At 46.8% G+C, this 50,017-nt stretch carries 45 protein-coding genes, 1 tRNA gene, 1 rRNA gene, 1 other RNA gene, 1 pseudogene and 1 riboswitch; of the genes and pseudogenes, 38 read left to right on the plus strand and 11 right to left on the minus strand.

Going from position 1 to position 50,017, the window contains the following annotated elements; all coding sequences use genetic code 11:
• From rrf to BMW94_RS28575, 11 genes and pseudogenes are all read left to right on the plus strand, one after another.
• Positions 1-93, plus strand: a 5S ribosomal RNA gene (gene rrf / locus BMW94_RS28530); the annotation flags it as partial.
• A gap of 356 nt (positions 94-449) precedes the next feature.
• Positions 450-1,907 (plus strand): IMP dehydrogenase, encoded by a 1,458-nt coding sequence (gene guaB / locus BMW94_RS28535; protein ID WP_024628817.1) that lies wholly within the window; start codon positions 450-452, stop codon positions 1,905-1,907.
• A 447-nt stretch (positions 1,908-2,354) separates the two neighbouring features.
• Entirely contained in the window at positions 2,355-3,728 is a 1,374-nt protein-coding gene (locus tag BMW94_RS28540) for a D-alanyl-D-alanine carboxypeptidase family protein (protein WP_175480880.1), read from the plus strand.
• Positions 3,729-4,023: 295 nt separating this feature from the next.
• A pseudogene (locus BMW94_RS30320) lies at positions 4,024-4,092 on the plus strand (hypothetical protein); the annotation flags it as partial.
• 66 nt (positions 4,093-4,158) lie between these two features.
• Positions 4,159-4,749 (plus strand): pyridoxal 5'-phosphate synthase glutaminase subunit PdxT, encoded by a 591-nt coding sequence (pdxT, locus tag BMW94_RS28550; protein WP_091002002.1) that lies wholly within the window; start codon positions 4,159-4,161, stop codon positions 4,747-4,749.
• 268 nt (positions 4,750-5,017) lie between these two features.
• Positions 5,018-6,301 carry a serine--tRNA ligase gene (gene serS / locus BMW94_RS28555; RefSeq protein WP_091002003.1) on the plus strand — a complete coding sequence of 428 codons (1,284 nt, stop codon included), beginning with the start codon at positions 5,018-5,020 and terminating at the stop codon, positions 6,299-6,301.
• 282 nt (positions 6,302-6,583) lie between these two features.
• A tRNA-Ser gene (locus BMW94_RS28560) sits at positions 6,584-6,672 on the plus strand.
• Between the two features lie 192 nt (positions 6,673-6,864).
• Entirely contained in the window at positions 6,865-7,206 is a 342-nt protein-coding gene (locus BMW94_RS28565; RefSeq protein ID WP_091002004.1) for a hypothetical protein, read from the plus strand.
• Between the two features lie 25 nt (positions 7,207-7,231).
• On the plus strand, positions 7,232-7,408 hold the full coding sequence (locus tag BMW94_RS30695) for a hypothetical protein (RefSeq protein ID WP_175480878.1): 177 nt from the start codon (positions 7,232-7,234) through the stop codon (positions 7,406-7,408).
• A 24-nt stretch (positions 7,409-7,432) separates the two neighbouring features.
• Positions 7,433-7,585 (plus strand): small acid-soluble spore protein P, encoded by a 153-nt coding sequence (locus tag BMW94_RS28570; protein ID WP_091002006.1) that lies wholly within the window; start codon positions 7,433-7,435, stop codon positions 7,583-7,585.
• A gap of 266 nt (positions 7,586-7,851) precedes the next feature.
• Positions 7,852-8,946 (plus strand): hypothetical protein, encoded by a 1,095-nt coding sequence (locus tag BMW94_RS28575; protein WP_091002007.1) that lies wholly within the window; start codon positions 7,852-7,854, stop codon positions 8,944-8,946.
• A 90-nt stretch (positions 8,947-9,036) separates the two neighbouring features.
• Here the strand turns inward: BMW94_RS28575 and BMW94_RS28580 are convergent, their stop codons facing one another.
• Positions 9,037-9,600 (minus strand): GNAT family N-acetyltransferase, encoded by a 564-nt coding sequence (locus BMW94_RS28580; protein ID WP_091002008.1) that lies wholly within the window; start codon positions 9,598-9,600, stop codon positions 9,037-9,039.
• Between the two features lie 34 nt (positions 9,601-9,634).
• A complete protein-coding gene (gene tadA, locus BMW94_RS28585; protein WP_175480879.1) occupies positions 9,635-10,135 on the minus strand; it encodes a tRNA adenosine(34) deaminase TadA in 501 nt (166 codons plus the stop codon).
• 335 nt (positions 10,136-10,470) lie between these two features.
• On the opposite strand from tadA, the gene BMW94_RS28590 reads away from it, so the two are divergent.
• Positions 10,471-12,810, plus strand: a complete 2,340-nt coding sequence (locus BMW94_RS28590; protein WP_091002010.1) for a PAS domain S-box protein — start codon at positions 10,471-10,473, stop codon at positions 12,808-12,810.
• 18 nt (positions 12,811-12,828) lie between these two features.
• A complete protein-coding gene (gene rluF, locus BMW94_RS28595) occupies positions 12,829-13,530 on the plus strand; it encodes a 23S rRNA pseudouridine(2604) synthase RluF (protein WP_079697727.1) in 702 nt (233 codons plus the stop codon).
• Positions 13,531-13,664: 134 nt separating this feature from the next.
• On the opposite strand, the gene motB is transcribed toward rluF, so the two are convergent.
• Both motB and motA read right to left on the minus strand, forming a co-directional pair.
• The gene (gene motB, locus BMW94_RS28600; RefSeq protein WP_091002012.1) at positions 13,665-14,483 is read right to left on the minus strand and encodes a flagellar motor protein MotB; all 819 of its coding nucleotides are present in this window, start codon (positions 14,481-14,483) and stop codon (positions 13,665-13,667) included.
• A complete protein-coding gene (motA, locus tag BMW94_RS28605) occupies positions 14,470-15,270 on the minus strand; it encodes a flagellar motor stator protein MotA (protein WP_024628803.1) in 801 nt (266 codons plus the stop codon). Before motA ends, motB begins: the two co-directional genes overlap by 14 nt.
• 233 nt (positions 15,271-15,503) lie before the next feature.
• Between motA and BMW94_RS28610 the strand changes: the two genes are divergently transcribed.
• From BMW94_RS28610 to rbsK, 3 genes are all read left to right on the plus strand, one after another.
• A complete protein-coding gene (locus BMW94_RS28610) occupies positions 15,504-15,797 on the plus strand; it encodes a hypothetical protein (RefSeq protein WP_091002013.1) in 294 nt (97 codons plus the stop codon).
• 253 nt (positions 15,798-16,050) lie between these two features.
• On the plus strand, positions 16,051-16,347 hold the full coding sequence (locus BMW94_RS28615; protein ID WP_091002015.1) for a 4a-hydroxytetrahydrobiopterin dehydratase: 297 nt from the start codon (positions 16,051-16,053) through the stop codon (positions 16,345-16,347).
• Positions 16,348-16,392: 45 nt separating this feature from the next.
• Entirely contained in the window at positions 16,393-17,379 is a 987-nt protein-coding gene (gene rbsK / locus BMW94_RS28620) for a ribokinase (RefSeq protein WP_091002016.1), read from the plus strand.
• A gap of 294 nt (positions 17,380-17,673) precedes the next feature.
• Here rbsK and BMW94_RS28625 read toward each other — a convergent pair whose 3' ends face one another.
• The 5 genes from BMW94_RS28625 to BMW94_RS28645 all read right to left on the minus strand — a co-directional run bounded on the left by BMW94_RS28625 (position 17,674) and on the right by BMW94_RS28645 (position 22,788).
• Positions 17,674-18,033: a c-type cytochrome gene (locus tag BMW94_RS28625; protein WP_063567633.1), complete on the minus strand. Its 360-nt coding sequence runs from the start codon at positions 18,031-18,033 to the stop codon at positions 17,674-17,676.
• Between the two features lie 150 nt (positions 18,034-18,183).
• Positions 18,184-18,678: a GNAT family N-acetyltransferase gene (locus BMW94_RS28630; protein ID WP_091002018.1), complete on the minus strand. Its 495-nt coding sequence runs from the start codon at positions 18,676-18,678 to the stop codon at positions 18,184-18,186.
• Positions 18,679-19,078: 400 nt separating this feature from the next.
• The gene (locus BMW94_RS28635) at positions 19,079-19,549 is read right to left on the minus strand and encodes a C40 family peptidase (RefSeq protein WP_091002020.1); all 471 of its coding nucleotides are present in this window, start codon (positions 19,547-19,549) and stop codon (positions 19,079-19,081) included.
• 3 nt (positions 19,550-19,552) lie between these two features.
• A riboswitch (cyclic di-AMP (ydaO/yuaA leader) is annotated at positions 19,553-19,690 on the minus strand.
• A 253-nt stretch (positions 19,691-19,943) separates the two neighbouring features.
• On the minus strand, positions 19,944-20,786 hold the full coding sequence (locus BMW94_RS28640; RefSeq protein WP_091002022.1) for a hypothetical protein: 843 nt from the start codon (positions 20,784-20,786) through the stop codon (positions 19,944-19,946).
• Between the two features lie 10 nt (positions 20,787-20,796).
• Positions 20,797-22,788 carry a M1 family metallopeptidase gene (locus BMW94_RS28645; RefSeq protein WP_091002024.1) on the minus strand — a complete coding sequence of 664 codons (1,992 nt, stop codon included), beginning with the start codon at positions 22,786-22,788 and terminating at the stop codon, positions 20,797-20,799.
• Between the two features lie 101 nt (positions 22,789-22,889).
• Between BMW94_RS28645 and BMW94_RS28650 the strand changes: the two genes are divergently transcribed.
• A complete protein-coding gene (locus tag BMW94_RS28650) occupies positions 22,890-23,393 on the plus strand; it encodes a YwhD family protein (protein WP_090905344.1) in 504 nt (167 codons plus the stop codon).
• Between the two features lie 145 nt (positions 23,394-23,538).
• Here the strand turns inward: BMW94_RS28650 and BMW94_RS28655 are convergent, their stop codons facing one another.
• Entirely contained in the window at positions 23,539-25,617 is a 2,079-nt protein-coding gene (locus BMW94_RS28655; protein WP_091002025.1) for a transglycosylase domain-containing protein, read from the minus strand.
• 296 nt (positions 25,618-25,913) lie between these two features.
• Between BMW94_RS28655 and speE the strand changes: the two genes are divergently transcribed.
• The 7 genes from speE (at position 25,914) to argS (ending at position 34,262) form a co-directional block, all read left to right on the plus strand.
• On the plus strand, positions 25,914-26,741 hold the full coding sequence (gene speE, locus BMW94_RS28660; RefSeq protein ID WP_091002026.1) for a polyamine aminopropyltransferase: 828 nt from the start codon (positions 25,914-25,916) through the stop codon (positions 26,739-26,741).
• 14 nt (positions 26,742-26,755) lie between these two features.
• On the plus strand, positions 26,756-27,625 hold the full coding sequence (gene speB / locus BMW94_RS28665) for an agmatinase (protein WP_091002027.1): 870 nt from the start codon (positions 26,756-26,758) through the stop codon (positions 27,623-27,625).
• A gap of 1,086 nt (positions 27,626-28,711) precedes the next feature.
• Entirely contained in the window at positions 28,712-29,899 is a 1,188-nt protein-coding gene (locus BMW94_RS28675; RefSeq protein ID WP_091002030.1) for a WD40/YVTN/BNR-like repeat-containing protein, read from the plus strand.
• A 216-nt stretch (positions 29,900-30,115) separates the two neighbouring features.
• Entirely contained in the window at positions 30,116-31,597 is a 1,482-nt protein-coding gene (locus BMW94_RS28680) for an alpha-N-arabinofuranosidase (protein ID WP_091002032.1), read from the plus strand.
• 4 nt (positions 31,598-31,601) lie between these two features.
• A complete protein-coding gene (locus BMW94_RS28685; RefSeq protein ID WP_091002034.1) occupies positions 31,602-31,895 on the plus strand; it encodes a DUF6171 family protein in 294 nt (97 codons plus the stop codon).
• 265 nt (positions 31,896-32,160) lie between these two features.
• Positions 32,161-32,586, plus strand: a complete 426-nt coding sequence (locus BMW94_RS28690) for a YwiB family protein (protein ID WP_091002035.1) — start codon at positions 32,161-32,163, stop codon at positions 32,584-32,586.
• A complete protein-coding gene (argS, locus tag BMW94_RS28695) occupies positions 32,583-34,262 on the plus strand; it encodes an arginine--tRNA ligase (RefSeq protein WP_091002036.1) in 1,680 nt (559 codons plus the stop codon). Before BMW94_RS28690 ends, argS begins: the two co-directional genes overlap by 4 nt.
• Positions 34,263-34,506: 244 nt before the next feature.
• On the opposite strand, the gene BMW94_RS28700 is transcribed toward argS, so the two are convergent.
• A complete protein-coding gene (locus tag BMW94_RS28700; protein WP_091002037.1) occupies positions 34,507-35,661 on the minus strand; it encodes a S8 family peptidase in 1,155 nt (384 codons plus the stop codon).
• 463 nt (positions 35,662-36,124) lie between these two features.
• On the opposite strand from BMW94_RS28700, the gene rpoE reads away from it, so the two are divergent.
• The 14 genes from rpoE (at position 36,125) to BMW94_RS28775 (ending at position 49,622) form a co-directional block, all read left to right on the plus strand.
• Positions 36,125-36,697, plus strand: coding sequence for a DNA-directed RNA polymerase subunit delta (rpoE, locus tag BMW94_RS28710; protein WP_091002038.1), 573 nt, complete (start codon positions 36,125-36,127; stop codon positions 36,695-36,697).
• 492 nt (positions 36,698-37,189) lie between these two features.
• A complete protein-coding gene (locus BMW94_RS28715; RefSeq protein WP_091002040.1) occupies positions 37,190-38,794 on the plus strand; it encodes a CTP synthase in 1,605 nt (534 codons plus the stop codon).
• A gap of 221 nt (positions 38,795-39,015) precedes the next feature.
• Entirely contained in the window at positions 39,016-39,402 is a 387-nt protein-coding gene (locus BMW94_RS28720; RefSeq protein ID WP_091002042.1) for a response regulator, read from the plus strand.
• Between the two features lie 259 nt (positions 39,403-39,661).
• Complete coding sequence (gene fba / locus BMW94_RS28725) at positions 39,662-40,516, plus strand: class II fructose-1,6-bisphosphate aldolase (RefSeq protein WP_024628780.1); 855 nt, start codon at positions 39,662-39,664, stop codon at positions 40,514-40,516.
• 149 nt (positions 40,517-40,665) lie between these two features.
• Positions 40,666-41,919 carry a UDP-N-acetylglucosamine 1-carboxyvinyltransferase gene (locus BMW94_RS28730; RefSeq protein ID WP_063567653.1) on the plus strand — a complete coding sequence of 418 codons (1,254 nt, stop codon included), beginning with the start codon at positions 40,666-40,668 and terminating at the stop codon, positions 41,917-41,919.
• A 469-nt stretch (positions 41,920-42,388) separates the two neighbouring features.
• Positions 42,389-43,714 (plus strand): transcription termination factor Rho, encoded by a 1,326-nt coding sequence (gene rho, locus BMW94_RS28735; RefSeq protein ID WP_063567654.1) that lies wholly within the window; start codon positions 42,389-42,391, stop codon positions 43,712-43,714.
• Positions 43,715-43,812: 98 nt separating this feature from the next.
• On the plus strand, positions 43,813-45,087 hold the full coding sequence (locus BMW94_RS28740) for a radical SAM family protein (protein WP_063567655.1): 1,275 nt from the start codon (positions 43,813-43,815) through the stop codon (positions 45,085-45,087).
• Positions 45,088-45,190: 103 nt separating this feature from the next.
• Complete coding sequence (gene rpmE, locus BMW94_RS28745; RefSeq protein WP_024628775.1) at positions 45,191-45,388, plus strand: 50S ribosomal protein L31; 198 nt, start codon at positions 45,191-45,193, stop codon at positions 45,386-45,388.
• A gap of 149 nt (positions 45,389-45,537) precedes the next feature.
• Positions 45,538-45,805, plus strand: an RNA gene (gene ffs / locus BMW94_RS28750) — signal recognition particle sRNA large type.
• A gap of 173 nt (positions 45,806-45,978) precedes the next feature.
• The gene (gene dnaX / locus BMW94_RS28755; protein ID WP_091002043.1) at positions 45,979-47,739 is read left to right on the plus strand and encodes a DNA polymerase III subunit gamma/tau; all 1,761 of its coding nucleotides are present in this window, start codon (positions 45,979-45,981) and stop codon (positions 47,737-47,739) included.
• Positions 47,740-47,787: 48 nt separating this feature from the next.
• Entirely contained in the window at positions 47,788-48,099 is a 312-nt protein-coding gene (locus tag BMW94_RS28760) for a YbaB/EbfC family nucleoid-associated protein (RefSeq protein ID WP_024628773.1), read from the plus strand.
• Positions 48,100-48,133: 34 nt separating this feature from the next.
• Positions 48,134-48,733, plus strand: a complete 600-nt coding sequence (gene recR / locus BMW94_RS28765) for a recombination mediator RecR (RefSeq protein WP_053779059.1) — start codon at positions 48,134-48,136, stop codon at positions 48,731-48,733.
• A gap of 307 nt (positions 48,734-49,040) precedes the next feature.
• Complete coding sequence (locus tag BMW94_RS28770) at positions 49,041-49,316, plus strand: DUF2508 family protein (protein ID WP_091002044.1); 276 nt, start codon at positions 49,041-49,043, stop codon at positions 49,314-49,316.
• Positions 49,317-49,352: 36 nt separating this feature from the next.
• Positions 49,353-49,622 carry a pro-sigmaK processing inhibitor BofA family protein gene (locus BMW94_RS28775; protein ID WP_063567659.1) on the plus strand — a complete coding sequence of 90 codons (270 nt, stop codon included), beginning with the start codon at positions 49,353-49,355 and terminating at the stop codon, positions 49,620-49,622.
• Positions 49,623-50,017: the final 395 nt, after the last annotated feature.

Consider the following 50,017-nt stretch of genomic DNA (forward strand, 5'->3'; position numbering starts at 1 on the left):
CCACACGTACCCATCCCGAACACGACCGTTAAGCCCTCTAGCGCCGATGGTACTTGGACCGCAGGGTCCTGGGAGAGTAGGACGCCGCCAAGCAAAGAACCACTGCCGATGTTATTCGGTGGTGGTTTTTATTTGTGTTTATAAGCAAAAATTAGCATTAACTATTAGTTTAAAGATAGTGCACTAAATGACTCTACATACATAAGCGCCACTCGTTATGAGTGGCGTTTCATATATATAAAATGAACCTGTCCGTATGACAAATACAGTTGTATGCATCAGGCAATACACCTAATATAACCAGGGAGTTTCCCTTGACAGTCTAAATAACGCTTTGCTAAGATGGCAATAATAAATTTTTCAGAAAACGTATTTTCGGCATAAAATACAGCCTGAGATCTTCGGGTTTTGGACCGTAAAGCTGAGCAAACATAAGGAGGAACGCCCGCGTGTGGGAAGATAAATTTGGTAAGGAAGGTTTCACCTTCGACGATGTACTGCTGGTGCCCCGGAAATCCGAGACACTGCCAAAAGAGGTGGACGTATCTGTTCGTTTGAGTGACAGCGTAAAACTGAATATTCCTTTGATTAGTGCTGGTATGGATACTGTTACTGAAGCGACATTGGCTATTGCCATTGCCCGTGAAGGCGGTATTGGTATCATCCATAAAAATATGTCTGTTGAGCAGCAAGCGGAGGAAGTGGATCGGGTTAAACGCTCGGAGAGTGGCGTTATTACCAACCCGTTCTCATTGACAGCGGAACATCTGGTTTCTGATGCAGAATCGGTTATGGCCAAATATCGCATTTCCGGTGTACCCATTGTTGAAGGAGATCAAAAGCTTGTTGGTATCCTGACAAATCGGGACTTGCGTTTCATCCACGATTTCTCCATTAAAATCAGCGAAGTCATGACTCGTGAGAATTTGGTTACTGCGCCTGTAGGTACTACACTGCAAGAAGCAGAAGGCATTCTCCAGAAGCATAAAATCGAGAAACTTCCATTAGTAGATGAGTCCAACACACTGAAAGGCCTCATTACGATTAAAGATATTGAAAAAGCAATTCAATTCCCTAACGCAGCTAAAGATGCACAAGGACGTTTGTTGGTTGGAGCAGCAATTGGGATTTCCAAAGACACCTTTGAACGTGCGGATGCACTGGTTCAAGCCGGTGTGGACCTGATTACGGTAGACTCGGCACACGGACATCACATTAACATCATTGATGCAGTTCGTCAGCTGCGTGAGCGTTTCCCGAACCTGACCATTGTTGCAGGTAACGTTGCTACAGGCGATGCAACTCGTGAGTTGATCGAAGCTGGGGCATCCGTTGTCAAAGTCGGAATTGGTCCAGGTTCCATCTGTACAACTCGTGTAATTGCTGGTATTGGTGTTCCTCAAGTTACAGCAGTTTACGATTGTGCCAATGTAGCACGTGAATATGGCGTACCAATCATTGCTGACGGTGGTATTAAGTACTCTGGTGAGATTACCAAGGCTCTTGCTGCAGGTGCCCATGCAGTTATGCTGGGAAGCTTGTTTGCAGGTACGGCAGAAAGCCCTGGAGAAACGGAAATCTTCCAAGGACGTAGCTACAAAGTATACCGCGGTATGGGTTCAATGGCTGCAATGAAACAAGGAAGTAAAGATCGTTACTTCCAGGATGATGACAAGAAACTGGTTCCTGAAGGAATTGAGGGACGTGTTGCTTACAAAGGTCCATTGTCTGATACGATTCATCAGTTGATTGGTGGTCTACGTTCAGGTATGGGATACTGTGGTACAAGCAGTTTGGAGCAGCTTCGTAACAACACTCAGTTTATTCGTATCACAGGTGCAGGACTTCGTGAAAGTCATCCGCATGATGTACAGATTACGAAAGAAGCACCTAACTACTCGTTGTAATCTGAACTGAGTTAATCATTTCCAAGACAGGCTTGGCGATTTTCGCCGAGCCTGTCTTTTTTTGCGGATACCCCTGTGATAGAATAGAACAAGCGGTGATGATCCTTTAATGGATTAGGGCGTTGCGGCGGTTTTTTGACGTGAGTCTATGAAACTGCTTCTGACAATGAATTTTGAGTGATAGACAAAGGTTGAAGGTTGCCCAGCGAAAAAAGAAGCGCGGACGTCCTTTTACATAAGCATTTCATTTAATGCTAACTAAGTGACAATCGATTCGAACTTTAGGAGCAATGACATCGCTCTTTCGATACAGCGCATATACGACACATCTCACACATCATCTCCACCTATTAGGGAACTAAGAAAATATTGCAGCTCAAGCTGCACTGAAGCACTCAATAGAAAGCTTCGGACCGAAGGGAGTATTCATCATTGAAAGCCAAACAAATGAATAAGAAAAAACGTCAAATGCTCAAAAAAAGCGTAGCCTCGGTTATGCTGATTAATATGCTCTGCATGTCTGCGGTAATGCCTGTTATGGCTGCTGCAAACGATTCGGGTCAGGTGTTGACCGCGGCAGCTACAACAACGAAGACTGAAAAAGCCGTGGACATTCCTTCGGCAGACTCACTGGGACTCGATGTTAAATCAGCCATACTGATGGAGGCTTCAACGGGCCAGATTCTGCTCAATGTGAATGCGGATAAAGCTATGCCGCCTGCCAGCATGACGAAAATGATGACCGAGTATATTGTGGCTGAGCAGGTCAAACAGGGGAAATTAAACTGGGATGATGTCGTTACAGTCAAAAAGAACGCAGCGGAAAGTACTGGATCACGGATTTTCCTCGCAGAAGGTGACCAACATACAGTCAAGGAGTTGTACATTGCTATGGCTGTTGGTTCTGCCAATGATGCAACGGTAGCTTTGGCTGAACATGTGGCAGGCTCCGAACAAGACTTTGTGAAAATGATGAATGATGAAGCGAAGCGTATGGGAATGAAAGATAGCTACTTCATCAACTCCACAGGACTGGATCGTGCAGATATGCCTGCGGACTTCCGCCCAACTGAGGATAAAGAAATCGTTATGTCGGCACGAGATGCAGCCATTTTGTGCAGATATATCATTATGGATCACCCGGACTACACAGATTTCACAACGATTCAATCCTACAAGTTTCGGCCGAATGATAAAGATCCAATCGTTAACTATAACTGGATGCTGGAAGCGAATAAAAATATAACCAACTTCAAAAGCTATGCCTATGAGGGTCTGGACGGGATGAAAACGGGACATACCACGAACGCAGGCAATAACTTCACAGGTACGGCTGAACGCAATGGCATGCGTCTGATCAGTGTTGTTATGGGGACCGATTCGGAGCCAGCGCGTTTCAGAGAAACAAAGAAAGTACTGGACTTCGGATTCAACAATTTTGAAGTGAAACAGGCGGTTGCTGCTAAAACTAAAGTCACAGGCTGGGAAGCTGTACCTTTGAAGAAAGGGAAGGAAACAACAGTACCTGTTGTAACGGATAATGCAGTAAGTTTCGTTGTACCTAAAGGTACTCAAAACCTGGACGTGACATTTAAAGCGAATGTAACTGAAGCTGATAAGTTGGTTGCTCCAATTAAGGCCGGAACCAAGGTTGGGACGGTTACTTATACGTACAAGGCTGAAGGAATTGAGCCACAAGAGAAGACAGTGAACCTCATCACCGCAGAAGAAGCCGAAAAAGGCGGTTGGTTCCGTCTCTTCTTCCGTGCAGTGAAAGATTTTTTCGTTGATCTGTTTGATGGCATCAAAAACCTGTTCTAATAGACATGGTGAAGGAAGACGGGTTAATATTACATTTTTAATATAGTGTCGTTAGACCATTGACAAAATACAAGTAATTCCGACCGGATGGATTGTATATTTACAATTTTTCCGGTAAAATATCAAGTTAGAATTCTACGTATAAATCAGTTAAAAAGTCTATTGTTCTTCTAACTGACACTGCATATTCCACATCCTGTTCATGGATAAGAACGATATATCCATTAAGGTAGGGTTAGGGTATGGAAATGGCAATAGCACGCGTTAAAAGAGGTGCCAAAGCGTGAATCGGACATTATGTGGCGCCAAGGACTTGGGTGAAGCGTTGCGCCAGATTGGCGAATGGGCTTCCATGATTCGTACCCATTCCAAACTTGCACCTTCCGAGCGCATGAAGGATCGCGGCTGGTAAGAGAAAGGTGGACTTTAAATGAAGATCGGCGTTTTAGCACTTCAGGGAGCTGTCACCGAGCATATTCGTAGTATTGAACGGGCCGGAGCAGAGGGAATAGCGATCAAACAGGTTCAGCAACTCAAGGAGCTGGATGGGTTGATTCTTCCTGGTGGTGAAAGTACCACAATTGGCAAACTGATGCGCAAATATGGTTTTATGGAGGCCATTCGGGCATTCGCTGCTGAGGGTAAACCGGTATTCGGCACCTGTGCTGGTTTGATTGTTATGGCCAAACATATTGAAGGACAAGAGGAAGCTCATCTGGAGCTAATGGATATGACCGTATCCAGAAATGCATTTGGACGGCAGAGGGAAAGCTTTGAAACGGATCTTCCGGTAAAAGGCATTGAGGAGACGGTAAGGGCTGTGTTCATCCGGGCACCCCTGATTGAGAGTGTAGGAGAAGAGGTAGAAGTTCTCTCCACTTACAAGGATGAGATTGTTACTGCTCGCCAGGGGCATCTGCTGGCTTGCTCCTATCACCCTGAACTGACAGATGATTATCGACTGCATGCTTACTTTGTGGACATGGCTAGGTCGTATAAACAGCCTGTACAGAACCAATAGTGATTGATATACAACCTATGATCTGCCGGTGAACCGGATCAGTCCTCCAGAGGCTCATAAGGCTTGCTGGCTTGGTGCTGTCTGGTCAGATACCTGATGTTGCCCGTATCTGCTTCCAAAGCGGGAATCGCAGCGTAGGGTAGCACAGAAGGCCATAGGTTGTTTTTTTACCATTGAGGAATGATGAAGTTATACGGAGCTGCAAAGTTCTGGTATGAGTTAATAAGGAAGGTTTCTACTTTGTGGTGTTATTTAGGAGGGGTATCTAGTGCTTGATGTGAAAATATTGCGGAATGAGTACGCACGTGTTGAAGAAGCGTTGACGAAACGTGGCAAATCGCTGGATCTAATCGCCGGGTTCACGGACATGGATGCCAAGCGTCGTGAGTTGCTGCAAGAGAGTGAAACCCTGAAAAGTCGCCGGAATACGGTATCCGGAGAAGTTGCCAAGCTCAAAAAGAGTGGTGAAAATGCGGATGAGTTGATCCTTGAGATGCGTGAGGTCTCTGATCGAATCAAAGCAATGGATGAAGAAGTACGTGAGTTGGAAGTGAAGATCAACGATCTGACTATGGCGATCCCGAACATCCCTAACGAGAGTGTACCTGTCGGTGCGTCCGAAGATGATAATGTGGAGATTCGTCGTTGGGAAGAGCCGAAGTCGTTTTCATTTACACCAAAAGCACACTGGGAAATCGCACAGGACCTCGACATTCTTGATTTTGAAGCGGCTGCCAAAGTAACAGGCTCCCGTTTTACCTTTTATAAAGGGCTGGGTGCACGTTTGGAACGCGCTTTGATCAACTTTATGATGGATCTGCACAGCGATCAGCATGGGTATGAAGAGATTCTGCCTCCATACATCGTTAACCGTGACAGCTTGTTTGGGACAGGTCAACTGCCAAAATTCGAGGAAGATTTGTTCAAGCTGAAAGATACCGAGTATTATTTGATCCCTACCGCTGAAGTTCCGGTAACGAACTATCATCGCGAAGAGATTTTGAATGCAGACCAACTGCCTAAACACTTTGTGGCATACAGCTCATGTTTCCGATCCGAAGCAGGTTCTGCTGGACGGGATACACGCGGCTTGATTCGTCAGCATCAGTTCAATAAAGTTGAGTTGTTGAAACTGTCTTCTCCTGAGACCTCTTATGAGGAATTGGAGAACATGACCCAAAATGCGGAACGTGTGCTTCAATTATTGGGGCTGCCTTACCGCGTACTGACGTTGTGTACAGCAGATATGGGCTTCACTTCTGCCAAAACGTATGACATTGAGGTCTGGTTGCCAGAAAGCAATACGTATCGCGAAATCTCGTCTTGCTCCAACTGTGAAGACTTCCAAGCACGTCGGGCTAATATCCGTTTCCGTAGAGAGCCAAAAGCAAAGCCTGAATTCGTCCATACGTTAAATGGTTCAGGACTGGCAGTGGGGCGTACAGTAGCTGCTATTCTGGAGAACTACCAACAAGAAGATGGAACAGTGGTTATACCTGAGGCACTGCGTCCTTACATGGGCGGAGTTAGCGTGATTGCCCGTCGTTCCTAGGATGTTCAACTAAATGAATGAAATAAAAAACCGTCCCCTGACAAATGGAAGTGTTTAGAACGTTCCATTTTCACAAGGAGACGGTTTCTTGTAGTATACAGAAAAGGCTAAAAAGATTCTGAACAACCTTTTCAATCATCAGGAGCGCTGGTTACCGTTACTTAGCAGGTGTAAATTCCCTTTTTGATGTATTGAATATAAAAACAATATAAAAGGGTTGCTTTCTGCCATAAAATTATGGTATGATCTATTTCGTGGCAAGTTTATAAAAATTAATTCCCTGGAGAGGTACCGAAGCGGTCATAACGGGGCGGTCTTGAAAACCGTTAGGGGGCAACTCCACGTGGGTTCGAATCCCACCCTCTCCGCCATACTACAATTATGATAAGGATTCGAGCGATAAGCTCGGGTCCTTTTTTGCATATATTTATACATATAGCACAGCGGCTAAACGCTGTATCTTCAGAGCATCTTTACGACGGAGGATCAGTTTGTTTCATTATCTGTGTGATGCATAAAAACATTCGAATCGCCGCACTTTATATAAGAGTGGAGGTGGTAAGATGAACCGCGAATTAAACATAGATCAGACAGAGCTTGTAGGTGCTTGGCAGGAAAGGTTGCCTAAAGTTCTAAATGTCGGAGATCGTGCTCAGGTTATGGCTGACGAGGCTGATCAACAGGCTATTCGAATTCACATCGCAACAGCGGGACACCAGATGTACTCTTTTGACTTCAAGTGTGCCTATGTGGATTCTCGTGAAGTCAGTGTGCAGCTGATTGATGTGGAGCGTGATGGAAGGACGACGGATGAGCGTACAGAGCCCATTCAGGAATTGGCTCAGGATTACACGCGTCATATTCATGAATGTGCCCAGTCGTTGCAAACCAAAACCAGACATTAGGCAGACGTCAAAGGAGTGGTAATACGTGAGCAAAGCCAAAGCTGGAACAGATAAAAACCTGCAAAATGTAGTCGCAGATCTGGATCAAACCCCTGTGAATAGCCACCATGCCCAGCAAATTCAACAGGACTCGAATGACCGCCGGCATCAGGATTCCTTGAATCATGACAAAACGGAAGATATAGACCCATCCCATTCCTAATCCAAATGAAGAGGAGGGAACTACATGAGTAAACCCAAAACAACACCTGTGCCTGAAGCTCAGGCTGCTGTGCAGCACCGAAAACCGGAAAAGCATTCCTCCATGCAGGAACCGTTATCCGGCTCCAAAAAAGTGAAAAACCAGAACCATGTGGATCATCACAATCCTCAAGGCTAAGTTAAAGGAACAATCATTCCTCTCTTTAGCACATATTAAATGCATAACCATAACCTATAACTCCGGTTAACAAACCGGGGTTTTTGCGTGTTCATACATGAATTAGAGATGCATGCCATGGATATCTAAAGCTTACATAGGTCTTTGTAGCCAATTTAGAGAGTAAAGATCACAAATTTCCCAAATCGTGTTTCCGTTTCAGAATAAATGGTATATCATTGATATTGAATTATTTTTTTGGGGCTATCACGAGAGGAGAGAAACAAATGACTAAACGTATGGGGGCGCTTCTTCTTACGTTGCTGTTAACCGTATCCATGGCACTGACAGCATGTAGCAGCAAGCAAGAGCCAAAAGAGGCATTGAAGACGGCGGCAGCCAATGCTTCCAAACTGACTTCGTATGAGATGAGTTCTAACTTCACTATTAATGAATTGAGCTATAAAGCTGCAGACGAGTCACAACAGGATCCAACGATGTCTCAGTTTATGAGTATGCTGAAGGATGCTCAGTTGAATGTAACTGGCGTATACCAAAGCGAGCCAATGCAGACCGAAATGACGGTAGGTATTGAGCTTAAAGGCGATATGGGTATGACATTTACCATTCCAATGGTTATGACCGCTGAGAAGTTATATGTGAAGGTACCAAGTATTCCGTTCTTCCCGATTCCGGAAACGGTTGTTGGTAAATTCCTGGAGCTGGATCTGAAAGAACTGGCTGAGCAAGAAGGAACGGAATGGAATCCGGATGCTATGGATGCAGCGAAAACACAAAAGCTGAGCAATGAAGTTATGGATGCGGTCCTGAGCGAGTACGATCAGGATAAATTCTTTAAAAACCTGGACGTGAAGGATGCGCAGCTTCCTGAAGGTTTGGATGCCAAGCAAGTTGTTCAATTTTCGGTCAACAATGACAATGTAAAAGAAGCCGTTACGGTCCTGGTAACCAAAGCATTGCCAAAAGTGCTTGATATCATCTCTAAAGAAGAGTACCGTGACATGTTGCAAATGAGTCAGGAAGATATCGACAAAGCCAAAGAGGATCTGAAAATTACTGAAGCCAATCAAGCTGAAATGGCTAAAGATCTGGATCAATTAAAAGATATACTGACCATTAACCAGTTCCACATTGATTTTGCTTTGGACAAAAAAGATTTCCCGGTGTATCAAAAATTGGTTGCTGATCTGTTGATTAAGCAACCTGATACCAAGGATGAAGTTAAACTTGCATTCACTGGTTCGAACACTTACACCAAAATTAACGAGAAACCAGCATTCAAAATCAATATTCCTACTGGCGAAGACGTGATTACAATGGATGAGTTAGAAAAACTAATGAACGCGTCTAACGGATATTAAGTCTCTGAATTATTAGTTAAAGCAAAGAGCCACTCGACGTTAGGGTCGAGTGGCTCTTTGCATGTTGTTCCATGATTTGTTCAATTACTGTTAAGATTCACTCAAGTCCTCGGCCAGCACAGCGTAGATCTGATGATCCTGATACTCTCCGTTAATCTTGAGATATTTACGAGCAATGCCTTCGGCCTGAAAGCCGTTCTTCTCCAGAACACGTTTGGAACCGGTATTGGATAACAAAATAGCCGCCTGAACACGATTCAACTTCAGGGCACGGAAAGCGTAGGACACAGCAAGCTTCACGGCTGCGGTCATTCGTCCGCCGCCTTGGTAGTCTGGATGGATAAAGTACCCCATGTCTGCATAATTGGCAACGCCCTGAACGACATTGTTCAAGCTAACCTGACCGATCAGAATACCATCGTCGATTGTAAAAATTCCGAATTGATAACCTGTTCCTTCTTCAGCCGCATGAATTCTATCCTGAATGCGTCTGGTTTGCGCATGCAGCGTATAGAATTCATCATCCCGGATAGGCTCTACAGCTTGGTAGGGAAGACGTGTGATTTGAATAAGAGCAAGGTACGCCTCCGTATCTTGTAGAGTAAGTAAACGGAGACTTATTCCTTTTGGTGTGTCGTATAATGTAAGCGGCATGGAATGCACTTCCTTTCCAGATGGATGTAAGATTCTATTTTTTGCGTAAACGTCGGAAAAATTGAGTCAGCATGGTGGAGCACTCTGGTTTCAGAATGTCAGCAACCACTTCGGTTCGATGATTAAAACGAGGTTCCTGCAGCAGATTCATCAGCGTTCCTGCACATCCGGCCTTGGGATCAGCGGTACCATATATGACTCGAGGCACTCTGGATTGCACAATGGCACCTGCACACATAGGGCAGGGCTCCAGTGTGACGTACAGACTGCAATCCAGCAGTCGCCATGCACCTATGGCTTCACTGGCCTGCCGGATGGCTACCATCTCCGCATGTGCTGTGGAGTCAAGTGTCGTCTCACGCAGGTTATATCCACGACCAATAATGCGGTTATGTTGAACAATTACAGCCCCGATGGGGACTTCCCCGAGTGCTTCTGCTTTGTATGCTTCAGCAATGGCTTCACGCATCCAGTGCTCGTGCTGAGCCTCCTCGGAGAGATGCATAAGATCAGGTTGGAGAACGTCATCCTTCATTAAAATGTAAAACTCCTTCCAAAGAGCATTTTGTGCGGCGAACAAACATTCGTTTGTTAACATGTTGTGTATAAGTCTGTGGATAACCAACGAGTTGCTCACATAGTTATGAACATATTATCCACATACCTGTGGATTTGTGTATAAGTTTTAGTGATTATTCCCATTGTAGGCATGGAAAAGACAAAATACAATTGATTTCGCGCTTTTCAGCCAAGCGGTAACTTTTGGACAAGCGTCAATTATCCTTTTCAAATAGACATACAACAGTTATGATGGATATAGGTTTTGCCATATATCGCCAGAGGGTACAAGCCGAGAGGTGAACGAAAAAGTTGTCTATTAAAACGAAATTATCCATGATTATGTCGTGCTCAGTGCTCGTCATTTTGGTTTTGAATATAGCACTGAGTTATTATACTACAGAAGAGAATTTAAGGCAGGACAGCGAAACCAAGATGGTGCTTACGGCCAAACAGATTGCAATTGCTGTCGAACAGAGTCAGTCCAGTTCAGAATATGTAAAACGACAAATTGGAAACAATCTATGGCTGGCCTCTGTTATGGCAGCGGAAGAACTGGACCCGAATATCAATAATATCACAAATGAAGATCTGGTACGCATGAGCGAAAAAGTCGGTGTCTCCCACATTTCGTTGATGGAGCAAACGGCTGATGATATTGTGGTTACCCGGTCTTCTGATCCAAAGGAGATTGGATTGTCTACCAAATCCATGACGTACTGGTATCAGGCATTTAAACAGCTGTTCGAAAAACATCAGGTTACGATTTCACAGGGACAGAAATTGGACCATTTTTGGTCGGATGGATTCGAATACTCAACATCTAATCCGTCAGATGTTGATATCTGGGGTTACTATCATGATGGGAAGAGGAATTACATAATCAATCCCTTCTATAATAATGAAGCTGTTGACGACTATGTGAAGATCTCTGGTCCAGACGAAATTTTGAATAAGATTCGTGAAGTGAATTCATCGATTCTGGAGATTACAGGTATCAATCCATTAACCTTCGGTAGCTCGAGCATGAGCAATGACGGAAGGGATACGAACCACAACAAGTTGAATAACAGGCCTATTCGTTTCGGTACATATCAATATGGTGCCGCAGAAGAGGATCACAAGGCGGTTGTACGGGCAATTCGTACTGGGCAGAATGTATCCTTTGTCAGTGAAACTCATGAACAGAAGGTGCTCAAAAGTTTCATTCCGATATTCACCCCCAATGAATCATCTTATGTGATTAGTATTGTCATGGACTATAAGCAAATATCCTCCATGGTATCGGAGCAACTGGTTAGCCATGCCTCGATTTCGCTTGTGTTGCTGGAGATTGTGATCTTTGGCAGCTATTTGCTTGCGGGATATATTACGCGTCCAATTCAATCTATTCTGGGCAAAGTGAATGATGTGGCTGATGGCCATTTTGATTTCCGTCTAAAAGTAAGAAGGAAAGACGAACTGGGCCAATTAGCGAATCGCATTAATGCCATGATCCGTAATTTGGGCCATTATACGAATCGCTTGAAACAGATGTATGAAGAAAATCGTGCGGTAAAAGAGCATTTGGAATCGATCATTAACCAAACGGCAGACGCGATTCATATTACGGATCTGGATGGAAATGTACTGCGGGTTAACCGTGCCTTTGAGCAGTTGTACGGCTGGCGCAGTCGTGAAGTTGAAGGCCGTAAATTGAAGATCATACCTCCTGGTACTGAAGAGGAGATGCAAGAGCAGCATGCCCAGTTGATTGAGGGCATGTCTATTACGTCCAATGAAACAACGTGGTTGAAGAAGGACGGTAGCCGTGTTGAAGTCAGCGTGAGTACAGCGCCAGTCCGGGATGAAGCAGGCGAGATTACAGCACTGATCAGCGTATCAAGGGATATTACCAGCCGTAATCGTATGGAGGAACTGCTCAGACGTTCCGAGAAACTGACGACGGTTGGTCAGCTGGCAGCCGGGGTTGCGCATGAGATTCGTAATCCGCTTACGACCTTGCGTGGGTTTCTTCAGCTCCAACAAGAGACGAACAAGCTCAATCATCGTCACCTGGATTTGATGCTGTCAGAGTTGGATCGAATTAATCTCATTGTGGGTGAGTTTCTGATACTAGCCAAACCACAAGCGGTTCATTTTCAAGAACGGGATATTCGCTTCATTCTGGGAGATGTTATATCATTGCTGGATAGTCAGGCGCATCTGCATGGTGTGGAATTTGTATTGAATGCTTCATCGGATTCAGCTATGGTACACTGTGAAGAGAACCAGTTGAAGCAGGTCTTCATTAACTTGCTGAAGAACGGCATGGAGGCCATGCCAGACGGAGGTAATATTCGAATTAAACTCAATCATGACGAAGAGAATAGTCGGGTTCGGATTGAAATTAAGGATGAAGGCACTGGGATTCCAGAAGAACTGATGCCTAAGCTGGGGGAACCCTTCTTCACAAGCAAGGAATCGGGAACAGGGCTTGGCCTGATGGTCAGCCAGCGCATTATTCAATCACATAAGGGCATGATGGATATCAAAAGCGTCATGAACAAGGGAACGACCGTCATTATCGATCTGCCTGCCTCCCAACAGCAAACGGAGCGTATAGAGGAAGAGCATAAGACGGACAATGAACCTACAGACGAAGAGAACTAGATGAGGTGAGATTACCTTTTGCGAATTAATAAATTTATCAGTGAAACAGGTTTTTGTTCCCGTCGGGAAGCCGACAGATTGGTGGAAAGCGGGAAAGTAACAATTAATGGAGTGACGGCAGAGCTGGGCAGTCAAGCAGAAGATGGCGATGATGTACGAATTAATGGTCAACCTATTAAGGAAAAACGGAAACACGTATATATTGCGCTCAATAAACCTATTGGAATAACGAGTACAACCGAACAGCACATCCAAGGGAATATCGTTGATTTTGTAGGACACAAAGAGCGCATCTTCCCCATTGGTCGCCTGGACAAGGATTCGGAAGGTTTGATTCTGATGACCAATGACGGTGATATCGTCAATCGAATTCTAAGGGCAGAAGGACGCCATGAGAAAGAATATATTGTCACCGTCGATCGTGCGGTAACGCCGAGTTTCTTGAGAGGCATGAGCACAGGAGTCAAGATCCTTGGCGAAATGACGCTGCCTTGTACGGTAACTCGTATATCAGAGCGGGTGTTCCGCATTATTCTGACAGAGGGAAAAAACCGTCAAATTCGCCGGATGTGCAGTGCATTTGGCTATGAGGTTCGGAAGTTGAAGCGGATTCGTATTATGAATATTCATCTCGGGGAACAGGCCACAGGAACCTGGAGAGAACTGACAGCCGCAGAAAAATCAGAATTAAGCACTCTGCTAGATTATAATATGGAATAAATGATGATAACTAGGGCGCTGCTTTCCTCAGGGGAAGCAGCGCTTTTTATATTAGTGGATAGAAAAAAAGTCACTCTCCTGGTATAAAGGAGAGTGACTTAAACAATTAGTTTGCTTCTACAACGAACGATTCTTTAGTTACCTTGTCCGACTGCCTTCACGGCCGTGTTGTTACTCTGATATTTCCGGATAATCGAAACTTCTACCCGACGGTTCTGAGCTCGTCCAGCATCCGTTTGGTTGCTAGCGACTGGGTGATACTCTCCATAACCGCTAGGTGTGAACTTCGAAGGGTCCAGCGCCTGATTCAATAACAGAATTTTGAGGAAATTCAGTGCTCGATCGGCACTCAAATCCCAGTTATCCTTATATTGGCTGTTCGAAATGGGAACATTATCAGTATGGCCAGACACAACGACCTCATATTCCGGGAACTCCTGCAGCATGCTCGAGATGGCTTTGGCCAGCGAGCGTGACTCGGGTTTAACGTCAGCGCGGCCTGAGGAGAACAGGGCGTTATCACTGATCGTGATTTTGAGCTCAGACTGATTCAGCTTCGTATTCAGCTGATCGGAAAGCCCATTTTTCTGAATATATTGATCAAGCTTTTTCTTGAGTTTCTCCAGATCTTCCTGTTCTTTCTGGGCCATCTGCGCATCCGTAATCTGAGCCGCTGTCTTCTTGGTGATTTCTTCAGGCTGCTGTTTGTTCTTGCCCAAATCTGTAGTAGATTCTGTAGGGTTCATGGAGGTATGATCCAGTACACCCGAACCACCATTCAATGCGCTGCTCAGTGCGGAAGCCATCTGTTCAAACTTCGTTGCATCTATAGAGCTCATAGAGAATAATGTGATAAACAGAGCGAGCAGCAACGTCATCAAGTCGGAGTAGGGAAGCAACCAACTCTCGTCTATATGTTCTTCATGCGGTTCGTGTTTTTTAGCCTTTTTCACCTGATGAGCCCTCCTTCTCTTCCAACTGTCTACGTTCGGAAGGTGTCAGGAATACAGATAATTTTTGATTAATGGCAATGGTGGATACACCAGATTGTATGGATAACAAGCCTTCAACCATCATCAGCTTGATTTCCATCTCTTTTTTGGACATCCGCTTCAGTTTATTGGACATCGGATGCCACAACACGTAACCACTAAAGATACCGAGAAGTGTCGCGATAAACGCCGCTGCAATCGCATGCGAGAGCTTTTCCATATCACTGAGATCGGCAAGCGCTGCGATGAGACCTACAACGGCCCCGAGTACCCCGAGCGTTGGTGCATACATCCCCGCTTGGGCGAAGATCAAGGCACCGCCACGATGGCGCTCTTCTGTAGCATGAATATCTTCCATGAGTACATCACTTACAAATTCCTGATCATTGCCGTCAATAATCATACGCATACCGCCGCGCAGGAACTGATCATCAATATCTTCGACTTTCGATTCAAGTGCAAGCAAACCTTCACGACGGGTGGTGGAAGCCCAGTCCATAAATGTGCCGATTAGAGAAACACGGTCAATCAGTTGTTGCTTTTTGAACAGTACCCCGAAAAGCTTGGGGATTTTTTTAACTTCAGACATGGGAAATGCCATGAAAATAGTTGCTGCCGTACCAACAAAAATAATAACGTAGGCTGCCGGGTTGTTAACCAGGTTGATCAGGGGCGCACCCTTCAGGAACATACCCACTACAAGTGAAACCAGCCCTAAAACTAGTCCGATAATCGTTGAAATTTCCATCATACACCTCATCCATGAGATAAAATTGAATCCTTTCAAGCGGCTTTATTCGGGCTTCCGGACGAACGTTACACCGCAATCCGTTTAATGTTAGGCATCCTTTAGGGTTGCAGAAACAGTAAAACGGTCATGTATAGTATTTATCGACCAGATGGCCTTTTTTTTTAAGGGTTATTTTCAGGTATAATAAGATCAAATCTGCTCCTTAGGGGCTAAATAGGAGTGAAAAGCCAATGGGCGTAAAGCATGGACGGGATTATGAAGGAATATTGACAGATTTGACAGGGGCTATAGGCCGAATACCGGACCGCTATGTTTTCTTTGAGATGGATGAGGAAGAATGGTCACGCCTTGGTTTAACAGAGCAGCTCGAAGTGGATGAGGCGCTCGCGGAAGATCTGTTCTATGCGCTCGGTGAGGAATCGGTCATTCCGGTAGGAAGTGGAGTGGTCATTCATGACAAGGATCAGCACCGAATTCATATCCTAATAGGGGAAGAAGAGCTGACTTTTGTACCACTCATTTAGTATGCACACATAAGATATTTGGCATGGAAAACCGAGTTGGAGAATCTCCCTAAAGCCTTATGGTTAGTGGATCTAGCGCCATTTGTACTATTGGAATTTGAGGCTTGTCCGTGGTAAGATGATAGTCATGAAACGGGCGAACCGCAGGGCGGTGGACCTATGCGTTTGGGTTGCTAGGGGTAGCACCAAAGGTTTCGGTGGCAGCATGGACAGGTGTCTGTGATGAGCCATCCTATGGGGAGGAAGATAACGTATGGTTTTTTCGCAAGAGGAAGTCGAAGCTCATCTGGGAAGGCTGGAAGGCTGGGAACTGGAAGAGGGACGATGGATTGTCCGCAAGTTTTTATTTTCCAACTACATGAAAGGGATTGCATTTGTGGACGAGGTCGCAGCGATTTCGGAAGCGTTCAATCATCATCCTTTTATTACGATTGACTATACAACGGTCACACTGCGTCTCACATCATGGGATGAAGGTGGCATCACATCTGTAGATATTAAAGAAGCAGAGCAATATAATGAGGCTTTTGAGAAAATGAGGTCGGAATAACCTGGATTGGTTATTATCGCACTACCGGAAATGAGTGAAGCATACATGTCAGACGATAATCAGAACAAACCTCTTATTGCTGTCGTTGGCAGCCTTAATATGGATTTGGTGGTGAAGACGGACATTATTCCTGAGGAAGGCGAGACGGTGAGCGGGGAGGAACTGCATTATCTGGCCGGGGGCAAAGGCGCCAATCAGGCGGTTGCTGCTGCAAGACTGGGTGGACAGACAACGATGGTTGGTGCGGTAGGCTCCGATGGTTTTGGTGAACGCCTGCTGCACAGTCTAACGGAAAGCGGGGCGGATGCCTCACAGGTTCGCATTCTGGATGATACCGTTACAGGTACGGCCTCCATCTGGCTCTCCAAAGGAGATAACCGGATTATTGTCATTCCCGGAGCGAATGGGCGGGTTGTGCCTGCGATGCTGGAAGAGGCGGATACGGTAAAAAGCCTGACTGCAGCCGCAGCGGTGCTGCTGCAGCTGGAGATCCCGCTGCCTGCGGTCACCCGCGCCGCCCAACTGGCGGCTGAAGGCAGCGCATTGGTGGTGCTCAACCCGGCGCCTGCCGTGCCGGGTCTGCCCCAGGAGCTGCTGCGGTGCGTCGACGTCGTCACGCCGAACCGCAGCGAGCTCGCCGTGCTCACCGGCCGGGATGATCTCCGGCCGGAAGACGTGGATGCGGCGGTGGCAGAGCTCGCCGCATCCCTCGGGGCCGCTGTCGTCACGACCCTCGGCCCCGAGGGGGCTGTGTACGCGGCAGCGCCTGGCGGCCGCGTAAAGGCAGGGCGTGCCGGCGCGTGCCGTGCGCCCGGCTACGCCGTAAGCGCCGTCGACACGACCGGCGCTGGCGATTGCTTCAACGGCGCGCTGGCGGTAGCCCTCGCGCGCGGAGAGACGCTGGACGCGGCGGTAAGCTTCGCCATGGGCGCAGCCGCGTTGTCCGTGACGAAGCTCGGCGCCCAGTCCGGGATGCCGACAGCACGTGAAGTGCAGGCTTTCCTTGCCGATCAGAAGGCAAAGACCCAATAATCTATGCATGCTTTAGGTGAATCAGAGGAGCCATAGCGTGGTGTATGTTTTCATCGAAGCATCCCTGAAATGATCAAGAGGCTCTTACTTCCCAGCACGGGAAAGTAAGAGCCTCTTCTCTGTATGACCATTATTAAACTCAGCAACCCTGTATACGAATATGGGGTGACTACATTGTGCGTCTAGCTCCAGCAAGGGTTAGAGCATGCGTAAAGAGCAGGGGGTGATAGAAGCCACCCACCACGCTATACATGCATGCAACCTATCCTAACTGATCGCCTTGGACGTCTTCGATTACTTCTTCTCCGCCAGCCACATCGCAATATTCGCGATTTCTTCATCCTTCAGCTTGTCTTTGAACGAAGGCATACCGCCGCTTTTACCTTTGACAATGGTGGTATAAATCTTCTCCACATCGTCCTGGCTACCAATCTTCTGCAGACTAGGGCCCATGCCCCCTTGAAGCTGATCGCCGTGGCAGGTAATACAGTTTGCTTTGACCAGTGCCTCAGCCTGTCCTGCATCCATCGTAACTTGTGGCATCGTCGGTTTCGCTTCTTCTGCAACTTCCTCTTTCCCTGGAAGCGTAAACATTAGTACAATAGCTAAAGCGCACGCTGCAAAAAATACCCCGCTCATGATCCATTTGTGCATCCCTTATGTCCCCTCCAGAATGAAAGATCATCTAACTTGAAACTATCCATATCATTATAACGGAACCTGTAGTGACATCATAGCATTTTGTGGTAATTTTTTGAACTAATCACATAACCGGGGACTTTTTAGGGTCATTTCAAGCCCTATTTATTCGCGTGGACCTTCATAGACCATACAGTAAAAAGGTTTTAAACCGCTCGGTGTTTGTCGTTCGTATGTATCCTGCGTAACAAATCCGGCTTTGAGATAGACGCGAATGGCCCGGTCATTCCAGGTCAGAACTTCCAGATCAATTTCGTTTGCGGGGTTCCGGCGAATGGCTTCCCGTACAATGGCCGAGACAAAAGCCGTCCCTTGACCGTGACCGCATCGATCGGGGTGCATGCCAAGGCCAATGCGGGTGACACCTTCGAGCGGGAAGTATTGAGCGAAACCGAAAATTTGCTGATCCTCTCCCAGTACCACCGCATATTGTTCTTTCCGTAGCTGGGGATCGCCGAATTCTACTTCAAGGGCTTTCATCTGCTCCCAGGGCAGCCAGCTATAAATATTATAAGGCGGGTCATACTGCCAATCGCAGATGAGCTCCGCATGTTCTTCTTGCATGGGCACAACGTGAAACGTCACAGGGGCTTCATCCATGCAACTGCACGCTCCTCTCATTGTGAACAAGTTATAATGATTTTGATTTGTTCATATCCATATACATATGTCATTCCATATCTAAGCTTGTTTTCACTCTACAAAAGAGGCGTTCATTTGGCAAGCCCTCGTTTTTAGAAAAAAAGTGAAACAAAAGTTCCGGTAATTTCGTTTATATTATAGTGGGCTGGGTAAAAACATGATAAGAGCACGGACAAAGCAACGAAAAATAGCTTTAAAAGAAGTTAAAGTTAGGTTTGATCGCTATCCCGAATGCGTTATAAGGAAACGAAGCACAAAAAACCGCCGGATCCATTCCTGCGAAGAATGTACCAGACGGTTCTATTATACTTCGTTACAGTAGTTTTATTGTTCCAGCATGACGTTGCTCAGCTTGTCCCTATTCAATGGCCAATGTCTCATATGCGTCCGTGCTCATAATGCGTTTAGCGCCAACATAGCGGTTAGCCCAGTAGCTTTCACTTAATGCGCTGATTGTAACTCCTTTAGAAGAAGAGGAGTGTGCAAACTTTCCATCCCCTACAAAGATCCCTACGTGCGAGACCCCTTTGCCCGTTGTATTGAAGAATACCAGATCACCTGGTCTCATTTCCATCCGGGATACCGAATCACCCATGTCGAATTGTGAACTCGATTGGCGAGCCAGATCAATGCCCAGCTTGTCGAATACATAACTTGTGAACCCAGAACAGTCAAAGCCGTTAAGCGTTGTTCCTCCACTTTTGTATGTAGTTCCCATTGCTGAATCAATGACTTGGTCCATTTTCGAATCTGCGAATGCGCTGCCTGCTCCAAGCGATAATGCGAATGTGAGGCTGAGTACAGCTGCGGTTAATTTCTTCTTAAACAAGAGATATACCCCTTCCAATGCCTGCGAGGTTAGCTTAAGGATTCGGTTGAAGGTCCCCTATGATCCCTCTGTTGCAAGATCAATTCACCCATAACTGGTTCCCCCGCTTCCCAGGTGCTAGGAATTTGGCTATGCTAGTTATGCACCTGCGAAATCAAGAAATGATGATTAAATTTTAAGTAGTTACAAATATGAAGGTAAAGATTACAAAGTTGTTACTAAAAACTCACTGCGATTATTGTAACAGAGGTATATCACTTTGGCAACGTTTAGCAACAAAATTAGCAAAAAAAACCTCGACCTTTGACGGGGAAAGGTCGAGGTTTGCTTATTTAACGGGAGTTTATGAATACAAATTTACATAAGAGATGGTAACTTTTTTTAACCGTTTAATTTAATCCTTGACCAAGTTGGACTGCCATAAACGGAAATGGGCGCATATTTTCCACAGGCTCAGCAAGCACCGGGCAAGTGGATACGTTTGTTGTAGTATAAGACCAGTTATACCCGTTAGTAACCATGAAGCTGAAGTAAAGGCACCAAAGACCAGCAGATGAAGGCCGCCCAGCAGGACAGCAATGCCGATTAGAGTGATGACCTGACGTAGTGCGATCCATAGAGCATGAAACGTACCACGCGCTCCGCCTTCCCCTTCAGGAGCTGATATACCAAACTGCATGTAGAGCAGGACATGATGGATAACCCACCCATATACAATCCAACCCACAACATAGGGAATACCAGGCAAGAGCAGATGGAGAGAATGAAAACCTTCCATAAAGATGGAATAGAGCTTTGGTGCGAGCCAATAAGCCGGCAGCAGCAGCAAAAGGGTACGAATGGTGTGGAGCAACAGCATCGGTTTCCACAAATTTTTGATGCCGCGAATGAATGGAATGCGCTCTTCCGAATGATTATAATGCTGGAGCGAGTAGAGCAGCCCTGCCTGAATGAGAGGGCTAATCAGCATCCGTAGGAGCAGCATAGCCCCTAGAATCCATAAATAACGATGGACCTCCGGGTTCGTTGTCAGGCTGAGTTGGCTCTCCATTTTGAATAAAATCGTACTGAGTTCCCCTGCATCAGGATCGGGATAACGCAGGAGCAGCGGAACCACAGCTGACTGTACCATTCGATAAAGAAAGTATCCCCATACTAATTGATAGAGAAATAAAAGTGCTGCAATGAACATATGCTGACGGACGAGAAACCAGCCTTCACGTATTTTCGCTTTCACTGTATCCACCTCACCATGACAGACTTCCGAATATGGCTTCTATAAGTTTGGTTGCGCTCATGCTCCAGCGGGATTTAGTTGGCTCATCCAGTCCGGCTTTCAGAAAATTATTCATATGATGGTTCTCCAGCACAATCGTGTATAGCGGATCAGTCATAGCCCAGGAAACAGGGGAAGTATAGGTCAGTTTGTAGGTCATGCGCTCCTCGCTACCATCCCATTCTTTCGTCAAAACTTTTCCATCTTGGAACATAATTCGAACAGGCACCTTCTTATATTCACTGCCTTTTTTCTGTAATGTAACCGACGACTCGTACAACGTTTGACCGTCTTTCAGGATAGGTTTGATTGCGATCTTCTCCACTGCAAAGTCAGCCATGCCGTCTCCGTACACATACTGATTAAAATAATCGGTCCAGGATGTACGCGTCACTTGCTCCACAACCTTTTGAAAATCAGACGAAGTAGGGTGTTTGAAGCGGTATTTATTCACATAAGTCGAGAGGATGCGTTCCATCGTTTTTGCACCAACCTGTTGTTCTATTCCGAGTAATACAAGCTTGCCTCGTGTGTATACGTTTGCTGCATATTGATTCTGGGAATCAAACTTCCAGGAGTCCTGTGTCAGTGAAGCTGGAGAAGTAATGAGACCAGCTTGTACGGGCAGATTCGGGATAAGTCCGTATTCCTGTTCCATTACTTTGTCTTCTGCATAGGAGGTGAATCCTTCGTCCAGCCAAGCCTCTTCAAATTCATTACTCGCGACCATGCCGTAAAAATACTGATGCCCAATCTCGTGCACAACCGTGCGTTCCAGATCGTAACCAGGAGCAGAATCATCTGCACCGAAGGCGGTGACCAAGGTAGGGTATTCCATTCCCCCTGCGCCATTCCCTGATTTGGGCGGGACAACGATGGACAGTGTGGAGTACGGATAAGGGCCAAACCACTTGCTATAATTGGATAGCGCTGCTTTGGCGGCGTAGAAATAACGTTCCTTCAGATCCTCATGAGCAGGGTCGAGATACAGCTTGATTCGAACGCCTGGCACATTGGGAGCAGAGAAGGGTTCTTCTGCATAAACAAAATCAGGAGAGGCTGACCAGGCAAAATCATGCACATCATCGGCATAGAACTGATATACTTTTTCGCCGTTCTTCACAACCGCTTGCTGGGTTGGGAATCCAGTAGCAGCTACTTTGTATGTTTCCGGTACCCGAATACGCACACTATAGATACCAAAATCGGCGTAAAACTCTGAATTACCGTGATACTGATGCAGATTCCAGCCTTCGGTCGTTCGACCTCGTGTGCCTACTGGCTCATATACGCTAAGTTTAGGGAACCATTGACCTGCCATAACGAAATGATCTGCTGTTCCCATGCGGGCAAAAATTTTCGGTAGCTTGACCTCAAATTGAGTGTGAAGCGTGATGCTCTCGCCGCCTTTAACGGGTTTGGGCAGCCTTACCTTAATGAGGGTAGTATCTTTCATGTTTCCATCATCCGGTTGCACATACTGCATCCGATGCAAGAGAGAAAGCCCGTCCTCTGTTTTCATTTCTGTAATATGCATGGAACCATAACCGTTCGTGGGCATGACATCACCGCGAAGCTTTCCCCCGGATTCTTTCATAAAAGTAGTGTCAGCAGAAGAGAAGGCATTGGGATACATGTGAAAATAAAGCTCGCTGACGGTTTTCTTACCTGGATGTTTCCAGGTGATCGTCTGTGTCCCTTGCAGTACATTCCCGTCTACCAGCTTCACATCCATGTGATATTCCACTACGCGGTTGCTGAACACTTCAGCGGTAGGTGTCTGTATACTTTCCGGAGATGTTTGGGTTTTGACGGGTGCCGTAGGCTTGCCCGATTCCGGGGCGAGCGCAGGCAAGTCAGAATGAATGGAGCGTGTGGAACCCAGACCAAGCCATATCCCCCCGGCAACTACACACAGGGCTATAATTGCGGTGAGCCAGCTCTTGGCGCGTCGTGGAATCATCGTTAAATACCTCCCGTTGACAAGCATCTACAGCATGTATATGTTTGCATTGGGGCGATTATTAGTTAAAATATTTGTATCAACCCTTGGAGGCTATAAACATGGACCAAAACGAGCAAAACGGCAAAAAACAGATTGCCTTGAATATCGTTAGTGCAAAGAGCAAACACAAAGGCTTTGGTGCAGGTTCCATTGATCTGAACAACCTGTCTCCAGTTATTATTGATAACGGAGAAGCCAAGATCGATATTGGCGCGATGCATGCGAAGAGCAAGGTAGAGCGTAACATCAAGTTCTCGACCAACCGTGAGGACGTACCCAATGGGCGCCAGGTATGGCTGGTATGGGTAGCTGTGGACCGTAACGAACAGGGACAGTTCTATGGCGGAGCAACGGCGTGTGAGATGTGGATTGACACAGAAGCGCGTCGGGGGTGGAAACTGCTGGCCGATCATGTGAATCGCATGGATTATGCCATGAAGCGCCGGTTCATGCTGGATGATCTTGGACCTGAGGATCGCGCGGCACTCAAGACGTTGCTGACTACGCATAACGAAGAATGGTGGAACGCTTCTCCAGATGAATTGAAAGAAGCACTCGCCTAATTAATGAATGTTCAAAGTTATTCAAAAAAGAAGAAGCAAAAGCCCCGTGACCGAGATGATCGGTTCGGGGCTTTTGCTTCTATGCTGAAATTAAATTTCACGGGAGATGACGTAATTACGTCATTGCGCATTTACGTCACTTGGGTCATTCCACCCACCAGCGTTTGAAATCCTTCCACCATGAATGCTTCTCTTCCTGTATTCCCTGCTGGTTTTGTACTTCGCGACTGTCTTTATCTTTCTCTGAACCCGAATCGTCTGAAGCGCTGCGGCAGACCTCGGTCGGTTCCGTGCCATCAATAAAAACCTCCAGCCGTTTCTCGGCGCAGCCATTGCCAGCCAGTTTGCCGGATTCGGGATCGATATATACACTGACGACGTTATCCGGTACAGTAAAAATCTTCGGTGGAACACTGGCGAGGGCCTGTTCCGTAAACTGGGCGAACATGGGTGCCGCACGACGCCCGTCGGATGTGGAAATGGCTTTGCCTTGATCGTAACCGACCCAGACAGCCGTTGAGAGCTCTGGGGTGAAGCCGACGAGCCAAGCATCCGTATTGGTCGTCCCGGTTTTGCCGGCGACAGGCCGTTTAATCGTTGCAGATACCCGATTACCCGTACCTCCATTTTCGAACACACTTTCCATCAAGCGTGTTAATACATAAGCGGCAGCGGGTTCAACGACCTTCTCGGCCTTGGTCTGAGGTGCTTCATAGATGACTCGTCCTGCGGCATCTGTCACTTGCAGAATGGCTACAGGAGGTGTTCGCTGCCCACCTGCGGCGATAGCGGAGAATGCCGAAGCCATCTCCAGTGGACTAACAGGTGAGGTGCCGAGTGCAAGGGAGGGTACCGGGCTCATATTGCTCGTAATTCCTAGGTTTTTAGCCATTTTCACCACTTGTTCAGGTCCAATCTGCATAATCGTATTTACCGCGTAGATGTTGTCTGAAGCGGCGATCGCCTGTCTCAGATCAATCTCACCTAAATACTTATCTCCGAAGTTGCCGGGTTTATAGGTCTTGCGATCATTGTCATAATGAAACAAGGTCGGCTCGCTTTTAAACATGGACGCACTGGTGAGCTGTTTCGATTCCAGGGCAGCCAGATACATAATCGGTTTAAAAGCAGATCCCGGCTGGCGTGTAGTCGCAAGTACATGGTTAATCTGATTGGTGCGGTAATTTTTTCCGCCTACCATCGCTTTGATGTATCCGGTACGCGGATCGATCGATACCAGAGCCGTTTCGAGCTCGCTTTTGGCGTCCATGCCCTTGGCTACGGCATCTTCTGCCGCTTTTTGCACACGCAGATCCAGCGTGGTGTATATATTCAATCCTCCATGATCCAGCATCGCTTCGCTGATTCCCAGCTCCTTGATCGCCAGATTCCGGATATAGTCGCGGAAATAGGGTGCGCTTTCTACGGTTTTGCGTTCACTTTCCGGCTTGAACGAAAGCATTTCCTCATAGGCCTTGTCTGCTTCCGCTTGCGTAATTTTGCCGATGTCAGCCATGGCATTCAATACAACCTTCTGCCGGTCCTTGGCGTTCTTCATATGATTATATGGAGAATAGTAGGTCGGACCCTTTGGAATCCCTGCAAGCATGGCACTTTCAGCGAGCGTCAACTGTTTGGCGGATTTGCCAAAATACATTCGTGAGGCTGCTTCGATCCCGTAGGCGCCATGACCATAATAGATTTCATTGAGGTACATCTGCAGAATTTCATCCTTGCTGTATTTCATCTCCAGTTGTGCCGTGTACATCGCTTCCTTGGCTTTGCGGGTCCATGTCTTTTCATGAGACAAATACAAGTTGCGAGCGAGCTGTTGCGTCAGTGTACTTGCGCCCTGAGACATCTGCATATGTTCCAGGTTGACGAGTACAGCCCGCCCCATTCCTCGGATGTCGAAGCCAACGTGATCATAGAACTTGCGGTCCTCTACGGCAAGTGTAGCGTTGACCAAATCAGGTGAGATATCTCCCAACTGCACGGGTACCGAGTCTTTGCCGCCTGCCGAGAAAGTAGCAATGACTTCGCCCTGGCTGTCCAGCAGCCTGGAATTACGATCGGAGTCGGCCAGCGGCAGGCTGGTGGCGTATAGATAGACCAATGCTGCCGCCATGGCGATTAGGCCGAGAATAGCGAGCAGAGTCAGGCTTTTGATGACTTTCCATATACGGAACCCGCGTTTGCGGGTCTTTTGGCTGGATTGGGTCATGGAACGGGCTCCTTTCTTTTCTTTCCAGTATGGGAATTCAGTGACACGGATATTCAATAAGCCCGTTTAACGTTTAAAATATAGCTTTTTTGCAGAAAAAAACCGTTTTGCAGTATAAACGTCAATCGCGTATAATGCAAAAGGGTAATGAAAAGGTACAGTTCGGCACAACATACAATAGGCAAGGAAGGTCGAATAGTTCCATTGTCAGTGATTTGATTCTTTGATTAGTCAGACGCTATGTACGCTCTGGTCAATTTAATCTATATAAACTTTACGGAAAGAAGGTAGAGATTATGGACTTGTGGTTTACGGAGAAACAGACCCCCGCATTCGGAATCACCGCGAAGATTAAACAGACCTATGTAAGCGAAAAGACGGATTTTCAAGATCTTGCCATGGTAGAGACCGAAGAATTCGGCAATATGTTGCTGCTTGACGGCATGGTGATGACGACGGTGAAAGACGAGTTCGTTTATCACGAAATGGCGGCTCACCCTGCGCTGAACACACACCCGAACCCGAAAAAGGTGCTGGTTGTCGGTGGCGGTGACGGCGGAGTTATCCGTGAAGTCATCAAGCACGCTGCTGTAGAAAAAGCAGTTCTCGTCGAAATCGACGGGAAAGTGATTGAATATTCCAAAGAGTATCTGCCTGAAATCGCCGGTAAATTGGACGAGCCTAACGTTGAAGTGCTGGTGAACGATGGCTACATGCATATTATAGAACATAAAAATGAATACGATGTAATCATCGTTGACTCCACAGAGCCTGTAGGTCCGGCTGCTCCGCTATTTGAGCGCGGTTTCTACCAGGGCATTTATGAAGCGTTGAAAGAAGACGGGATCTTCGTTGCTCAAACGGACAACCCGTGGTTCAAAGCGGATCTGATCCAAAAGGTAAACAAAGACGTTAAAGAAATCTTCCCGATCGTACATGTGTACGGCTGTAATATCCCTACGTACCCAAGTGGTCTGTGGACTTTTACAATGGGTAGCAAAAAACATAATCCGCTTGAGGTGGACGAGACGCAGATTCCAGAGATGGATACGAAATATTACTCTCCACGTCTGCACAAAGCGGCGTTCGTTCTTCCTAAATTCGTGGAAGACCTTACGAAATAAGGAGGAATAATGAGATGAAATTAGATCAAGCTTATTCAGGTAACGTGTTTATTTGCAGTTCAGAGGATTATGAGAAATCCAAAGCGGTCATTTATGGTATGCCGATGGATTACACCGTCAGCTTCCGTCCAGGGTCCCGTTTTGGTCCTTCCCATATCCGTCAGGCGTCGGTTGGACTTGAAGAGTACAGCCCTTACCTGGATAAAAGTATTGTGGATATGACTTACTTTGACGCTGGGGATCTGCTTTTGCCTTTCGGTAACGCAGGACGCAGTCTCGAAGTCATCGGAGAATATATCGGTGGCCTGCTGGCTGACGACAAATTCCCGATTGGTCTCGGTGGGGAACACCTCGTCACTTGGCCTGTCATTCAGCAGATGTACAAAAAATATCCGGACCTTATCCTGATTCATATTGATGCACATGCCGACCTTCGTGAAAACTATGAAGGCGAGCCATTGTCTCACTCGACACCAGTGCGTAAAGCAGCTGAACTGATGGGCGGCAAAAATATTTATCAGTTCGGAATCCGTTCCGGTTCCCGTGAAGAGTTCCAATTTGGACGGGAGAACATCAACTTCTATCCGTTTGAAGTGGCAGCTCCGATGAAGGAAGCTCTTCCGAAAATGGGTAACCGTCCGGTGTATGTTACAATCGATATCGATGTGCTTGATCCATCTGCGGCTCCGGGTACAGGAACGGCAGAAGCAGGCGGCATTACGTCCAAGGAACTGCTTGAAGCCATTCACATGATCGCAGGATCAGATGTAAATGTGGTCGGTTGTGACCTGGTGGAAGTGGCGCCGATTTACGATCCTACAGAACAGACACAAATTGTGGCTGCGAAGATGATCCGTGAAATGCTGCTTGGATTCGTGAAGTAATCGCAAAAAAACAGCGTCCTCTTTCTGCGTCAGGTTGAAGTCTGCGTAGGAGAGGGCTTTTTTTATGATCGTCTTCTGAACTTAACTTGTTGAACCTCATTTCTGGACTGTGGTATACTGACAACAACAGTAATCAGTAGTATATTAATTGATATATTGATTGATATATTACATTCGTGAAGTATATGGTGGTTGATTCGACCATATACTAAAAAAAGAGCCTTCACCGCGCCAACGGTAAAGACTCTTAGGACCCGAAAGGCTGTGGACTGCCACGGCGCGCATGAACTAAATATTGCTATTCAAGCGAAACCCACCGTCAGGCGATCAACCTTATGAGGTGGGTTTTCGCTTGCTACGAAACTTTTTGCGCAACCAACGGTAAAGCTTTCGGATACTCAGCACTAAACTGAGGATCGCAGCAATCCATCGGATTACATCAAGCAACGCCACAAGTTTGACCATCGACGTCACCCCCTTTCGGGAAGCTGCGCCGTGATCAAGAAAACATCCACCTTTATTCAGAGTCCATAACATTGATTATAGCACGTACGTTCCCGTACCTCTACCATTTGTTGTATATATGATTCCGCCCGCTCGTTAAGCGAAAACACGTATTTGGGATGACTCTATCTTAATATTTATGTATAATATGGAAATAGAGGAAGGGAGTTATGTTATGCATGCAATCCGGGCTCAATTGAGTATGTATCCCAAATGGTTCGTAGCGGTACTTATGATATTTACCATCAATCTTATACTAACAATGACTTTGTTCATCAATTTAACGTTCATACTGGCTAATCTCGCCATGTTATATGTTGCCTTCAGCATCAGAACACTTAAATACAATAAATTGCATTTTGCCCTTTGCCTTGTTTTAAGTATCACTTTTGTGATCATTGCTTTTAAGACATATCCCATTTAAATCAGCTCTTAGTAGAGATTCATGATGAACCACTCATGCCCATGAGATAAAAATGTGGGCATGAGTGGTTTTTTTATTGCAATAATGTCACGCGCGATAAATAAATTGTTACGTTAAATTCTACAAAATAGGGTAAAAACATAGAAGGAGGTGTCACAATGACAACAAAGAGCAGAATGACATGGAAACGCATTGGCGCACTCGCATTATCCGTAACACTGGCTTGGGGACTGGGACAGGTACATACTCTACCCGGCGCTAACGCTGCATCCTCCCCAGCGTGTGGAAGTGGAGATCACGGATTAACGGCTACGTTGAAAAAAGGCAGTGGTGTGGAAGACCAACGACTGCAATTTACGGATATCGATTTTCTGAACAATACTACCGGACGGGCTGGTGGTGAAGGCTTCCTTATTGGCACATCGAATTCAGGCTGCACTTGGCAGTCCATCTATACAGGCCAATGGCAGTTCATACAACTTGATTTCCCGAATAATGTGAATGGGTTTGCTTTGGCACAGGTGAAGGATTCTCCAACGAAATATCTTATCCGCTCAACGGATGGCGGTGCGCACTGGACACGGATGGATACGAAGGGCATACCATTTAAACGAATTGATTTTCGCAATAAAAGCGAAGGCTTTGGATACACCTATAATGGAGCTTATTTGACGAAGGATGGCGGTGCAACATGGAATCGAATCTCCACACCAGCCAATACACGCGCAGCTGTGTTCACGACACAGAAGCAAGGTTATGCTATTGTAGTGGTTCCTGGTTCGGGTTACCGTATCATGCAGACAAGTAATGGCGGCAAGAACTGGACGCAATCGTTGAAAGTAGCATCAACAACCTGGAGTGGTGGAGACTTATACGCAAACGGTAACCAGGTATGGGCTCTTCTGTATGGCGACGCAGGAATGTCCCAGCAGTCATATTCTCTCTACGCGAGCGGGAATGAGGGCAAGAAGTGGAGACAGGTCTTTGCTCAATCCACAGCAGGTGGGGGCCCTGCCCCAGGTGCAAGCAGCACAGGGAATGGAAAAGGCCCTGCAGATCCAGGCGGTCACCCAGGGAACATGGCGTTGATCGGTAATCAGACGGCCTATCTCTCCGCAGGATCACCTGCAGCAGGCAAAATGGGGATTGGACGTTCATATGATGCAGGTTCCACGTGGAAAAATATCGACCTGAAAGATCCAGGTTATAGCTCCCGCATTTCGTTTCCTTCTGCCAAAACAGGCTGGCTCGTAGTAACCAGCGACAATTCTCCTGCGATTTATGAGACGACAGATGGTGGAACAACATGGAAGCAAAAAATGTTATTGCCCGCTGCAAACGAGTAAATGGCGTCATGCCATGGAATAATTTTAAGGCGATTTCAATCTAAAAGGGTATAAATCTTAACTTATTTGGCCTGATGAGGCCAGCGCAAACAAACAAGTCTTTTCCGGGAAAATGAAGCCGGAAAGGGCTTGTTTTTGCTTAAATAAAAACGGTTGAATCCTGTTCAGAAACACGTTATTGTAAGCGATAACAATACTTTTTGGGAGGTTGAAATTATGGTTGATGTTATTCTAAAGGCGGATTCGGAACAAGGATTAATAAATCGCAATATATATGGTCATTTCTCAGAACATCTGGGACGCTGTATCTATGAAGGCATCTGGGTGGGGGAGGACTCCCCTATTCCCAATACGGAAGGTATCCGAAATGATGTGCTTACTGCACTGCAAAAACTGCGTATTCCCGTACTTCGCTGGCCTGGCGGTTGTTTTGCCGATGAGTATCACTGGAAAGATGGCGTAGGTCCCAAAAGTGAGCGCGCCCGGATGATTAATACGCACTGGGGCGGGGTAGAAGAGAACAATCATTTCGGCACGCATGAATTCCTGAGACTATGTGAGTTACTTGATACGCAGCCATATATCAGCGGCAATCTGGGCAGCGGTACGGTGCAGGAGATGCAGGAATGGGTGGAGTACATCACGTTTGATGGGGAATCACCGATGGCGAACTGGCGGAAGAGCAATGGCCGTGAAAAGCCATGGAAGCTGAAATACTTTGGTGTGGGGAACGAGAACTGGGGTTGTGGCGGTAATATGCGTCCGGAATACTACGCAGATGAGTACCGTCGTTATGCTACATATGTACGCAATTATTCCGGGAATGAAATTTATAAAATTGCCTGCGGTCCCAATGACAACAACTATCACTGGATGGAGGTGTTAATGCGGGAGGCCGGTCGTTTTATGGATGGAATCAGCCTGCATTATTACACCATTCCAACAGGCGAGTGGGCAGATAAAGGTCAGGCTACAGGTTTCGGAGAAGTTGAGTGGTTCACTACATTGAAAAAGACGCTATATATGGAAGAGTTACTTTTGAAGCACTCCGAGATTATGGATAAATATGATCCTGAGGGCAGAGTCGGTATTATCGTGGATGAGTGGGGAACGTGGTATAACGTTGAGCCGGGTACGAATCCTGGGTTCCTGTATCAACAAAATACGATGCGTGATGCTGTACTTGCAGGGATCAATCTGAATATTTTCAACCAACATAATAAAAGAGTGCATATGGCCAATCTGGCCCAGATCGTTAATGTTCTCCAGGCGTTGGTCTTGACAGAAGGAGAGAAGATGCTGCTTACGCCTACATATCATGTGTTTGATATGTATCAGGTGCACATGGACGCGCAGCGGTTGGAACTGAATTACGAGAGCCCTGGATACACTTTCGGAGAAGAGACCATCCCTCAACTGAGTTTGTCAGCTTCTCGCAACAATGATGGCGTTATTCATGTGACAGCGTGTAACCTTAGTCATACGGATGAGCTTGAAGTGGTTTGTCAGATTGAATCAACGAACGCTTCTGCTGTATCGGGACGAATTTTGCATCACGCAGATTATAGTGCGTTCAACACATTTGAACAGCCGGATCAGGTTCAACCTGCGGAATGGAAGGATATTACACTCGAAAATAATAAACTGCGTTTTGTACTGCCTCCGGCCTCGGTTGGTGTGGTCTCTATAAAGGGATAATCAGATGGATTCATCCGTGCAGAGTAGAAGTGCTGGGAAACGGGAACCATGCAAGGGTTGTAATGATCAGTATGATGTGAAGATTAGTGAAGCCAAGATGGCCCGGCTCGTGGAGCTGGCCTCACGCTCACGTCCGGTCGTCGATGATGCTGAATATGAGCGGCGTTTATCTACCTGCTATAACTGTCCAGGGTTACAATACGGTACAACCTGCCGTTACTGTGGGTGTCTCGTACAGGTTCGCGCCAAGCTGGTAGAGTCGACCTGTCCGTTTCCATATGAGCCGCGATGGACCTGATCCAGAATATATTTCTTTATTAATGAAGCAAGGCAGAGCTGCACTTTACAGGTGTGGCTCTGCTTTTTTTGGCGTTGATGGGCAAGAACTCTGAATTTGGATTTGAATTGAGCGGGTGAACTGGATATAGTTATACAGTAGAGTGTAGGATAGCGAGCTATCCGGGAATATGAGCGCGTATAGCGGCACAACAATACAGGAAGGGCTGTTCTCACCGGCCGTGCCTGATTTTGCGTCGCCTCGAATATAATGGAGGTTAACATTCATGTCGAACATGCGACCGGTTCAGATCCGGCTGCACAGCCGTTATGAAGGTGAAGATGTACTGCAGGAAATGCAGGGTGAAGCCGTGTTGAAGGGATCTGTGCTCTATGTTCGTTATGAAGAGCCACAGGCTGGACCCGAGGGCGGTGTTACCCGAACAACATTGAAGCTGGGCGGACAATCCATCAAGATTATACGTCACGGCGAGGTGGAATCGGAGCAAACATTTGAGTTAAACCGCAAGCTTCCTGGTTTTTACCGTTCGCCGTATATGTCGTTTGCCTTGTCCACGCATACACAGGAGCTGGAACTTTCCATTCAGGGATTGAGCGCACGCGCAGCGTGGAGCTACGACTTTTACCGCTTTGACGAAGAATCCGGACATTTCGCGATTAGTTTGCATATACAGGAGGAACCAATTTCATGACACGTAATCCATTAGATACGATTAACGAACGGGTAAGTACAGCCATCGGCAATGCCATTGTTGCTGCTGGCATTGTTACGCAGGAGGATCTGCCGACCATCACCCTTGAAGTACCACGCGAGAAAACACACGGCGATTTGGCAACCAATGCCGCTATGCAACTGACCAAGATTGCCAAGCGTAATCCACGCCAGATCGCAGAAGAGATTATTGCCAATCTCAACCTGGCTGAAGCTGGAATTGAGAAGGCAGAGATTGCCGGACCGGGATTCATTAACTTTAAGTTGGACAAGAGTTATCTCTACCCTGTGCTGGGGCTTGTACATGAGCAGGGTGAGAATTATGGAAGAATCAATGTTGGTGAAGGGCGCAAGGTCGAGATGGAGTTTGTCAGTGCCAACCCGACAGGCAGTCTGCATCTGGGCCATGCGCGTGGAGCGGCTGTGGGTGATGCGCTTTGCAACATCCTCGACTATGCCGGATATGATGTAACACGTGAATACTACATTAATGACGCGGGTAATCAGGTATTTAATCTGTCTCGTTCCATTGAAGCTCGCTATTTGCAGGAACTGGGCCAAGACGCAGAGATGCCGGAAGATGGTTATCATGGTGAGGATATCAAAGGATTTGCCAAGGGGCTAGTGGCCGAGAAAGGCGATTCTTTGCTGTCCATGCATCCAGGTGACCGTGCAGCTTATTTCCGCGACTTCGGTTTGGAAAAAGAATTGGACAAGATCAAACGTGACTTGAATCGCTTCCGTGTCAATTTCGACATCTGGTTCAGCGAAACTTCGCTGTATGATAACGGAGAAGTGTTGCGTGTACTTGACGAATTGCGTGATCGTAATGAAATCTATGAGCAAGACGGGGCAACTTGGTTGAAAACGATGCAGTATGGTGACGATAAAGAGCGTGTTTTGATCAAAAATGACGGTACGTACACGTACCTTACACCGGACATTGCTTATCACCGTGATAAATATGCGCGTGGATATGACACAATGATTAACATCTGGGGAGCGGACCACCATGGTTATATTCCACGGATGAAAGCGGCCATGCAAGCACTGGGCAACGATCCTGAGAAATTGGTCGTGCTGATTGCACAGATGGTGAGCTTGTTCCAAAACGGCGAGAAAGTGAAGATGTCCAAGCGTACAGGCAAGGCCGTAACGATGGAAGATCTGATGGACGAAGTAGGCATTGATGCCATTCGTTACTTCTTTACTATGCGCAGCATGGACTCTCATCTGGACTTCGACATGGACCTTGCGATTTCGACGTCCAATGAAAACCCTGTATTCTATGTTCAATACGCTCACGCTCGGGTATGCAGCGTATACCGTCAGGCAGAAGAACAAGGCATTGAGCTGTTGCCATTGGCACAGATCGACCTTTCGAAGCTGACCACGGAACATGAATATGACCTTCTTCGCAAAATGGGTGAACTGCCTGAAGAAATCGCAACTGCTGCTACAGGATATGCGCCGCATCGTATTGTTCGTTATGTATATGAACTGGCATCCCTGTTCCACAGTTACTATCGTGCAGAGCGCGTCATTACTGAAGACGCGGGACAAACCCAGGCGCGTCTGGCGCTGATCGGTGCTGTACGCACCGTCATCGCAACAGCGCTTCGTCTGGTGGGCGTATCCGCACCGGACAAAATGTAATTCAAGCCCTGGCGGTGCACAACCGCCCTGTGGCTTTGACAAAAAGTCTCCATGCACCACGCCTGCAATGCAGCGTGGACATGGAGACTTTTTGCTGTGCCCGCGGCCGATCATACGGCCCCGAGGCACCCAAAGCCAGCGCTGCCTGCCGCCGTGGGCAACCACCGTGAAGCATCACACCGCGCAGCAGTGCTGCGCTTAGCGAATGCTTCACGGAACGGCTCCCTGCGGCAGGCAGCGCTGTTTACCCTCCGCCCTCCTGCATCAGCTTGAGGGCGTCAATCTCGCCACCGCGTATTTTGCTCTTCGCGGTGGTGGTCTTGCGTGCGCGCAGCGGAACGGTCGCGCGCTTCACGAGCGTTTTGATCTCGGCTGGCGACAGGCCGGGATGCTTCGCAAGCAAGAGCGCTATGGCGCCACTGACGTGCGATGTCGCCATGGAGGTTCCGCTCATCTCATGGTGCTTGCCGTGCACCCAGGAGGAAACAATTTTGTCCCCTGGCGCATATACATCAACGTATGCACCTCGGTTACTGAACGAGGCAATCCGCCGGTTTTTGTCGGTTGCCCCAACGGATATCGTTTGCGGATAACGTGCCGGATAATCAATGCTGCGGCGTTTGCCGTCATTTCCTGACGAAGCAACAATGACAATCCCGGCCTGATGGGCGCGGTTCACGACATCAAGCAATGCTTTGCTACGCGTTTTCATGCCAAAGCTCATATTGATAATATCGACCCGATTGCGTACACACCAGTCAATGCCAAGCACAATGTCTGACACGAAGGCCGAACCATTATGGTCGAATGCCTTCACCGGATAGATCAGGGAGCGAGGAGCTACGCCAATCATACCTGCCGTACTGTTGGCTGCGGCAATGGTTCCGGCAATATGGGTGCCATGACCGTTATCATCATGAGGAAGCAGACTGCGGTTTAACAGATTGATTCCGCGTGCCAGCGAATAGCGAAGATCCGGGTGTTGATAATCGGCACCTGTGTCAATTACGCCGATTTTGATCCGATGTCCTGTGGATACCGACCATACTTTGGGAGCATGAATCTGTTTGACACCCCAAGGTATGCCCTGTGCACTGCTCGGTTTACTGTGAAGCGCGGTGGCATGAAGGGAGATGGATACATCTTCTTCTACCGTAATCTCATCGCTGTAGCGAGATAATTCTTCTGGGTCATGCACCGGGGCGATAATGGAGCGGGCCAGCCGGGAAGAGCGTACCATACCAAGATCCGTAAATTCATTCCTCATCCGCGACAGTTCCACGAGGCAGGCTTCATATTGCTTCGGCTTGGCGAACCGGATCAGGTACCGCCGCCCCTGTTCTGGTTCGGGACGTTGCATTCCTTCAACCAATTGATGTAGAAAACCAGTATAGTCCATAATGGGCAGCCCCCTTCGGGATGAACATGCTGAGGTATTCTATGAATGCGTTGATCCCGCCGCATGGGGAACCTGCCCTTTTTTTACAAAAACACATTCTCTTCGTGTCAAAACGGGCGCAGGGACATATGATGGATGGAGGGCTAGAGGGCTCTTGCGGGGACCCTGGTGAGGAGCGATCCTTCAAGGGTATACAGTCAGAAGGCGGAGGGGACTCCGTCTTTTTTATATGATGATGCTTTTTTTGCCCAAAGGCCGATATGCCCGCGAGTTAGATGTCTCTTACGGGTCTGTACATGGCTCGTTTGAAGTCGCTTCTTGGAATTATGAGACATCCATACATAAAAACTTGCTTTTTGAAGCTAAATAGGTTTTACTTAGGTTTGTTAATGGATATGTTATACGTAACGTTCCAGTTCGTAGGGATATAAAGTGAATTTTGTGTGAGAGGAAGTGTCTGTCAGTGAGTACCTCGCTCAATTTGAAAATTGATAAAGAAAAGGTCAGAGAGATTCCTTTGGTGGACCTCGCCTTTATGGTGCTGAAAGCGGCCAATACGCCGTATTACTACCGTGATTTGATGAATGAGGTAGCTAAACAGCGCGGAATGACTGATGAAGAAATCAACGAGTTTATTGCCCAGCTATATACCGAGATTAATATCGATGGCCGGTTTGCTTGCGTCGGTACAAGTCTGTGGGGCTTGAAGCGCTGGTATCCGGTAGCTGGATCGGAAGATACCATGACGGGTGCGAAGCGTCCGCGCATCATCAACGATGAAGACGATGATCTGGAAGATGAGGACTTCGGGGAAGAGGAAGACAGCTACAACAGCGACGAAGACTTCGATAATTCTGATGATGATCAGGACGAAGATGATGACGATGATGATGATGATGAAGACATCTTTGACGAAGAAGATGGCGAAGAAGAAGTTCTAGTTGAAGATGACGATTTGGAAGAGGAAGACCTCGAAGAAGACGATGAAGAAGAGTCCGAAGACGAGGGTGAATTTGACGACGATTCCGATAAGTAGCAGTCATTTTTGACGTCGATAGTTTACCCGTTTTCCCCCTATAGTCAGCCTTGACAGCAGACGGGGTAACGGGTAAACTATTGCATGGGCTTATGAATGAGCGACAAAATATTTATGTTTTTTATAAAAAGTGCCCCGTCCTGCGGGAGTACTTTTTTTGTATTTTTAGAGGCAGAATTTTGCAAAATGATTTGAATTCCGCATGCTCCCGGCCAACAATCCGTGGTCTATTTTTGTATATCCAAAACACCAAATGGATCGATGCCATGATATCTATTTAGGGACAGGCACGGTCGTTGGCTTCCGGAAGGTTTGCACCATTCTACGCTGTAGAACAACGTTGTTTACACACGGTCTTCGCATGAAAGAGCAGTTCGCAGATGCAGGGAATTTCTGCCATTGCTCTTTTTAACGATGATTACCTGGGAAACGGGTTACGATAATACCATATATCGCCTGAATTTCTGTACTTATATTAGGAGGGTAATAATAGTGACAAAGTATATTTTCGTGACGGGCGGAGTTGTGTCCTCCCTGGGCAAAGGGATAACGGCTGCCTCGCTGGGCAGATTGCTGAAAAACAGAGGGTTGAAGGTAACTATTCAAAAATTTGATCCATACATCAATATCGACCCGGGAACAATGAGTCCTTATCAGCATGGTGAGGTTTTTGTAACGGATGATGGCGCGGAAACGGATCTTGACCTTGGCCACTACGAACGTTTTATTGACATCAACCTTTCCAAAAACAGCAACGTCACGACTGGTAAAGTATACTCCTCCGTCATCAGCAAAGAGCGGCGCGGGGAATATCTGGGCGGAACGGTACAAGTCATTCCACACATTACGAACGAGATCAAAGAGCGCGTATTCCGCGCAGGACGTGAAGCGGGTTCGGATGTCGTTATTACGGAGATCGGTGGTACGGTAGGTGACATCGAGAGCTTGCCGTTCCTGGAAGCTATTCGTCAGATCAAGAGTGATGTAGGCCGTGACAACGTCATGTACATCCATGTAACACTTATTCCTTACATCAAGGCTGCCGGCGAAGTGAAAACCAAACCAACGCAGCACAGCGTGAAGGAATTGCGCAGCATCGGAATTCAGCCGAATGTCATTGTATGCCGTACAGAGTATGAGCTGTCCAAAGACATGAAAGCCAAAATCGCTCTCTTCTGTGACATTGATGAAAATGCCGTGGTGGAATGCCGTGATGCAGACACATTGTACCAAGTGCCGTTGAACCTGCGTGAAGAAGGTTTGGACGAGATCGTGGTAAACCACCTGAAGCTGACTACTCCTGCACCGGATATGAGCGAGTGGGAAGGGCTGGTTGACCGTATCAACAAGCTGCAGCATACCGTGGAGATTGCCATTGTAGGTAAATATGTAGCTTTGCATGATGCTTATTTGAGTGTTGTTGAATCCTTGTCTCATGCAGGATTTGCATCCAATGCCGATGTGAAAATTCGCTGGGTTCCCTCTGAAGATATTACGGATGAGAATGTAGGCGAACTGTTACATGGCATTGGCGGCATCCTTGTTCCTGGTGGTTTCGGAGATCGGGGTATTGAAGGTAAAGTATCTGCGATTCGGTATGCCCGTGAGAAACAAATTCCGTTCTTCGGTATTTGCCTGGGTATGCAGGTTTCCGTTATTGAATATGCACGTTCCATCGTTGGTTTGTCTGGAGCGAACAGCTCCGAGATCAATCCGGCTACCGAGTTCCCGGTAATCGACCTGTTGCCTGAACAAAAAGATATCGAAAACCTGGGTGGTACAATGCGTCTGGGTCTGTATCCTTGTAAGCTTCAGGAAGGTTCCCTGGCAATGTCTTGCTATGATGATGAACTGGTCTATGAGAGACACCGTCACCGGTACGAGTTCAACAATGAATACCGTGAAGCGATTGAAAAAGCCGGTCTGGTTATCTCGGGTACATCCCCGGATGGACGTCTCGTTGAGATCGTGGAGCTTCCGGGTCACCCATGGTTCCTGGCAGTACAATTCCATCCGGAATTCACATCCCGTCCGAACCGTCCACAACCGTTGTTCCGTGAGTTTGTAAAAGCATCTCTGGAGAGCGCTGGAAAATAAGTAATGATTATTAAGTTATAAATATTAGGATGTTCTTGGCAACCGATAAGGATGCCGAGGGCATCCTTTTTTTAGTGCGTCGAGTTAAGCGAAAATGGTTTTTGGCATTTTGGGATGTAAGCAGGATTTCAATGGGGGAGGTAGAATACTTATCATGACGACTATGGGATTGTTATCCAGATTCAGACGTACATGCTTTCCTAATTCTAGGAGGTTAATCAGTGGAAAATAAAAAAGTGTTGATTGTCGATGACCAAAACGGTATTCGAATCCTGTTAATGGAAGTGTTCAGCAGCGAAGGATATCATACGTTCCAAGCGCCTAATGGGAAGATTGCCCTGGAGATAGTAAATAATGACAAACCTGATCTTGTGCTGCTTGATATGAAGATTCCTGGCATGGATGGCCTGGAAATTCTGAAACATATTAAGGAAATTGATCCGGATATTAAAGTCATCATGATGACGGCTTATGGTGAGCTGGACATGATCAAGGAAGCTACAGATCTTGGAGCGCTAATGCATTTTACGAAACCGTTTGATATCGATGAAATGCGAGTGGCAGTCAATATGCAGCTTCGAAATGGTGCTGCAAATAAGTGCAGCTGAATCCTGTGGATACAGGATTTTTTTGCGTGTGAAGCTGTAAGTGTTTACGGGTAGGCATACAGGGTATTTCAGTCAGGCATCCGGGGAATATTGGAAATGGGGACGTCATCATGCTATGTCTATGAAAACTGTGCTGCAAAGCACAGCATTTTTGCAAATGCTTGTTTAGTATTTGACATGGGATGTGGTATAATAAGCCCGTATGTGATTTCGGCTAAAAACCATAGACACAACCCAACACCCTAGGAGGATTGAAACCATGCCATTAGTATCTATGACAGACATGTTGAACAAAGCACTTGAAGGTAAATATGCAGTTGGTCAATACAACATCAATAACCTTGAGTGGACTCAAGCGATTCTTGCTGCTGCTGAAGAAGAGAAATCCCCAGTAATCTTGGGCGTATCCGAAGGCGCAGCGCGTCACATGAGCGGTTTCTACACAGTAGTTAAAATGGTAGAAGGACTCATTCACGACATGAAAATCACCGTTCCAGTTGCAATTCACCTGGACCACGGTTCCAGCTTTGATAAGTGTAAAGAAGCGATCGATGCTGGATTCACATCCGTAATGATCGACGGTTCCCACCACTCCATCGATGAAAACATCGAAATGACTAAAAAAGTTGTTGAATATGCACACGCTAAAGGCGTTTCTGTAGAAGCCGAAGTAGGTACTGTTGGTGGACAAGAAGACGACGTTATCGGTGGTATCATGTACGCTGACCTGAACGAGTGTGTACGTATCGTTAAAGAAACAGGTATCGACACATTGGCTCCAGCTCTTGGTTCCGTACACGGTCCTTACCATGGCGAGCCTAACTTGGGCTTCAAAGAAATGGAAGAAGTTCGCGATGCAGTTAACGTTCCACTGGTTCTGCATGGTGGTACAGGTATCCCTAAACATGATATCGACAAAGCCATTTCCCTGGGAACTTCCAAAATCAACGTGAACACCGAGAACCAAATTTCGTTCTCCAAAGTGGTTCGCGAAGTGCTTGCAGCTAAACCAGATGCTTACGATCCACGTACATTCATCGTACCAGGCCGTGATGCAATCAAAGAAACCGTTAAAGGTAAAATTCGCGAGTTTGGTTCCAACAACAAAGCGTAATTTGTCTTTACCAGTTCCATACTGTGAAAGTGGAAAGAACACCGCCTAGCCGGTGTCTTTCCATTTTCACGCCTTATTTCTACATCGAAAGCCAACAGCACGTATTGCCGTTAACCGGCTGCAAAACACGTAGGGGGACATTAAGCTTTATGGAAAAATTGATGATTAGTGGCGGACGTCCGTTACAGGGAACTGTAACTATAAGCGGCGCCAAGAACAGCGCCATCGCGCTTATTCCTGCAGCATTGCTTGCCGAGTCAGAAGTCGTGCTGGACAACCTGCCGCTTTTGAGTGACGTGGCGGTTTATGCAGAAATTTTGGAGGAACTCGGAGCTCGTGTACACTGGGAAGGCAGTCAGATGAAGATCGATCCTTCCGACATTAAATCCATTCCCATGCCGAATGGTCCCGTGAAGAAGCTTCGTGCTTCGTATTATATGATGGGAGCACTGCTTGGGCGTTTTAAAGAAGCAACCATTGGTTTACCCGGGGGCTGTAACTTTGAGCCTCGTCCGATTGATCAACATATCAAAGGGTTTGAAGCGCTTGGCGCAACGGTAACAAACGAACACGGCTCCATTCATTTGCATGCCAAAGAGCTGCGCGGAGCAAAGATTTATCTTGATGTGAGCAGTGTAGGTGCAACCATTAACATCATGCTGGCGGCTACTCGTGCCAAAGGCTCTACAATTATCGAAAACGCGGCTAAAGAGCCTGAGATTATAGATGTAGCAACACTTTTGAATTCAATGGGTGCCAGCATCAAGGGTGCTGGTACCGAAACGATCCGTATTGAAGGTGTGTCGGAGCTTAAGGGTTGCCGTCATTCCATCATTCCGGACCGTATACAAGCAGGCACGTATATGATCGCTGCGGCTGCAACGCGTGGTGACGTCCTGATTGATAATGTTATTCCCAAACATCTGGAGGCTTTGACGGCAAAGTTGCTGGAAATGGGCGTTGGCATTGAAGAGCTCGACGAAAGTATTCGTGTCATTGGCAAACCGAGCTACAATCATGTAGACGTTAAGGCGCTCGTATATCCCGGTTTTCCGACGGATTTGCAGTCCCCGATGACCAGTGTGTTGACACAGGCAACGGGTGTGAGTGTCCTGAGCGACTTTGTATATAGCAACCGGTTCAAGCACGTTCCTGAGTTGGTACGCATGGGCGCCAAAATCCGTGTGGAAGGGCGCTCGGCTATTATTGAAGGCAGTGCATTGAATGCGGCCAAGGTAAAAGCATCCGATCTTCGCGCCGGTGCCGCGCTGGTGATCGCGGGTCTCACCGTCAGTGAAGGTGTGACCGAAGTGACAGGCGTGGAATTTATTGATCGTGGGTACGATCATCTAGTAACCAATCTGCGTCTGCTAGGTGCAGATGTGTGGCGAGAAACCGATTAATTCTGTATTGTATGACGAGTTTTACGGCATTAAAGTGATTATTTTGACAGAACTGCATATCCTTTCAGTAATTGGGCAAACCTGTTTTAATAGAGTTCTCAGTCTCTCCGGGATAAGACGAAATGTTCCTGTTTCCTTTACCGGAGGGTCTTTTTTTGAGTCAGACTTCATATGGCTTTAAGAACATCATTTCCTTTTCCCCAAACCCCGGTTTTGTTTGAACTGCGCTTCATAGCCGGTCTGCCCGGATCGAACGCCTCATGTATTCGTGTTCACTCACTAGCGGATCTTGCCGAAAGATGGCTATCCCGCCCGGAAACTTACACTCAAAGACAAGTATTTGCATTATAACGGTGACATTCCGTACAATGGACAGAAGAGAAATGCAGAACGTTGCTGCTCTTATAGCCGGAACATCAAGCGAAACTATCCATTTCACGGACTTATTAATTGAATAGGTGGTTATTATATGGATCTACAAATTTCCGATTTGGAAGAAATGAAACTAACGGACCTCTACAAACTGGCCAAAAAATATCAAATTCCCTACTACGGCACTTTAAAAAAGAAAGAATTGATCTTCGCTATATTACGTGCACAAGCTGAACAGAGTGGATTGATGTTCATGCAGGGTGTGCTCGAAATTCTACCTGAAGGCTACGGATTCCTTCGTCCGATCAATTACCTGCCAAGTACGGAAGACATCTACATCTCAGCCTCACAGATTCGCAAGTTTGACCTAAGAACAGGTGACCTCGTATCAGGTAAGTGTAGAACACCTAAAGAAAACGAGCGATACTTCGGTTTGCTGCAAGTCAACGCTGTAAATGGTGAGAATCCATCAGCGGCTGCGGAAAGACTTCACTTCCCGGCATTAACCCCATTGTACCCGCAGAAGAAACTGGTTCTCGAAACATCCCCCAGCCATTTGTCCACACGCATTATGGATGTACTCGCCCCGGTAGGACTGGGACAGCGCGGATTGATCGTAGCACCTCCCAAAGCGGGTAAAACACTTCTCCTCAAAGAAATCGCCAACAGCATCTCAACCAACAACCCAGAAATTGAACTATTTGTCCTGTTGATTGATGAACGTCCGGAAGAAGTTACGGATATGTCGCGTTCGGTTAAAGGGGAAGTTGTAGCTTCTACGTTCGATGAGCTGCCAGAAAACCATATCAAAGTTGCGGAATTGGTGCTGGAACGTGCGCTCCGTCTGGTTGAAGCAAAAAAAGATGTCGTTATTTTGCTAGATAGCATTACGCGTCTTGCTCGTGCATACAACCTGGTCATCCCACCGTCCGGACGGACACTTAGTGGCGGTATTGACCCGGCAGCATTCCATCGTCCGAAACGTTTCTTCGGTTCTGCTCGGAATGTAGAAGAGGGTGGAAGTCTGACGATCCTGGCTACTGCTTTGATTGATACGGGCTCACGTATGGATGATATCATTTATGAAGAATTTAAAGGTACGGGCAATATGGAGCTTCATCTGGATCGCAAGCTGGCAGAGCGTCGTATCTTCCCGGCTATCGACATTCGTCGTTCCGGTACACGTCGCGAAGAAGTGTTGCTGAGTAAGGAAGAACTTGATACAATCTGGGCGATTCGTAAAAACATGAACGATTCCCACGACTTTGTCGAAGGTTTCTTGAAGAAACTGCGTAATAGCAAAACGAATGCTGAGTTCCTAGCGGCATTTGATACAGCTGGCAGCAGTCAGACCAGCAACTCCGGAACGACTACGACTCGACGTTCGCCAAGACAGACTGCGGCGTCCGGTACAACTACCTAGCATTACGTCGTTGATTTAACTCAATTTTTGCAGCGCTGCTGTTGATTAACAATATACTCGTCGTTTGGCTTTAACCCATTAGATGTGAGGAGAACATCATGTATTTAGTATACGCAGATGAAAAAGGTAATGTATTTGATCACCCTTCCCTGTACGGGCTGGCCCGCAGCGGAGATATGATCGTCGAAATTATGGAGGATGAGCTGATTCCTTTGCCGGAAGGTGCAACGCTGGTTGGACTGCCGAGTACACGTCCGATTGGTATGGACCCGGATACTGGCGAAATGCTGCCAATGCCTAGTGATACACAGGCGGTTGGAGCTTTGCTTCCGCAAGGATTCACTCGGTTGTGTCTGCCGGGGTATGTAAAAACGGATAAGGAGTACAAACTGCCTTTGTTCGGTTACTCGGCTGTTGTTTGGAAAGATGGTCAGTTTTACGTCACTGCCCGGATGTCAGATCATCCGGATAAATGGAACCCACTGAACTGTGATCGGGATGACGTACGTGCGGGTGTTAAACGTTTAACGAAGCAATATCCCGAAAATCGTCTCTATACCCATTTGTCCAATTGTGCGCTCGGGTATGAATGTCTGACTTCTTCCAATACCTTCCTGAATCGTTGGGAAGGCGGAGTTCCAGTATCCTATTCCTGCAACGCAGGCTGTTTCGGATGTATTTCCGAGCAACCGGATGACAGTGGCTTCGTTTCCCCGCAGACCCGGATGAATTTCCGTCCGCGTGTAGACGAAATCGTTGAAGTAATGCTGGAGCACTTGAAAACGCCGGAATCGATTATCAGCTTTGGTCAAGGTTGTGAAGGGGAGCCTTCCACACAGGCTAAATTGATTATTGAAGCCATCCGCGAAGTGCGTTCCATTACTGACATGGGATATATTAACATTAACACCAATGCCGGTTTGAATGATCACATGAGAGGTATTGTTGATGCTGGGCTTGATCTAATGCGTGTAAGTACAATTAGTGCACTGGATGACCACTATAATGCATACTACAAACCTCGCGGATATACACTGGCCAATGTAGAAAAATCGATGAAATACGCTGCTTCCCAGGGTGTATATACGTCGATCAACTATTTGATCTTCCCGGGAGTAACGGATCGTGAGGAAGAGATTGAAGCGATGATTGAGTTTGCTCGCAGAACCGATTTGCGTCTTATTCAAATGCGTAATCTTAATATAGACCCTGAGAGCTATCTGGAATTGATTCCTCCGGCTCAAGGTGATATTTTGGGCATGAAGCAAATGATGGAGATCTTTGAGGAAGAGCTGCCTGATGTCGTTATCGGCTCATACACGCACGTTCCCCCAGCTGGAATGGCGCGTCCGAAACGTCTGATCACCTCATGACAATAATGGATTGCAACCGGCATTAGGCCGTGTTATAATCTTCGATGTTGTGCCATTTACTCTGGGTCCGCTTGAGGCTCAGGGCGGAAAGAGGTGAAAGGTAATGAAAGCAGCAATTCATCCTAAATACACGATTGGTCAAGTATCTTGCGCTTGCGGGAATACTTTTGAGACTGGTTCGGTTAAAGACGGACTTCGTGTAGAGATTTGCTCCGCGTGCCACCCGTTCTTCACAGGTAAACAGAAGTTTATCGATGCTGGCGGCCGTGTTGATCGTTTCAAGAAAAAATACGGAATCTAATTCAGCAATTCCCTGGGAATTGTCTGACTATTACATCCAAATCACCTCTGCCGTTCCGGCAGGGGTTTTTATATGTTTTTATGTGATTGTATTGCTGCTCTTTTCGCTCTGGTTGCAATTTAGACAACCTTAAGTTATACTATTTCTTACCGTGCTAGATGGGGAGGTAGCGGTGCCCTGTAACTCGCAATCCGCTACAGCGAGGTTGAATTCCTGCTAGAGGTTTTGTCGATGTGAGGTTTGGTCCCTTAACGTGGTGTTGACGGTTGGGTCCTCCGCAATGAGTACTCATGAACCTGGTCAGGTCCGGAAGGAAGCAGCCATAAGTGAGATCACTCTTGTGCCGGAGGGTCGCCTAGCCCGAGCTGTTGTTAAGGGGTGCCGCTTGGATCGCAAATATCGATAGCAGGTGCACGGCTTACCATTTAAATGTAGAGACCTTTGCAGTTGTATGTATGCAGAGGTCTTTTTGATATGTCTAAAAAAACCATGCATGATGAGTCAGATAAAGTTTGGATTCACCCCGGAATATAGTATAATGGGGGAACGACAAAGGACTCGAATGCGAAGTGGAAGGAAGGTAACGCATCATGGAGCATATCGCGTTATACCGGGCTTGGCGTCCCCAGTCGTTTCAAGATATGGTGGGACAACAGCATATTATTCAGACCTTGCAGAACGCGATTCGTGAACAGCGGACTTCCCATGCCTACTTGTTTAGCGGGCCCAGAGGAACAGGGAAGACGAGTGCCGCCAAGATTTTGGCCAAAGCTGTAAACTGCGAGCGCGGGCCTGCGCCTGAGCCTTGTAACGAATGTGAAGCTTGCCGCAGGATTACGACTGGCGCTGTGATGGATGTGCAGGAAATTGATGCCGCATCCAACCGTGGCGTTGAAGAAATCCGCGATCTTCGGGAAAAGGTGAAATACGCCCCGACTGAAGTCCGGCAGAAAGTGTATATTATTGACGAAGTGCACATGCTGACGACAGAGGCATTCAATGCGCTACTCAAAACATTGGAAGAGCCTCCGCCACATGTGATGTTTATTTTGGCAACAACAGAACCCCATCGTCTTCCGGCAACGATTATTTCTCGCTGTCAGCGATTTGATTTTCGCCGGGTGTCCCTGGAAGAACAGACAGCACGACTTACGCTGATCTGTGAACAGGAAGGCATGGAAGCTGATCAGGACGCACTCCAGTATATTGCTCGTCTGTCTGACGGAGGGATGAGGGACGCACTCAGTGTCCTGGATCAGATCTCCTCCTATACAGATGGAAGGGTAACCTATCAGCAAGTTATGGATATGACCGGAGGCATTCCTTCCGAACAGTTTGCAAAGTTGGCTGCTTCTCTGCTCAAAGGCGATGTAGGTCATATTTTGCAAATGATCGAAGGGTTCATGCATGAAGGTAAGAGTGCGGACAAGTGCATGGAAAATTTGCTTTATTATTTCCGTGATTTGCTTATGATTAAGATGGTGCCGGATGCAGATAAACTGACGGATCGGGTGCTTAATCCCGAGTCGTTCCGTGATATGGCGGAATCATTCACCAAGGAACAGCTGTTCCAGATGATTGATACTCTTAACCGGTACCAGAGTGAGATGAAATATGCAGTACAGCCGCAGACGTTGTTTGAAGTAGCTCTCCTTAAACTGTGCAGTATTCCTGCTCAAGGGGCATCATCGGGTCAGATGGAGGGTTCGGCCGGCGCTGCTCCTGCTGCATCCGCGCCAGCGGATGGCGGGGAGATCAACCGACTGAAGCAACAGCTTGCTGAACTGGAGAAAAAGCTGGATCGCGCGCTTAAGGGCGGTTTGTCTGGTGGGGAGGCTACATCAAGTGCTCCTTCACGCCCGGCAACACGAGCTCCATTGTCGAGAGGCAATTCGCCAGCGAAGCTGCCTGCACAGCTTGATCAGTACGTTGCACGTAAGGGATCTCCTGAGTTTGCGGAGGTTAGCAAGAAGTGGGGGCAGATCCTGCAGCGCGTCAAAGAAGAGAAAGTAACCGTTCACGCCTGGTTTATGGATGGTGAACCGGTATCGGTGCTGGAAGACAATGTTCTGGTGGCGTTTAAGAACAACATCCACCGTGAAACTACGGAGAAGCAGGCTAATCGTGAAGTGATTGAACGGGTGCTGTCTGAACAGCTTGGACATTCAGCGCGTCTTGTGACGATGATGCTCAAAGATTGGACCGGAGCGATGGAAGGAGCTACTGAAACGCCAAAGGAGGACTTTAAGCTTGAACCTGAGCATGAAGACGGCGGTTCAGGCAACAAGCAGCCTTGGATTGATGAAGCCATCCAGCTCTTTGGTGAGGACCTTGTAGTGATCAAAGAATAGATATACATGCGCCTGGCGCGATAACTATACCAAAGGAGATGAATAATCATGAACAACATGAACCAAATGATGAAACAAGTGAAGAAAATGCAGGAGCAAATGCTGAAGGCACAGGAGGAACTGGCGGACAAAACAGTCCAAGGTACTTCTGGTGGCGGTGTTGTAACTGCTGAAGTTAACGGACATAAGAAATTGCTGGCTATCACTATCAAGCCAGAAGCGGTTGATCCAGAAGATGTAGAAATGCTGCAGGATCTGGTTATGACAGCAGTCAATGACGCAATGACCAAAGCGGATGAAATTGCGAACCAGGATATGGGTAAATTCACAGGCGGTATGAAAATTCCGGGATTATTTTAATTTAAATTGAACCTATCAAAGGAGACGCAATCGATTGTATTATCCCGAACCGATAGCGAAGCTGATTGACGCCTTCACCCGTTTGCCGGGTGTTGGCCCCAAGACTGCGGCGCGACTAGCTTTTCATGTGCTTAAAATGAAGGAAGATGACGTTATTGACTTTGCCAAAGCGCTCGTCAGTGTGAAGCGGAATCTTCATTACTGTTCGGTGTGTTGTAATATTACGGATACTGACCCGTGTCGGATCTGTCAGGACAAATCCAGGGATGTCTCGGTAATCTGTGTAGTTCAGGATTCCAAGGATTTGGTGGCTATGGAGCGTACCAAGGAATTTGACGGATACTATCATGTGCTGCAAGGCGCAATCTCTCCTATGGAGGGAATAGGTCCGGATGATATCCGTCTGAAGGAACTTTTGACCCGTTTAAGCGATGAGCGAGTTAAAGAACTGATTCTGGCTACAAATCCGAATATCGAAGGTGAGGCCACGGCGATGTATATTTCCCGTCTGGTCCGTCCGTTTGAGATCTCGGTGACTCGGATTGCCCATGGATTACCTGTTGGGGGCGACCTGGAGTATGCGGATGAAGTGACTCTTTCCAAGGCGCTGGAAGGGCGCAGGGAAATGAGATAGCTGTGCGTGTTTTCTTTAATGAGAGCATGCGCCTATAATGATTGATTTCCTAAAAGAGAAGAATAGATGAGTTTGGATTACTTTAGATTACTTTAGAGAGCCCTTTAGGCTCTCTTTTTTGTTTTAATTTCTTTCTATCGTCGCTAAGATGTGAAGTCTCTCATTTCTACTGAAGTATGATTATTAATCCATAGAATTTCGTTGAGATTAAAATAACGAATCATTAAATTATGTAGCTCGGTTCTAAGTTTGTCCTTTCCCTGATATGTATGAGAATATACTGTGCTGATCAGGAAGGGGAGGGCTTATGTTTACATGGCGAAATGTAGGAAGATCGGTGGAGAAGCGTGAAAGATTGCTAAAGGAGATGGAAGAGGACCAGATTTATTCTGATATACAGAAAGCCAAGGCAGAGTGGGAACGGGCTGTCAGACAGTTTGAAGAGGCGCAGGGGCAGGATGAGATTGATTATGCGATCTATGTGCTGGAGGCCGCGGAGCGTAAATATCAGATTCATTTGAAGCGCGCTAAACGTGTAGGGATTAATAAGGCGGTTATAGGTAATCGGGAAATGGGCATGTAGGTGGAGGTGTGAGAATCAATTACGGGGGTGCTGAGTATGAAGAGTCTTATATTAGGCAGTGTGCTTGTTGTATCGTTACTAGGGTTGATAATCATCCTATTTAGAAAACGGATTGGGCTATCCTTTTTTACATCATTCGGGATTCATCTGGTACTGGCTGCGGTAGGGATATATGTAGTTAATTATTCAGGGTGGATTACCGGAACCTACATTCCACTGAACCCTGCTACAATAGGAACTGTAAGCATTCTAGGACTACCGGGTGTTGGTCTATTGTTGGGTTTAAAAATTTCTTTGTTTGGGTAGTTGACTCCTTCAATGTTTATATGGTACATTATATCTCGTTGCTTTGCTTGCTTGGTTAAATGCTTTTGACGAAATGATCGAGTTCGATAAGAACTTGGAAAAAGAATTTCAAAAAAAGCTTGACTGAAACAAACGAAGTATGGTATATTATAAAAGTCGCCGCTGAGAGAAAATGGTGACGAAAAAGCAAGGAAATTATCAAGTTTGATCTTTGAAAACTGAACAACGAGTGAGTAAACATTCTGCTTGCAGAATGAACGCGAAAGTTTGAAACAAGCCTAGGCTTGAATCGACTGGAGCATAAATGAGATTTTTAATCTCGTCAGTTTCAAAATGAGCTTATCGCTCTTTTCAATACTTTATTGGAGAGTTTGATCCTGGCTCAGGACGAACGC

Origin of the sequence: Paenibacillus sp. OK003 (assembly GCF_900109515.1) — a bacterium.
In the GTDB taxonomy this organism is placed as follows: Bacteria; Bacillota; Bacilli; order Paenibacillales; family Paenibacillaceae; genus Paenibacillus; species Paenibacillus marchantiae.

Excerpts from the sequence above, each read along its gene's own strand:
- BMW94_RS28540 (WP_175480880.1), top strand. The coding sequence starts at position 2,355 with ATGAATAAGAAAAAACGTCAAATGCTCAAAAAAAGCGTAGCCTCGGTT.
- pdxT (WP_091002002.1), top strand. The coding sequence starts at position 4,159 with ATGAAGATCGGCGTTTTAGCACTTCAGGGAGCTGTCACCGAGCATATT.
- BMW94_RS28565 (WP_091002004.1), top strand. The coding sequence starts at position 6,865 with ATGAACCGCGAATTAAACATAGATCAGACAGAGCTTGTAGGTGCTTGG.
- BMW94_RS28570 (WP_091002006.1), top strand. The coding sequence starts at position 7,433 with ATGAGTAAACCCAAAACAACACCTGTGCCTGAAGCTCAGGCTGCTGTG.
- BMW94_RS28575 (WP_091002007.1), top strand. The coding sequence starts at position 7,852 with ATGACTAAACGTATGGGGGCGCTTCTTCTTACGTTGCTGTTAACCGTA.
- BMW94_RS28580 (WP_091002008.1), bottom strand. The coding sequence starts at position 9,600 with ATGCCGCTTACATTATACGACACACCAAAAGGAATAAGTCTCCGTTTA.
- tadA (WP_175480879.1), bottom strand. The coding sequence starts at position 10,135 with ATGAAGGATGACGTTCTCCAACCTGATCTTATGCATCTCTCCGAGGAG.
- motA (WP_024628803.1), bottom strand. The coding sequence starts at position 15,270 with ATGGAAATTTCAACGATTATCGGACTAGTTTTAGGGCTGGTTTCACTT.
- BMW94_RS28610 (WP_091002013.1), top strand. The coding sequence starts at position 15,504 with ATGGGCGTAAAGCATGGACGGGATTATGAAGGAATATTGACAGATTTG.
- BMW94_RS28615 (WP_091002015.1), top strand. The coding sequence starts at position 16,051 with ATGGTTTTTTCGCAAGAGGAAGTCGAAGCTCATCTGGGAAGGCTGGAA.
- rbsK (WP_091002016.1), top strand. The coding sequence starts at position 16,393 with ATGTCAGACGATAATCAGAACAAACCTCTTATTGCTGTCGTTGGCAGC.
- BMW94_RS28625 (WP_063567633.1), bottom strand. The coding sequence starts at position 18,033 with ATGCACAAATGGATCATGAGCGGGGTATTTTTTGCAGCGTGCGCTTTA.
- BMW94_RS28630 (WP_091002018.1), bottom strand. The coding sequence starts at position 18,678 with ATGGATGAAGCCCCTGTGACGTTTCACGTTGTGCCCATGCAAGAAGAA.
- BMW94_RS28645 (WP_091002024.1), bottom strand. The coding sequence starts at position 22,788 with ATGATTCCACGACGCGCCAAGAGCTGGCTCACCGCAATTATAGCCCTG.
- BMW94_RS28650 (WP_090905344.1), top strand. The coding sequence starts at position 22,890 with ATGGACCAAAACGAGCAAAACGGCAAAAAACAGATTGCCTTGAATATC.
- BMW94_RS28655 (WP_091002025.1), bottom strand. The coding sequence starts at position 25,617 with ATGACCCAATCCAGCCAAAAGACCCGCAAACGCGGGTTCCGTATATGG.
- speE (WP_091002026.1), top strand. The coding sequence starts at position 25,914 with ATGGACTTGTGGTTTACGGAGAAACAGACCCCCGCATTCGGAATCACC.
- speB (WP_091002027.1), top strand. The coding sequence starts at position 26,756 with ATGAAATTAGATCAAGCTTATTCAGGTAACGTGTTTATTTGCAGTTCA.
- BMW94_RS28675 (WP_091002030.1), top strand. The coding sequence starts at position 28,712 with ATGACAACAAAGAGCAGAATGACATGGAAACGCATTGGCGCACTCGCA.
- BMW94_RS28680 (WP_091002032.1), top strand. The coding sequence starts at position 30,116 with ATGGTTGATGTTATTCTAAAGGCGGATTCGGAACAAGGATTAATAAAT.
- BMW94_RS28685 (WP_091002034.1), top strand. The coding sequence starts at position 31,602 with ATGGATTCATCCGTGCAGAGTAGAAGTGCTGGGAAACGGGAACCATGC.
- BMW94_RS28690 (WP_091002035.1), top strand. The coding sequence starts at position 32,161 with ATGTCGAACATGCGACCGGTTCAGATCCGGCTGCACAGCCGTTATGAA.
- argS (WP_091002036.1), top strand. The coding sequence starts at position 32,583 with ATGACACGTAATCCATTAGATACGATTAACGAACGGGTAAGTACAGCC.
- BMW94_RS28700 (WP_091002037.1), bottom strand. The coding sequence starts at position 35,661 with ATGGACTATACTGGTTTTCTACATCAATTGGTTGAAGGAATGCAACGT.
- fba (WP_024628780.1), top strand. The coding sequence starts at position 39,662 with ATGCCATTAGTATCTATGACAGACATGTTGAACAAAGCACTTGAAGGT.
- BMW94_RS28730 (WP_063567653.1), top strand. The coding sequence starts at position 40,666 with ATGGAAAAATTGATGATTAGTGGCGGACGTCCGTTACAGGGAACTGTA.
- rho (WP_063567654.1), top strand. The coding sequence starts at position 42,389 with ATGGATCTACAAATTTCCGATTTGGAAGAAATGAAACTAACGGACCTC.
- BMW94_RS28740 (WP_063567655.1), top strand. The coding sequence starts at position 43,813 with ATGTATTTAGTATACGCAGATGAAAAAGGTAATGTATTTGATCACCCT.
- rpmE (WP_024628775.1), top strand. The coding sequence starts at position 45,191 with ATGAAAGCAGCAATTCATCCTAAATACACGATTGGTCAAGTATCTTGC.
- dnaX (WP_091002043.1), top strand. The coding sequence starts at position 45,979 with ATGGAGCATATCGCGTTATACCGGGCTTGGCGTCCCCAGTCGTTTCAA.
- BMW94_RS28760 (WP_024628773.1), top strand. The coding sequence starts at position 47,788 with ATGAACAACATGAACCAAATGATGAAACAAGTGAAGAAAATGCAGGAG.
- BMW94_RS28770 (WP_091002044.1), top strand. The coding sequence starts at position 49,041 with ATGTTTACATGGCGAAATGTAGGAAGATCGGTGGAGAAGCGTGAAAGA.
- BMW94_RS28775 (WP_063567659.1), top strand. The coding sequence starts at position 49,353 with ATGAAGAGTCTTATATTAGGCAGTGTGCTTGTTGTATCGTTACTAGGG.